At 40.8% G+C, this 57,671-nt stretch carries 51 protein-coding genes and 1 pseudogene (2 of these 52 cut by a window edge); 30 read left to right on the forward strand and 22 right to left on the reverse strand.

All coding sequences use genetic code 11. The features are described from left to right. The 5 genes from EOK74_RS16285 to rplM form a co-directional block, all read right to left on the reverse strand. On the reverse strand, positions 1-354 hold the beginning of the coding sequence (locus tag EOK74_RS16285; protein WP_133471122.1) for a cytochrome c1. Its footprint begins 381 nt before the window's first position; only the first 354 of its 735 coding nucleotides appear in the window; its start codon is at positions 352-354; its stop codon lies off the left edge, out of view. Then, the gene (locus tag EOK74_RS16290) at positions 351-1,619 is read right to left on the reverse strand and encodes a cytochrome b (RefSeq protein ID WP_133471124.1); all 1,269 of its coding nucleotides are present in this window, start codon (positions 1,617-1,619) and stop codon (positions 351-353) included. Before EOK74_RS16290 ends, EOK74_RS16285 begins: the two co-directional genes overlap by 4 nt. Before the next feature lies 1 nt (position 1,620). Next, complete coding sequence (petA, locus tag EOK74_RS16295; RefSeq protein WP_133471126.1) at positions 1,621-2,253, reverse strand: ubiquinol-cytochrome c reductase iron-sulfur subunit; 633 nt, start codon at positions 2,251-2,253, stop codon at positions 1,621-1,623. Positions 2,254-2,507: 254 nt separating this feature from the next. Next, a complete protein-coding gene (gene rpsI, locus EOK74_RS16300) occupies positions 2,508-2,900 on the reverse strand; it encodes a 30S ribosomal protein S9 (RefSeq protein ID WP_133471128.1) in 393 nt (130 codons plus the stop codon). 12 nt (positions 2,901-2,912) lie between these two features. Then, the gene (gene rplM / locus EOK74_RS16305; RefSeq protein ID WP_133471130.1) at positions 2,913-3,341 is read right to left on the reverse strand and encodes a 50S ribosomal protein L13; all 429 of its coding nucleotides are present in this window, start codon (positions 3,339-3,341) and stop codon (positions 2,913-2,915) included. 549 nt (positions 3,342-3,890) lie between these two features. Here rplM and EOK74_RS16310 point away from each other — a divergent pair. From EOK74_RS16310 to EOK74_RS16325, 4 genes are read left to right on the forward strand one after another with little or no spacing between them, the layout of a single operon-like run. Then, entirely contained in the window at positions 3,891-4,244 is a 354-nt protein-coding gene (locus EOK74_RS16310; protein WP_133471132.1) for a BufA1 family periplasmic bufferin-type metallophore, read from the forward strand. A gap of 17 nt (positions 4,245-4,261) precedes the next feature. Then, positions 4,262-5,113 (forward strand): MNIO family bufferin maturase, encoded by an 852-nt coding sequence (gene bufB / locus EOK74_RS16315; protein ID WP_133471134.1) that lies wholly within the window; start codon positions 4,262-4,264, stop codon positions 5,111-5,113. Further along, entirely contained in the window at positions 5,106-5,846 is a 741-nt protein-coding gene (locus EOK74_RS16320; protein ID WP_133471136.1) for an HvfC/BufC N-terminal domain-containing protein, read from the forward strand. The genes bufB and EOK74_RS16320 overlap by 8 nt, the downstream gene beginning before the upstream one ends. A gap of 35 nt (positions 5,847-5,881) precedes the next feature. Further along, positions 5,882-6,400 (forward strand): DoxX family protein, encoded by a 519-nt coding sequence (locus EOK74_RS16325; protein ID WP_133471138.1) that lies wholly within the window; start codon positions 5,882-5,884, stop codon positions 6,398-6,400. Between the two features lie 52 nt (positions 6,401-6,452). On the opposite strand, the gene EOK74_RS16330 is transcribed toward EOK74_RS16325, so the two are convergent. The 3 genes from EOK74_RS16330 to yejK all read right to left on the reverse strand — a co-directional run bounded on the left by EOK74_RS16330 (position 6,453) and on the right by yejK (position 9,288). Then, positions 6,453-7,259, reverse strand: a complete 807-nt coding sequence (locus tag EOK74_RS16330; RefSeq protein ID WP_133471140.1) for a M23 family metallopeptidase — start codon at positions 7,257-7,259, stop codon at positions 6,453-6,455. Continuing rightward, the gene (locus EOK74_RS16335) at positions 7,252-8,127 is read right to left on the reverse strand and encodes a 6-carboxytetrahydropterin synthase (protein ID WP_133471142.1); all 876 of its coding nucleotides are present in this window, start codon (positions 8,125-8,127) and stop codon (positions 7,252-7,254) included. Before EOK74_RS16335 ends, EOK74_RS16330 begins: the two co-directional genes overlap by 8 nt. A 93-nt stretch (positions 8,128-8,220) precedes the next feature. Then, positions 8,221-9,288 (reverse strand): nucleoid-associated protein YejK, encoded by a 1,068-nt coding sequence (gene yejK / locus EOK74_RS16340; protein WP_133471144.1) that lies wholly within the window; start codon positions 9,286-9,288, stop codon positions 8,221-8,223. A 114-nt stretch (positions 9,289-9,402) separates the two neighbouring features. Here yejK and EOK74_RS16345 point away from each other — a divergent pair, with 114 nt between their 5' ends. The 10 genes from EOK74_RS16345 to EOK74_RS16390 all read left to right on the forward strand — a co-directional run bounded on the left by EOK74_RS16345 (position 9,403) and on the right by EOK74_RS16390 (position 21,697). Then, the gene (locus EOK74_RS16345; protein WP_133471276.1) at positions 9,403-9,621 is read left to right on the forward strand and encodes a YejL family protein; all 219 of its coding nucleotides are present in this window, start codon (positions 9,403-9,405) and stop codon (positions 9,619-9,621) included. A gap of 24 nt (positions 9,622-9,645) precedes the next feature. Further along, positions 9,646-11,184, forward strand: coding sequence for a DUF3413 domain-containing protein (locus EOK74_RS16350; protein ID WP_133471146.1), 1,539 nt, complete (start codon positions 9,646-9,648; stop codon positions 11,182-11,184). A 235-nt stretch (positions 11,185-11,419) separates the two neighbouring features. Continuing rightward, positions 11,420-11,824 carry a hypothetical protein gene (locus tag EOK74_RS16355; protein WP_205964677.1) on the forward strand — a complete coding sequence of 135 codons (405 nt, stop codon included), beginning with the start codon at positions 11,420-11,422 and terminating at the stop codon, positions 11,822-11,824. 42 nt (positions 11,825-11,866) lie between these two features. Then, positions 11,867-12,298: a hypothetical protein gene (locus EOK74_RS16360; protein ID WP_133471148.1), complete on the forward strand. Its 432-nt coding sequence runs from the start codon at positions 11,867-11,869 to the stop codon at positions 12,296-12,298. Between the two features lie 198 nt (positions 12,299-12,496). Further along, complete coding sequence (locus tag EOK74_RS16365; RefSeq protein ID WP_133471150.1) at positions 12,497-13,879, forward strand: imelysin family protein; 1,383 nt, start codon at positions 12,497-12,499, stop codon at positions 13,877-13,879. A gap of 121 nt (positions 13,880-14,000) precedes the next feature. Then, positions 14,001-15,686 (forward strand): di-heme oxidoreductase family protein, encoded by a 1,686-nt coding sequence (locus EOK74_RS16370; protein ID WP_133471152.1) that lies wholly within the window; start codon positions 14,001-14,003, stop codon positions 15,684-15,686. A gap of 23 nt (positions 15,687-15,709) precedes the next feature. Next, positions 15,710-17,164, forward strand: a complete 1,455-nt coding sequence (locus EOK74_RS16375; RefSeq protein ID WP_133471154.1) for a di-heme oxidoreductase family protein — start codon at positions 15,710-15,712, stop codon at positions 17,162-17,164. Positions 17,165-17,176: 12 nt separating this feature from the next. Then, positions 17,177-18,352 carry an imelysin family protein gene (locus EOK74_RS16380; protein ID WP_133471156.1) on the forward strand — a complete coding sequence of 392 codons (1,176 nt, stop codon included), beginning with the start codon at positions 17,177-17,179 and terminating at the stop codon, positions 18,350-18,352. Between the two features lie 9 nt (positions 18,353-18,361). Continuing rightward, a complete protein-coding gene (locus tag EOK74_RS16385) occupies positions 18,362-20,578 on the forward strand; it encodes a TonB-dependent receptor family protein (protein ID WP_133471159.1) in 2,217 nt (738 codons plus the stop codon). Positions 20,579-20,593: 15 nt separating this feature from the next. Next, on the forward strand, positions 20,594-21,697 hold the full coding sequence (locus tag EOK74_RS16390; protein WP_133471161.1) for a DUF1513 domain-containing protein: 1,104 nt from the start codon (positions 20,594-20,596) through the stop codon (positions 21,695-21,697). Between the two features lie 57 nt (positions 21,698-21,754). Here the strand turns inward: EOK74_RS16390 and EOK74_RS16395 are convergent, their stop codons facing one another. The 3 genes and pseudogenes from EOK74_RS16395 to EOK74_RS21290 form a co-directional block, all read right to left on the reverse strand. Then, positions 21,755-22,003: a Txe/YoeB family addiction module toxin gene (locus tag EOK74_RS16395; RefSeq protein WP_166638791.1), complete on the reverse strand. Its 249-nt coding sequence runs from the start codon at positions 22,001-22,003 to the stop codon at positions 21,755-21,757. Further along, positions 21,996-22,250 carry a type II toxin-antitoxin system Phd/YefM family antitoxin gene (locus tag EOK74_RS16400; protein WP_133471165.1) on the reverse strand — a complete coding sequence of 85 codons (255 nt, stop codon included), beginning with the start codon at positions 22,248-22,250 and terminating at the stop codon, positions 21,996-21,998. Before EOK74_RS16400 ends, EOK74_RS16395 begins: the two co-directional genes overlap by 8 nt. A 96-nt stretch (positions 22,251-22,346) precedes the next feature. Then, positions 22,347-22,452, reverse strand: a pseudogene (locus EOK74_RS21290) (transposase); the annotation flags it as partial. A gap of 180 nt (positions 22,453-22,632) precedes the next feature. Between EOK74_RS21290 and EOK74_RS16410 the strand changes: the two are divergent. Both EOK74_RS16410 and EOK74_RS16415 read left to right on the forward strand, forming a co-directional pair. Beyond that, the gene (locus EOK74_RS16410; RefSeq protein ID WP_133471167.1) at positions 22,633-23,325 is read left to right on the forward strand and encodes a hypothetical protein; all 693 of its coding nucleotides are present in this window, start codon (positions 22,633-22,635) and stop codon (positions 23,323-23,325) included. A gap of 224 nt (positions 23,326-23,549) precedes the next feature. Continuing rightward, positions 23,550-25,559, forward strand: a complete 2,010-nt coding sequence (locus EOK74_RS16415) for a serine hydrolase domain-containing protein (RefSeq protein WP_133471169.1) — start codon at positions 23,550-23,552, stop codon at positions 25,557-25,559. A 160-nt stretch (positions 25,560-25,719) separates the two neighbouring features. Here the strand turns inward: EOK74_RS16415 and EOK74_RS16420 are convergent, their stop codons facing one another. The 4 genes from EOK74_RS16420 to EOK74_RS16435 form a co-directional block, all read right to left on the reverse strand. After that, complete coding sequence (locus EOK74_RS16420; RefSeq protein ID WP_133471171.1) at positions 25,720-25,977, reverse strand: DUF3081 family protein; 258 nt, start codon at positions 25,975-25,977, stop codon at positions 25,720-25,722. A 43-nt stretch (positions 25,978-26,020) separates the two neighbouring features. Further along, positions 26,021-27,106 (reverse strand): hemoblobin-interacting domain-containing protein, encoded by a 1,086-nt coding sequence (locus EOK74_RS16425; protein ID WP_166638792.1) that lies wholly within the window; start codon positions 27,104-27,106, stop codon positions 26,021-26,023. 332 nt (positions 27,107-27,438) lie between these two features. Next, complete coding sequence (locus EOK74_RS16430; protein ID WP_133471175.1) at positions 27,439-28,488, reverse strand: PLP-dependent cysteine synthase family protein; 1,050 nt, start codon at positions 28,486-28,488, stop codon at positions 27,439-27,441. A gap of 61 nt (positions 28,489-28,549) precedes the next feature. Continuing rightward, on the reverse strand, positions 28,550-29,413 hold the full coding sequence (locus tag EOK74_RS16435; protein WP_133471177.1) for a putative RNA methyltransferase: 864 nt from the start codon (positions 29,411-29,413) through the stop codon (positions 28,550-28,552). 204 nt (positions 29,414-29,617) lie between these two features. On the opposite strand from EOK74_RS16435, the gene EOK74_RS16440 reads away from it, so the two are divergent. Further along, positions 29,618-32,902, forward strand: a complete 3,285-nt coding sequence (locus EOK74_RS16440) for a S41 family peptidase (protein WP_133471179.1) — start codon at positions 29,618-29,620, stop codon at positions 32,900-32,902. Between the two features lie 79 nt (positions 32,903-32,981). Here the strand turns inward: EOK74_RS16440 and EOK74_RS16445 are convergent, their stop codons facing one another. The 3 genes from EOK74_RS16445 to EOK74_RS16455 all read right to left on the reverse strand — a co-directional run bounded on the left by EOK74_RS16445 (position 32,982) and on the right by EOK74_RS16455 (position 36,124). Then, entirely contained in the window at positions 32,982-34,115 is a 1,134-nt protein-coding gene (locus EOK74_RS16445) for a serine hydrolase domain-containing protein (RefSeq protein WP_133471181.1), read from the reverse strand. Between the two features lie 62 nt (positions 34,116-34,177). Continuing rightward, positions 34,178-34,939, reverse strand: a complete 762-nt coding sequence (locus tag EOK74_RS16450; RefSeq protein ID WP_133471183.1) for an SDR family oxidoreductase — start codon at positions 34,937-34,939, stop codon at positions 34,178-34,180. Between the two features lie 39 nt (positions 34,940-34,978). Continuing rightward, positions 34,979-36,124 carry an enoyl-CoA hydratase/isomerase family protein gene (locus tag EOK74_RS16455; RefSeq protein WP_133471185.1) on the reverse strand — a complete coding sequence of 382 codons (1,146 nt, stop codon included), beginning with the start codon at positions 36,122-36,124 and terminating at the stop codon, positions 34,979-34,981. Positions 36,125-36,343: 219 nt separating this feature from the next. Here EOK74_RS16455 and EOK74_RS16460 point away from each other — a divergent pair, with 219 nt between their 5' ends. The 4 genes from EOK74_RS16460 (at position 36,344) to EOK74_RS16475 (ending at position 42,708) form a co-directional block, all read left to right on the forward strand. Further along, on the forward strand, positions 36,344-38,005 hold the full coding sequence (locus EOK74_RS16460; RefSeq protein ID WP_133471187.1) for a response regulator: 1,662 nt from the start codon (positions 36,344-36,346) through the stop codon (positions 38,003-38,005). Between the two features lie 7 nt (positions 38,006-38,012). Next, positions 38,013-38,801 (forward strand): substrate-binding periplasmic protein, encoded by a 789-nt coding sequence (locus tag EOK74_RS16465; RefSeq protein ID WP_239024141.1) that lies wholly within the window; start codon positions 38,013-38,015, stop codon positions 38,799-38,801. 321 nt (positions 38,802-39,122) lie between these two features. Continuing rightward, the gene (locus EOK74_RS16470) at positions 39,123-41,465 is read left to right on the forward strand and encodes a TonB-dependent receptor (RefSeq protein WP_133471189.1); all 2,343 of its coding nucleotides are present in this window, start codon (positions 39,123-39,125) and stop codon (positions 41,463-41,465) included. Between the two features lie 16 nt (positions 41,466-41,481). Then, complete coding sequence (locus tag EOK74_RS16475) at positions 41,482-42,708, forward strand: dipeptidase (protein WP_133471191.1); 1,227 nt, start codon at positions 41,482-41,484, stop codon at positions 42,706-42,708. A 59-nt stretch (positions 42,709-42,767) separates the two neighbouring features. Here the strand turns inward: EOK74_RS16475 and EOK74_RS16480 are convergent, their stop codons facing one another. Together EOK74_RS16480 and EOK74_RS16485 are read right to left on the reverse strand one after the other, a co-directional pair. Then, a complete protein-coding gene (locus EOK74_RS16480) occupies positions 42,768-43,577 on the reverse strand; it encodes a response regulator transcription factor (RefSeq protein ID WP_133471192.1) in 810 nt (269 codons plus the stop codon). Between the two features lie 12 nt (positions 43,578-43,589). Next, entirely contained in the window at positions 43,590-44,495 is a 906-nt protein-coding gene (locus EOK74_RS16485; RefSeq protein ID WP_133471194.1) for a LysR substrate-binding domain-containing protein, read from the reverse strand. Positions 44,496-44,699: 204 nt separating this feature from the next. Here EOK74_RS16485 and EOK74_RS16490 point away from each other — a divergent pair, with 204 nt between their 5' ends. The 9 genes from EOK74_RS16490 (at position 44,700) to EOK74_RS16530 (ending at position 56,542) form a co-directional block, all read left to right on the forward strand. After that, on the forward strand, positions 44,700-47,132 hold the full coding sequence (locus tag EOK74_RS16490; protein WP_133471196.1) for a TonB-dependent receptor: 2,433 nt from the start codon (positions 44,700-44,702) through the stop codon (positions 47,130-47,132). Positions 47,133-47,175: 43 nt separating this feature from the next. Next, on the forward strand, positions 47,176-48,783 hold the full coding sequence (locus tag EOK74_RS16495) for a tetratricopeptide repeat-containing sulfotransferase family protein (RefSeq protein WP_133471198.1): 1,608 nt from the start codon (positions 47,176-47,178) through the stop codon (positions 48,781-48,783). Then, complete coding sequence (locus tag EOK74_RS16500) at positions 48,783-49,640, forward strand: sugar phosphate isomerase/epimerase (protein WP_133471200.1); 858 nt, start codon at positions 48,783-48,785, stop codon at positions 49,638-49,640. The genes EOK74_RS16495 and EOK74_RS16500 overlap by 1 nt, the downstream gene beginning before the upstream one ends. Before the next feature lie 90 nt (positions 49,641-49,730). After that, positions 49,731-51,347, forward strand: coding sequence for a 5-guanidino-2-oxopentanoate decarboxylase (locus EOK74_RS16505; RefSeq protein ID WP_133471202.1), 1,617 nt, complete (start codon positions 49,731-49,733; stop codon positions 51,345-51,347). 11 nt (positions 51,348-51,358) lie between these two features. Further along, on the forward strand, positions 51,359-52,333 hold the full coding sequence (locus EOK74_RS16510) for a 2-hydroxyacid dehydrogenase (protein WP_166638793.1): 975 nt from the start codon (positions 51,359-51,361) through the stop codon (positions 52,331-52,333). A gap of 2 nt (positions 52,334-52,335) precedes the next feature. Then, a complete protein-coding gene (locus EOK74_RS16515) occupies positions 52,336-53,709 on the forward strand; it encodes a YjiH family protein (RefSeq protein WP_133471206.1) in 1,374 nt (457 codons plus the stop codon). A 91-nt stretch (positions 53,710-53,800) separates the two neighbouring features. After that, entirely contained in the window at positions 53,801-54,940 is a 1,140-nt protein-coding gene (locus EOK74_RS16520) for an aromatic ring-hydroxylating oxygenase subunit alpha (RefSeq protein WP_133471208.1), read from the forward strand. Between the two features lie 50 nt (positions 54,941-54,990). Further along, complete coding sequence (locus EOK74_RS16525; protein ID WP_133471210.1) at positions 54,991-56,205, forward strand: NAD(P)/FAD-dependent oxidoreductase; 1,215 nt, start codon at positions 54,991-54,993, stop codon at positions 56,203-56,205. Positions 56,206-56,218: 13 nt separating this feature from the next. Next, a complete protein-coding gene (locus EOK74_RS16530; protein ID WP_133471212.1) occupies positions 56,219-56,542 on the forward strand; it encodes a 2Fe-2S iron-sulfur cluster-binding family protein in 324 nt (107 codons plus the stop codon). Between the two features lie 74 nt (positions 56,543-56,616). On the opposite strand, the gene EOK74_RS16535 is transcribed toward EOK74_RS16530, so the two are convergent. Both EOK74_RS16535 and EOK74_RS16540 read right to left on the reverse strand, forming a co-directional pair. Then, on the reverse strand, positions 56,617-57,045 hold the full coding sequence (locus tag EOK74_RS16535; RefSeq protein WP_133471214.1) for a hypothetical protein: 429 nt from the start codon (positions 57,043-57,045) through the stop codon (positions 56,617-56,619). Between the two features lie 83 nt (positions 57,046-57,128). Then, positions 57,129-57,671, reverse strand: the final stretch of a protein-coding gene (locus tag EOK74_RS16540) for a hypothetical protein (RefSeq protein ID WP_133471216.1). The gene runs 1,128 nt beyond the window's last position; 543 of the gene's 1,671 nt are visible here — the last part of the coding sequence; the start codon falls outside the window, past its right edge; it ends in the stop codon at positions 57,129-57,131.

Here is a 57,671-nt window from a genome sequence, read left to right on the forward strand (position 1 = left end):
AGCACCACGTACTCGAGCAACCAAAGTTAAATCCGGAGGCGGAGCCCCAAACCATTTAGCTCCTGACTCAGAAGGCATAGCGTTTTTGATATGTTCCCCCGGCTTTTCACCAGTAAATTGCAGGTACTCTTGACCTAAATCCATTGGGATACCTAGGTCTTCAAAAGTGCGTTGATATCTTTGATACTGGGTTTGGTGACAACCTAAGCAGTAATTCATAAACAATTTAGCGCCGTTTTGTAACGATGCTTTATCCGTTAGGTCATATTCTGCTTTATCTAAATGAGCACCACCGCCAGCAGCCAAAACTCCAAACGACATCAATAGAGACAATACAAAAGCTATCTTCTTCATTCTGTGATCCTCTCTGGTACTGGTTTGGTGCGTTCATTTTTGCTGTAAATAAATAACAAAGCAAAGAAACCAAAATACATAATAGTTGCTACTTGAGACGCAACGATTTTCCAGTTTTCTTGAGGTGTACCACCTAAGTATCCAAGGAAAATGAAAACAATAGCAAAGACAATTAGGTTCCATCTATGTAGGCCACAACGGTAGCGCCATGATTTAACCTTACCTCTATCTATCCAAGGTAATAAAGCCAACATAACAATCGCAGCAAACATACAGATTACACCACCCAATTTATGGGGTACGGCTTTCAATATTGCGTAGAAAGGCGTGAAATACCATACAGGGAATATATGCTCTGGTGTTTTAAGAGGGTTAGCAATCTCAAAGTTAGGATGTTCTAAGAAGTAGCCACCCATCTCTGGGTTGAAAAACATCACATAACAGAAGAGTATTAAGAATACACTAAAGCCAACTAAGTCTTTCAATACTATGTGTGGGAAGAAAGGCACTATGTCATCAACAATATCGTACTTACTTGTATAGTATTCGTGAATTTTAAACTTAGTTTTTTCATCTTCAGATAACGAACCTTTCTTACGTTTTACATCAGTTCCATCAGGGTTATTTGAACCTACTTCATGCAATGCAACTATGTGTAAGAACACCAAGATAACAATGACTAAAGGTAATGCAATAACATGTAATGCAAAGAACCTGTTCAGTGTCGCCCCGGAGATAACATAATCACCCTGGATCCAAATCACTAAATCAGGACCAATAACAGGAATAGCACTAAATAAAGATACGATTACTTGAGCACCCCAGTAAGACATTTGTCCCCATGGAAGTACATAGCCCATAAATGCTTCAGCCATTAATGCCAAGTAAATAAACATTCCGAACAACCACAGTAATTCACGTGGTTTTTGATATGAACCGTAAATCATACCTCTGAACATATGCAAGTAAACAACGATAAAGAATGCTGAAGCGCCAGTACTATGCATGTAACGTAGTATGTAGCCGTATTCAACATCTCGCATTATATATTCAACAGATGCAAATGCTTCCTCAGCCGTTGGCGTAAAACTCATGGTTAACCAAACACCGGTAACAATTTGGTTTACTAATACTATGGTGGCCAAAAAACCGAACATATACCAAAAGTTCATATTTCTAGGAGCTGGATATTGGATGGCGTGCATATTCGCTACGCGCATTATGGGGAGACGATACTCAACCCAATCCATTAGATTTTTCCACATATTATGCTGCTCCCTCTTCAGAACCGATCAACAGGGTATTGTCATCAATGAACATGTAAGGAGGAACAACCAAGTTCAAACCAGCAGGTACGTTTTGGAAAACCCTACCAGCCATATCAAACTTAGAGCCATGGCAAGGACAGAAAAACCCTTCTTGCACGCCTTCAACGTACTCTGCAAATGCCCCATCTTTTAAATGCTGCGGAGAGCAACCTAAATGTGTACAAATACCCACTAACACTAAGTATTCTTCTTTTAATGAACGATATGGATTTTTAGCAAACTCTGGCTGTTGCTCTTGTTCTGAATTAGGATCTTTTAACTTATCGTCATGAGCAGCCAAAGACGCTAATAACTCAGGTGTTCTGCGAGCAATCCAAACTGGCTTACTTCTCCAAATAACCCGAATCAGCTGTCCGGGTTCAATTTTACTGATATCGGCTTCTACATCAGCCCCAGCAGCTCTCGCTTTTACACTAGGGTTCCAGGATCCTATAAAGGGCACTGCTACACCGACTACACCGACACCACCTACAACAGAAGTTGCAACAGTCAAAAAACGACGTCTATTACTACTATCAGGCTGGTTTTCGGTTTCAGACGAATCATGCGCATCTAAAGATACATTGCTCATCCACTAATCTCCGAGGGTTGGATTGACAAATATTAACCTATCAGCGGTGTCAAAATACACAGAAGTGACAGGAAATATAAAGGTTTCGTTATTAACAGAAAATGATAAAAGAAAAACCACATAAAAGACAAGGAAATCGTCAATAAAATGAAGAAATACTGACACTTAATACCTTTGGGTAAAAAGCAGGCAATAAAAAACCCGACAAAAGCCGGGTTTTTGGTATTTCTTTTGAAAAGAAATTCGTCTGACAATTAACGTTTTGAGAATTGTGGACGCTTACGTGCTTTATGTAGACCAACTTTCTTACGTTCAACTTTACGTGCATCACGAGTAACAAAGCCCGCTTTACGTAACGCTGGACGAAGAGTTTCGTCAAATTCCATCAAAGCACGTGTAATGCCGTGACGAATTGCACCAGCTTGACCACTAATACCACCACCGGCAACGGTAACGTATAGGTCAAATTTTTCAGTCATTTCAACTAATTCTAGCGGTTGACGCACGATCATACGCGCAGTCTCACGACCAAAGAACTCGTCAAGAGGACGTTTATTTACAACAATGTTGCCACTACCTGCACGAAGAAAAACACGAGCGGTAGAACTTTTGCGTCGGCCTGTGCCGTAATATTGATTATCTGCCATCTGTAATGCTCCTTAAAGGTCTAAGACTTGAGGCTGTTGAGCAGCATGCTTATGCTCAGGACCAGCGTAGACTTTCATTTTGCGGAACATATCGCGTCCAAGTGGACCTTTAGGCAACATACCTTTAACCGCTTTTTCAATGATCATCTCTGGTTTGTGGGCTTGCAACTTCTCGAAAGTAGTATCTTTAAGGCCACCTGGATATCCAGTATGAGAATAGTAAATTTTGCCTTTGGCTTTATTACCAGTAACAGTTACTTTCTCAGCGTTGATCACAACTATGTAGTCACCAGTATCCACATGTGGAGTGTACTCTGGCTTATGCTTTCCGCGTAAACGGCTAGCAATCTCAGTCGCTATACGACCAAGAGTTTTGTCTGCGGCGTCAACCACATACCATTCACGTTTTACCGTTTCTGGCTTTGCAACAAAAGTTTTCATTTTAAAATTACCCGAAATATATAAATAATCGTTACTTGGCTTCATGCTCGATATTTTACTACCGACTGCTACACAAAACCGCTAAAAATCAATACTTTGACCCCTTCGAGTCGTATGATTTATCCGCTTTCCCAAAGCGGGGGCAACTGGGCAGGGCGCGAATTATACAGAAGTTACCTTAAAACGCGAGTATAAAATTTAAGCTTTTTACTAAATTAGTTATTTTGCTTTTTTATTTCTAACCTTTGCTCCATGTAAAAAGCTACTTTTCACTTGAATAAAGCCATTTACACTCTTAGTTTTTAACTAATACGCCAACTTGAACCTACAAGTGCTTCTCTATACTTTGTGATAGTCACCCTTTTTAATTCCTATGCCCTAAACTCATATACAACCTTTATCTCTAAGTCACATTAGAGATATTTTGCAACGCCACTGAGATTTTTTGAAATTTAACCGAAAGTATAATGGTCTCTAAGTTACATAATGGACTACATTAACTAAATATTAGCCCATTTCTTTTAACTATATTTACTTAGGATTACATTTATGAAAAACACCAATACCATTAAGTCAGCGTTATTATTAGGTTGTACTATTGCCGCTTCACAAATAGCCACAGCAAAACCAAATGATCAGTTAACCCTAGCTGAAGCTACACCTGAAAAAATAAAAGTAGCCGTACAAGAATGGAAAGAAGGTAACAGATTACGTGGCCGTAAAGATAAGTGTTATGGCATTGCATTAGCGGGTGAAAACGACTGTAAAGCAGGAGCAGGCACAAGTTGTGAAGGTACCTCTACCGTAGATTTTCAAAAAAATGCTTGGACCTACTCACCTAAAGGTTCTTGTGAATTTATCGTTACACCACACGGTGCCGCCTCTAAAAAGCCCATCGCTTAAATTTATACTGATTTCCAATGCAAGAACTAACTAAATTGCCCGCTACTGCGGGCATTTCTTTAAAGCCAGAATATTTCGACTCTATTAACCATTGCTTAGAAAAAAATATGTGGTTTGAGGTACATGCCGAAAACTACCTTATTCAAGGCGGTCCAAGGTTAGAAAGGCTTCAGGATATTGCACGGGATTTCCCATTAAGTATTCATGGAGTAGGAGCCTCCTTAGGAGGGCCAGAACCGATTAATACAGCACATATAAAACGGCTCACTAACTTACTTAACTTGGTGCCTACTGCAGCATTCTCTGAACATATTGCTTGGTCTGGAACAGAAGGCAATTATTTGGCTAATCTCATGCCGACCCCAGTGACAACAGAATCCTTAAATAATACCGCACATAACATTCAGCAGTTGCAAGAAGCACTTCAAAGACCAATATTAATAGAAAACCCAGCCAACTACCTAAACTTCAAAGGCGACATGTCTGAGCCTGAATTCATGATGTCTCTAGTCCGAAAAACTGGCTGTGGAATTTTACTCGATGTTAATAACCTTTTCATCAGCGCTAATAACACAGGTATTGACCCTCAAAGTTATATTGAAAACTTAGACCCAGCATCATTAGGTGAAATACACATTGCAGGCCATTCCACGGATCCCATTGAAAAAGACTTATTAATTGACTCCCATGACAATGACATATCCAAAGGAGTATGGGACTTATTAGACAAGGCTCTGTCACATATAGGTCCCTGTCCTGTACTTATAGAAAGAGACGCTAATTTGCCAACCTTCGATGTGCTGCTAAAAGAAAGAAACATGGCACAAAATCGAATTAACGCCCACAAAGAAGTAACCTTACATGAGTGAGTTTCATACCGCACTTATAGAATATGTAAAAACTGGAAGCTTAGAAGATATAATGCCACATATATCTGACCTTGAAAGCAAACGTCGCTTAGCCGTTTATCGCAATACCTTCATAAGCGGCTGCATTGATGGACTCACTAGAAAATACCCTAGTTGTGAGAAGCTATTAGGTGTAAACTTTTTTAAAACACTTGCCCGTGAATTTTCTATTACTAATCCGCCTTCTAACCCTGTACTCAATGAATTTGGAGAGATCTTTCCAGAATATATTCGAGATGCACTTCACCAAACGCACCCGGATTTGAGCTATGTCTGGGATGTATGCCAATTAGACAGAGCTTGGCATCGTGCTTATTTTGCTGCCGAAAAAACGCCCCTCGATGAAGCAGCAATCGAAGCACTCGTAGTTGATATAGAAAATAAATCTTTGTCGCTGCATCCAAGTGTACAATTAGTAAAACTTGAGTGGGCAGTAACAAGCTTATGGTCACAACTTAGAGATAGTGACCTAAGTGAAGAAATATCAATCGAAGTCAACCCCAAAACCATTATGGTGTGGCGCGATTCTGAGACTATTTTACACAGAACTTTACTAGCATCGGAAGCGTTATTTATCAGTAGCATTTATGAAGGTAGAACCTTGGGAGAGTCAGCCGAAATAGCCATGCAAAGTGACGACTTAGATATCAGTAATACCTTTAGCCAACTTCTACTTAATAACTTAATAACTTAATAACTTAATAACTTAATAACTTAAAAGGCACGCACATGATTAGTTTATACAAGAGCTTAACCGCAAAGCTCAACTTGTACTTAACAGACATTACCCTTCTTACAGCTAGACTATTAGCAGCTAATGTTTTTTTTTCATCGGGAATGACCAAGTGGAACGGCTTTCTGAGCTTTAACCCTGAAAAATACGATCTGTTTCTATATGAGTTTTTCTGCCCAGATCCAATCCGTGAAGGGGCTCTATTATTGTGTGACGCAGAAACTCTAGATTATGTTGAAGGGTCTTCTATCATCACCTTTATCGAATCCTTAGCGGTTGGCGCGGGAGTAGCAGAGATAGTGTTCCCTATTATGCTAGCGCTAGGTATATTCACCCGCTTAGGTGCGGCAGGTTTAATTGGAATGACCTTATTTATCCAACTTGCAGTATTCCCAACTTGGGATCATTGGTGGAACCCCGCTGTTTGGTGGTTTGTAACACTATTAACATTACTCAGCATGGGGCCTGGAAGGTTGTCGTTGGATAAATTGCTAGGATTAGAAAACAAACAATAAGCTAACAGCATGCAAAATACCTCTCAAAGCCCTTTGGGAGGTAAACTTATGCCTAACGTTTCGGCACCAATAAGGCTGGATCTAGCCTTTCTTTAAACCAATTAATACGCCAATCTAAATGCGCACCCGTTACTCTTCCTGTAGCACCAATTTCTGCCACTAAATCACCCTGTTTTACTTTAGTACCGGCAGTAACAAGGCCTTTACTTAAATGTAAAAAAGTCGAGGTCACACCAAACCCGTGGTCAATAATCATAGTACCACCAGAGTAATACATATCTGGCTCAAACAAGGTCACTATGCCATCAGCAGGAGCATAAACAGGCGTACCAGTTGGCCCAGCAACATCTAATCCAAAATGAGGTCGTTTGGGTGTGCCATTAAACACTCGGCGGCTACCATACACTCCGCTAATTGGACCTTCAGCTGGCCAAATAAAGTCTTGGGTAAAATCCAACCTATCATCATTATTTGTACGAGCATTGCCAATTTGTTGATTATCTTTTCTGATGCGAGCAAAAACATCTTTTGAGGGGCTAACGTATTTGCTCGCCACTCCCTCAATTTTTTGTTCTTGGTAAGTACGCTTGTACAATGTAATAATTTTGCTGTGTTGAAGGCCGTTTTTATCTTGCCATTTAAGTTGGTGTTCAAGTGCTGCATCACGACCAAAACCAAATGCAAATTGCCCCCCATCTGATATTTTAATAGCCTTATCATCTAACCAAACTTGGCTACCAGCAGGTAACTGACCACGAATAAGACTGCCTTGTGTTAAAACACCTTTAAGCACAACATCACTTGCTGTTACATTAAAACTAATCAATAAAAAGGCGACACACAAACCTAACCTAAGCAAAAGCAATAGCTCCTTTACCTACCCCTTCATAAGCCAATACTTTAAAGTCACATTCAGGTGTTAGTCGCTTATGTTCATCTGCCATATATTGTGCCAAACACTCAACAGTAGTATCAGTTTCAAGCATTTCAGATTCAGCTTTCGGGATGGCTAATTCAAACCTACCCTGTGATGCTTCATAAGCAAAAACATGATGTTGTTCAAAATCACCTTTTTCTATCTCAAAAGAGGTTTGCTCAGGCTTTACTATATCTTCTGAAGAACCAATATAAATATCGCACCAACGCTTTGCCCAATACTCCTGCCACTTTATGCTTTCTTTGTGATCTTCAAACACTACTACTTTTGAACGGTGGCCATGGGCAATACGTTGACAATTACCATCATGCTTCTTTAAACCGTGGGTATAATGATAATAGGGAGTATTAATCACCTCAGCCCGCAAGTTAAGCTCTATACCTGCTACATTTTCAGGTAAATGAGTAGCAATAACATCTTTAAGGTAGTCACTAACTGAAGGCATAGTCACTTCGTCTGAATAAACAAATGCATAGGCTTCAGCAGGGCAATTAAGGTGAATAGACTTATTGTCCGCTCGCATAAAATCAACCTTCACTCTATCCGTCTTTTCATTCTGCTTAACTACACTAAACTCATGCTCTACTGGCACTAGCAACTTGTGGTCTATGTATTCATCAATCAAATATTTAAGTTGTTTTTTGACCTTACCAAAATCTAACACCATGCTTTCTTCATTTAAATCACCGTTGAGGATCACGTCAACGATCCAGCTTTCTCCTACCATTCCCCGCTTTGGGCACAGATAAGAAAAATCCATCACGGTTAAATCATTCACAAATAATTGCATAAAAAAGTATCGTTACCTTGTTCACTTACATACTGAAAAAATAATCTAGCAAATCTAACATTTAGATTTAACTATCTACCCATTACCCTAGAATCAACTTTGTGACTTTAAGAGTTGGTCTTTTAGGTTAGGTGGAATGCCGCGGATCATCAAAGTGTCAGAGCCCGCATCATAACTGACTCGATCACCTAATAATTTACGCTCAAAACTTAAGGAAACCCCTCCACCTTGGCCACTGAATTTTGCCAAGGTTTTAAGGGCACTTCGGTCAGCCTGAAACTGCTCTTCAACAGGTACTTCAGCTTGTTGATTAAATGCCTCAAAACTGACATGGTCGCTTGGCAGTTTAGCCGCTAATTCTTGAATTTGGATATCTTCGCCTTGTTCGAGTTTCTGTTTGTAATATTCAGAAACCGTATCTCGAGCCTGATGTTTCTCCTCAGGGTCAAGTTGCTCGGCTGCTAAAAAAGCATCAACGGTAGTCAGTAGCTGTTTATTTTGTTGCTTAACGTCAACTAACTCTTCACAACCAACAAAATGCATAAAAAAGTCAGACACTTTACGACCCATGCGGCCTTTAATAAAACTGATATACCTTTGCTGTTCTGCCGATACCGCAAGTTGTGTCAAATCTATTCTTACCGCCAGCTGCATTTTACTAAGATCTAAGTGATCACTGCTGGTTAATTCCAGTTCACGGTTTATTTCAACATGGTGCTTGGTATTGATTATCGCAATCATCAAGTAATCAGTCGCTAAAAACTGATAATGACTAAATACTACAAAGCCCGTTTCAAGGGTCCCTGTATCTATCAAAGATTTTTTTAATAGCTCACTTGCTTGAATACTAAACTCAACAAAATCAGTGGTTTCATCCTGCATATCTTGCAACATATTTTTGAACGGAACCGAGTGAGGCGTAAGGGTTTTCTCTTCTTCGTCATCAGATTCTTTACTTACACTGACGATTTCTGCGTTTTCTGTAACAAAACCACCCACCCCTTTTCCGGGTTTAGTATTAAAAGCATGGTTAATTTGCTGCGCCAAGTTTTCAATTTCTGGGTTCACATCAAAGCAGCTAGTTCTGGGAACAAGGGTTAGCTCTTGCTGTTGATTAACAGCTAATTGATGTACAACAAAATGATGAATTAAAGCACTCACATTTTTTCCTCAAAGTAATTAAATTCGTTCAGTTACAGTTGGTTGATAGCAATTTTAATGGACCATTGTTACTATCGCCTTAAATATACAAGTAAAATATCTGAGCCTATCCGTATGCCACAACAATCCAAATATTCTGACAGCCAATTTGAAGGCATCATGCATGACATTATTATTGCGTTAGAAAAACACCAAGCCAACAGAGATTTATCTCTTATGGTATTAGGCAACCTAATCACCAATATATTTCAGCAACAAGTAGGCGATAATCAGCGCGAACAAATGGCCGAACAGTTTACACAAGTGCTGCTTAAAAGTATCAATGGAAAATAAAAAAGTTAAAGGTAAACCAAGCCTATGATTTTAGCTGAAACACCCCGTCGTAAATTAATTACCCAATTAGTCACTTGGGGTCATTGGTTTACGCTGCAAAATATAGTAGTCGCCATAATTATTGCGGCTATCTATATTTTAAACTCTCCTGCTCCCGTAACTGCATTAGGTAATCTGTACCTATTTACTAATTGGGTTAGCCATATTGGTTTTTTAACCTTTTTTGGTTTCGTAATCTTAATTTTACCATTGTGTTATTTATTATCTAACGCTAAAGCCGTTAAAATAATTAGTTCGATTGTTGCAGCCTCAGGCCTTGCTCTGCTTGCTTTTGATGCTTTATTGTATAATAAGTTTGGGGTGCACTTAAGCATAAACTCTGCTGATTTAATACGTGACGAAGCACAAACCGTAATGTCAGATTTTGGATGGCAACAATGGGGCTTTCTAACTTTGCTATTTATTGTGTGGTTTTCTTTTCAATTAGTGGTTGCCAATGCACTATGGCAGCGTGTTAAACGCCTTCAAAAAAGAAAACTGGGCTTACCTATTAGCAGTTTTTTTGTGGCCTGTTTTGTTATCAGCCATGGTTTACATGTTTGGGCCGACGCCAAACTGTATCAACCTATTGTTAAGCAAGATAATATGTTCCCGCTTTCTTACCCAGCCACAGCAAAAACATTAATGTCTCGCTATAGCCTGCTAGATATTGAAGACTATCAACAGCGCAAAGCCTTACAATTCGATCAAACCATAAATGGTATCAATTACCCTACAGCGCCCGTTTATTGCGCTGTTCAAAACAATCAAAAAGTACTCCTATTAGGTTTAGTTGATGGCAAAATATCCGGTACTATCTCGGGTATTTCATCTCTGGGCAAACATTATGGTTTGCAATCTAATCTAGAGAGCAGCATCAATACTGTTTTATACGGATTGCCTGAGCTATACCACAATGCACTAAGCGAATATGACCCAATACTACTGAGTTTACCGGCTTCTATGGGTTTAGATATCAATGTGTTTTCAGAACAGAAGCTTCCCTCTAAGCTTAATCAATACATTCATAGTTGGGACGAGTTTAAAAGCAGTGTTCAACATATTGAAAGTAATCTAGCGATAGGATTTATCAATAGTGATAATTTGTCGCAGTTATTGACACCAGAAGTCCAAAGTCAATATCAAATTTTAATTACTGATTTAAGTCATTCAAAGGCTTTACCCAGCCAATTGTTTAGTAATATAAATATCAATAAACAGATGTCTAGCCATGAAGATTTAGCGCCAACTGTTTTAAATTTGTTAGGTTGCACAGCAAACGCTAATACATATAGTACAGGCAGCGATTTAACTAATACTAATAAACGACGCTATATCGTTAGCACTCAAGGCAGTAAAGTGCTGCTACTTACTGGCACAGAAAGAATAGAAATAATGAACAATGGTAATGTGCGTATTTTCAACTTACAGAGCAATGAAGAAGTATTCAGCCCCGTTGATACAGGCTTACTTAGCCAAGGCATTAAACACCTGAGTAGCTTTTCCTCTAAGCGCCCTTTATAGCTCATTAATTAGGTTCCACCTAGTGTGTAATAAATGCTAAGTGGGAACTTAATAGTTTTCACTAAAGTACAGTTTGCCACGAACCTAAACAGCCCTTTCTCCAAAGGCACTTCTATTTACTGTTAACGCCAGCAATCATGCCCATGATTATTTTACGTCTTGAATTAGCCTTGACATGATTTCCAATCAGACCTAACCTTAATGATAACAATTATCATTAAGGTTATATTCACTTATGTCCACTCACTATTCTTTTGTTTTTTACTCCTTAGAATTGGCAGTACGTTATGGTAACAATAGTAAAGAAAGTTATGATGATATTAGTTGCTATGTTCACCTAGCGTTAGAAAGGGCCAAGAAACTTAATAGCATTAAAGCTGTAAAAAACGCACATCTACGCATAGTAGATACTTTAGTAGAAACTATGTGCGACAGCTGTCATAACAAAAACTGGCGTATTCAGTGTCACCGCTACCTTAAAAAACTCATGCCACTATTATTTGAAATTCTCGACCAAACTGATTACGAGAAAAAAATTGAAGAAATTGAAACCTTATACTCGTACTTTATTTGCCAAAATGAAAACAAACCACTAGCTAATTCACATAAAAGGAATCACTCATTTTTAACAAAAAAATAAATATTTAAACTGGGTCTCATTACTAATGAATGAGAGGTTTTAATGTCTGAATACCACTATTTGTGTCCTATAAATAAGCTTTGGGTAGATAGTCATCCCAAAGAAGCATTTAGTCGAATTTTGGAAAATAAAAAACATGCAGAACAGCTACTTAAAAAGCAACACCACAAACAAGCTATAGCATTTTTAGGACGGGCATTTGAAACAGCAGAAATGATTTTTGATAATCGCATAGAGTCAACGCAGTTAACCATCACATTAACAGGATTAGCAATCATGTTAGCTCATGCTTATGCCAAGATCAGTAAAGTAGATATTGCCACTGCTATATTGCAGCGTTTACGTCAAAAAATACAAAGAGAAATCAAATGCACGGTAGGATATTCAACCAAGGTAGTGTATTTCGAACATTGTATACAGGCAATTACTGAGGCCCGCAGCGATCTGAGTTTTCAGTCTCAAGATATCAAGTAGTCCCATTAAGTAATCGCCAGCACGGCCAAATCACAAATCAAGCACTGTCAAAGTTTGCCTTAATATAAAAATAACATGCCCCAAAATAGCCGAAGAGCTTAGAGCAATTTTTTTTAAAAAAGTTTCTTAATTCCTTGACTTTTACTTAACACGACAGATAATGAGAACAATTCTCATTTTAAGTCAATGGAAAAATTAATGAATAAAACTTCAATATCGATAGCGTTAGTGCTGGCATTATCTTTAACTGCCTGTATTGACGACGGCGAAGATGGTCAACAAGGAGCTGATGGTGCTGCAGGGGCTGACGGTACAGATGGTGTTAGTGTTTATGTAACACGAGATGACGTAGTAACGTCAAATGCAAATATAGCTTATGCAGCTTATGCAGATTCATTAATTTCGGCTCAATCAATGCGTGATGTCTTGGCAACATTTGTAGCCGAACCTACTGAGTCAAACTTCACAGCAGCTAAACAAGCATGGTTAGACTCTCGCGAACCCTATGGCCAAACTGAAGTGTATCGTTTCCGTGTAGGTCCTATCGACGCATTAACCACAGATGAAGCTGGTGAATATGTATTAGGTGAAGAAGGCGACGGTCCAGAAGGCCGAATAAACGCTTGGCCTTTAGGTGAAGCACTTATCGATTACGTAGCCGACACTGTAGATGGTGATGAAGGTGACGGCCTAAGCGGTAGTAACATTATTGCTGACACTACAACTTATCCAATTATTGATGCAGCTACTATTAGCGACCTGTTTGAATATGAAGGCGAAGAAGCAAACGTAACCACTGGTTATCACGCCATTGAATTTTTACTCTGGGGCCAAGATCTAAATGCTGATTTAACTGGCACAGGCACTCGTGATGCAACTGCAGGTCAACGTACAGTGTCTGATTTTACAAATGTATCAGGTGAATGCACTTCAGGCTCTGACATAGTAGCAGATGAAATTTGTACCCGTCGTGGTGACTACTTGTTAGCAGCCGCTGATGTGTTGATAGACGACTTAACCACTGTTGTTGAAGCTTGGGAGCCAGTGACAGGATTTCATTATGCAAACTTCGTAGCTGGGGGAGACACATCTTTAGCGCTTATTTTTGAAGGTATGGGCCGTTTAAGCTACGGTGAGTTAGCAGGCGAACGTATCAATATAGCGTTAACTACAGACTCTCAAGAAGACGAGCATTCATGTTTTAGTGATAACACACACAGAGACATATTTTTAAATGCTAAAGGTGTTCAAAACTCATTCAACGCTAGTTACACCCGTATTGATGGCGAAGTAGTTGAAGGTGCATCACCTTATGATTTACTTGTAGTTGAAGGTGAACCAGAGTTGGCTAACAACTTACGAGCAGCGCTAGAAGCGACAATGGCTGCCGCGACAGTAATAGATACTAAAGCAGAGACTGGCACTCCCTTTGATAACCTTATCCAAGAAGGTATTGCTCAAGAGAATGTGGTTGCTGTAATCCAAGCCTTAGATACACAAACTGGTTATATTGAAGATTCAATCGACGCATTGGGAATAACAACCAATGATTTATACCAAGATACTGAAGAAGAGTTCTAAGAAAGTTTAGACCACTTCAAGTAATTCAGATTCGTTATAAATATCAAGGGGCTTAATAAGCCCCTTTTTTTGTTAAATGTGTATAATCACCATTCTCATTTACGACAGTGTTTTTCAAAGTATGAATAAAAGCGTTAACCTCACCTCGCCTACAGCATTAGTTTTAACAGGTTTTACATTTTTGTGTTTATTCATTTCTGGTTGCGGTGGTGGTAGTGGCAGTAATACTCCTGTTGTTATTACAGATCCCGATCCACAGCCTGAGCTAGACCATAGTGGTTTGACGCCCATTGAAACTGATGTAATTGAAAGTTCAGAATATTTAGCAGGTGGAGACGTCACTACATTTAAAACCGATGACGGTGCATTTGAAACAACACCCAGTATAATAGATGATGACTTCACCGACGCTAGTTTATTTGTCCAAGGTGACCACTTATTTAGAACCGCTCATGATGATTCAGGTCCACTCATGAACAGCAGTACCTGTCAAAGCTGCCACATTAACGACGGCCGTGGTGAAATTCCTACAGATATAACTGAAGCCTTCGAAAGCACCTTAGTAAAAATTGCTGATTCTTTAGGTAATGAAGACCCAATATACGGTGACCAAATTCAAACGTTTGGTAAGCAAACCACAGACACTTCATTTCGAAACGCCAACTTACCTGTATTCGGAGGCTCAATAAATGGTGATGAGCTTTTTGGTGAAGCCTACACCTATGTCGAATACGAAGAAGTGAGCGGAAGCTACCCAGATTCTACAACCTACAGTTTACGTAAACCTGTATATAAAACAAAAGATATGAGTTTCGGTGACTTTGTTGATGGTGTTCAGTTTTCAGTACGCATGGCACCCAGCGTATTTGGCACTGGCTTATTAAACGCCATACCAGAAGACAATATCTTAGCCCTTGTAGATGAGCACGATGCAGATAGCGACGGTATATCAGGTAAAGCTTCTATGGTTACCCATGCCATAACCGGCGAAACCATATTAGGCCGCTTCGCCTATAAAGCCCAAACACCTAGTGTTTTGCAACAGTCGGCCGGAGCCTACCGCGGGGATATAGGTTTAACCAATAGTTTGTTTGTTGAAGAATCTTGTACAGATGCACAAATTGCTTGTCAAACTGTGGCAGAACAAGAAGGCCAAATGGGCGAAGAATATGATGTATCAATCCGTGAATTGGCACTAGTCGAATTCTACACCCGGGTATTAGGCGTTCCAGCTCGCCGCGGATACAACACAACAACACAAACATGGGACACAGAGATAAGCCAAGGCCGTGCACTCTTTTTTGAAGCCAACTGCATAGGTTGTCACACACCTCGCCATGTAACTGGAGAGGCAGCAGGTAGCTTATTGGGCGAAATTCCACTAATTGGCGACCCTGATGAAGCCGCTGAACCTATTGAGGCATTGTCGAATCAAACTATTTACCCATACACCGACTTATTGCTGCACGATATGGGTGGCAGTTGTGAAGTGACTCGCGAAACCGATGAAGGCCTGAGTTGTTCAGAAGGTGAAGAATGCATGTATGTGCAACGCTGCGAAGGGTTGGCTGATGGCTTAATTCAAGGTTTGGCCACAGGAACGGAATGGAAAACACCTGCACTATGGGGAATTGGCCTAGTGCAAACAGTCAATGCAGATTCAACCTTCTTACATGACGGCCGAGCTCGCACCATAGAAGAAGCAATTTTATGGCATGGTGGTGAAGCACAAACCAGCAAAGATAACTATATGCAACTTGATAGCACGGAGCGTGCACAGTTGTTAGCCTTTTTAGCATCACTTTAAGCGAGTAAGGTACATTCAAAAATATGCTAAAAACGGTATTTTCTATTATCATATTAAGTGGTTTAACTGGGTGTTCTAAAGCACCCAAATTTGACCAAACTGAGTTACAACCTGGCGGTAACATGACCGCCAAGCGTGTTTCTCATCGCTCTTATGTAGTTGAAGGTAGAGGCGTTAACCCACAGCAAAAACTAGACTTTTGGACTGGCTTTTCGTTATTCCGGGATCCTTGGGTCATAGCGCCTAGCTCAACCAAAGACCGTGACGGCCTTGGCCCATTATTTAATACTCGGTCTTGCATTAGTTGCCATTCAAGAGGTGGCAGAGGCCCAGCTCCAGAATTAGGTTTATCAAGCCCATCAGCCATGGTTATTCGCTTAGGATTAAAAGACCAAGACTCTAGCTTCAGCCATTACTCAAAAAGCCCTGCAGCGCAGACCTATGGAGAACAAATACAAACTCGGGCTATTAATACAGTTCATGCAACTCAATTGCCTAAAGCCATTAAACCTGAAGCAAAATTAAATTTGGCATATGAAACCATAACGGGCCAATACGATGATGGCAGCGAATATCAATTACACAAACCTAATTATGAATTACGAGAACTTAATTACGGAGAGATAAGCCAAGAAGTGGGCCTATCACCACGCTTTGCCCCTGTGGTTTATGGTGCAGGTCTACTCGATGCCATTGCAGAAGCTGACCTACTAGCACAAGAAGACATAGACGACAGTGATCAAGATGGCATCTCGGCCCGTTATAACCGTGTACCTATGGTAAAAAAGCTTACTTCTGATGATGCTTACACAGAGCCAACCCTAGGTATTGGTCGTTTTGGGTTTAAAGCCAAACACCCAACTTTGGCACAGCAGGTTGCCGCTGCTTTTAGAGATGACATTGGTATTACTAGTTCTTGGTTCCCAGCTGAATCCTGTGGTCCAGCTCAAAAAGGGTGTGCAATTGCATCAGAACTGGGGAGGCATACAGACGTAGAAATACCCAATAAGTTATTAAAATTAGTGGTAGACACCAACCAATTTATGGCTGTGCCCCCCTCTCGTAACTTGTTATCAGAAAAAGCCCAACAAGGCCGAGAGCTATTTTACCACGGGGGCTGTGCGTCATGTCATACCCCTAGTTATACCACAGCAGCAGATTATCCAATTGCAGTATTGGCAAGCCAGAAAATTTGGCCGTATACAGATTTAGCATTACACGACATGGGGGCTGGCCTAGCTGATGGCGTAATCGAAAATGACGCTTCAGGCAATGAATGGCGCACCCCACCTTTATGGGGCTTAGGAGCTCAAAAAATATTTAGAAAGGCACCTTTATATTTACACGACGGTCGAGCAAAATCAGTGGCCGAAGCAATTTTATGGCATGGAGGCGAGGCCCAAGCCAGTCAAATATTTTTCAAAAATTTAAACAAATCAAAGCGTCAAGAACTACTCACGTTCTTAGATGCAATATAGGAGCGGTTCAATATGATCAATTTAAAAAGCGGGTTGAAAGCACCACATGTATTAATCGCTTTTGGGCTCACAACTCTATTAAGCGCATGTGGCGGTGGGGGCTCGTCGGGTAACAGCACCACACCAACAACACCTACAACCGAAACCACAGATCTCCCAACTGAGTTTGGTGAATACCTAACAGATTTGACAGATGGTCACATCATTCCAGCATATGAAGATATGTACTCTGAAGCACTGGCCCTTAAAAGTGCCGGCGATACATTTTGCGGATTAACTGCACCTAGCAGTAGCGACCTTTCTGACTATCAGCAAACTTGGTCTGCATTCAACAGTGCGTGGCAGAGCATTCAGTGGTTGAAAGTAGGAGCAGTAGTTGAAGATAGTCGTTTATTCCGGATTCAACTTTGGCCTGACGAAAACGACGCAGTAAGCCGCGGCGTAGAGAGCCTATTACTCGAACAAATCACAGTAACCGCAGATGATGTTTCTGGAGTCAATGTAGGAGGCCAAGGTATCCCTGCACTTGAATATTTGCTTTTCCCTGAGGACTCTAGCGACTCTTTAATCAATGCCAGTGATAAAGCTAAGCGTTGTGAAGTCAGCCTAGCTATCGCCCAAAATCTGCTCAATATAAGTGAAGAAATCCTCACAGATTGGCAAGCATCTGGTGGCGACTACCGTTCACAACTTATTGAAGGCACTGGTGATTTTTCGTCTGTGGTAGATTCTGTAGAAGAATTGACTACTAACTGGTTAGAGCATATTGAAATTGTCGAAGACTCTAAATTATTTGAAATATTAGGGGAAGAGTCACCAGGCAATTACGAAAATGCAGAGCACGTATTAACCGACGAATCACTTCTGAGTATTGCTACCAATATTGAGACATTCTTAAGCATTTATACCAATGACGATGGCAAAGGTTTTGATTCGATCCTAATTGATTTTTTAGAGCAACAAACTATCAGTGATGAAATCACAACTTCATTAACCAGTGTGGCAACTCAAATCACCCAAATTAATCTTGATTTTGACTCCTACGAAACTGCATTAGCAGACTCTCAAGGTAGAGAAGCCATAACTAATCTAGTAGACGAAATGCGAATTCTAATCGACTTAATAGACGTCAGCTTCACCCAAGCCTTAGACTTGAACTTAGGTTTTAACTCATCTGACGGCGATTAATCATTCATTATGCGAAGTATAAAAACTATGTTGTCACACACTACTTTTTCTAAAGTTACCCTAGGTATTACCTTAGCGTTGTCGGCATTGCCAGCAACACTTATGGCTGCCGATGAAACCAAAGCTTCAAATATTGATGATGTCATCCAAATATTTGGTAATCAAAATGCCCTAGAAACCGCAACGGGCTCTGGATTTGTATTAAATGAAGCCGCCCTAGAGCAGTTTGAATTTGATGACATTCACCGCGTATTACAAAGCGTACCGGGTGTTTATATTCGTGAAGAAGATGGCTACGGCTTACGACCAAACATTGGCTTGCGTGGAGCCACCAGCGAGCGTAGTAGCAAAATTGCATTGATGGAAGATGGTGTATTGATTGCACCTGCGCCCTACTCGGCTCCTGCGGCTTATTATTTTCCTAATGTGTCTCGCATGACTCAAGTAGAAGTATTTAAAGGCCCATCAGCAATTACATATGGCCCTAATACTGTGGGCGGCGCTATTAATATGTTGTCTCGCCCTGTCAATCCTGAAGATGGCGGCGAACTTGACCTAGCTTTAGGCGAACAAGCCTACGCCAAAGCCCATGGCCATTACTCCAAAAATATCGGCAATGCCGGCGTGATGGTAGAAGGTGTGCATTTACGTGCGGATGGTTTTAAAACCTTAGCTGAAGATGATAATACTGGCTTTGTAAAAAATGAAATATTAGGTAAAGCTAACTACAGCTTTGATAACGACCCATATAACCAACAGGTTCAATTAAAAGTGGGGTATTCGGAAGAAGTGTCCCATGAAACCTATTTAGGGTTAACTGATGCAGACTTTGCTGAAGACCCTTATCAACGTTATGCCGGCAGTCAAAACGACAAATTTGATTGGGAGCACTTACAACTACAAGCGTCCCATTATATTGAATTAGCCCCAGACATGACAGTGGTAACACAAGTCTATAGACGAGACTTTAACCGCGACTGGGATCGCCTCAACGGATTTAACTCTAGCCGCAGCTTAGACACTATTTTATCTTCACCAGATACCGGCTTAAATAGTCGCTTTCTAGAGATTTTAAAAGGTGAAGAAGACTCGCTTACCTCAGATGAAACCCTGGTTTTCACTCTGAACGACCGCACATTCTACTCGCAGGGCGTGCAATCAAAACTGTCTTGGGATACAAACCTAGGTGATGCAGACATGACCATAGATGCAGGTTTGCGGGTGCATCAAGACCAAGTAGAAAGACTTCACAGAGCGCGCTACTTCGACATGGTTAATGGTCAAATGGTTTTTGCAGGTCAATTGGACGACCTTGTCACTAATAACAAAGACACCACTACCGCCATTGCCGCCTTTGTGAATTCAAAAGTTCAGTTTGGCGACTTACACACCTCTTTTGGCTTAAGGGTCGAAAACATAGATGGCGAGTCTAACGACTACGTAGCTCAAACGGTTCAAGATAACAGCGACACAGTAGTGCTACCCGGTTTAGGTGCTTTCTATCAAATCACCCCACAATTAGGTGTTTTAGCAGGTGTAAATAAAGGTTTTGTACCCAATAGCCCAGGTGAAGAAAGTGACATCAAACCCGAAGAAAGCTGGAACTACGAACTAGGCTTACGGGCTAACGTAGCCGACTGGAATATGGAAGCCATTGGTTTTTATAACGATTACAGCAATCTAAAGGGCAGTTGTACTTTTTCAAGCGGTTGTACCACAGAGCTTGACGTAGAGTTTAACGGCGGTGAAGTAGATATTTACGGACTAGAACTTAGTGCAAACGGCCAAATAGACATATCCAATAGCCTAACAATGCCTATTAACCTAGCTTACACCCACACTCAATCAGAGTTTCAAACCACCTTTGACTCAACGTTTTCTCAGTGGGGCAACGTAGTCACAGGTGACGAACTACCCTACCTACCTGAAAATCAATTTAACCTTCAAGTAGGAGTTGCAGGAGATAATTGGCAAGTAGACTTAGCTTACAAGTACGTGGCCGAAATGTCTGAAGCATCGGGCACTGGTGTCGAGCTAGAAGGTGTTTATACTTCAAGCATTAGCCAAATTGACCTTGCGGCTTGGTATCAAGTGAATGACGCGTTACGTATTTACAGTAAATTAGATAACCTTACCGATGAAGTAGAAATAGTATCTCGCAGGCCTTTCGGTGCCCGCCCAGGTAAACCAAGACAATTTATCATAGGCGCAAAATACGCCTTTTAATTCACTTGAAAAATTATGACCATTAACCGTAGACAATTTATCTTAGGCTCAAGCCAAGTTGCACTAGCAGCTTGGTTGTTACCAGCGTGTACCACTAACCAAACAGAACAGTGGTTAGTCAGTACCTGCAACGACCCACAAGGTCAAAGCATGGCCGCAGCCATCAATAGCCAAGGACAAATTGTCAATACAGTTAAGCTACCAGCCCGAGGTCATGATTCATTAGCTTTACCTCACAAACCCGGTCACGCCTTAGTATTTGCCCGACGCCCCGACCGTTTTGCTGTTGAAGTCGACTTTATCAATGGTCAAATCAATCACAATATTGAAAGCCAAAGGGACAGCCACTTTTATGGTCATGGCGTATTCTCAAAAAATGGAGAATACCTCTACACCACCGAAAACTTATATGACAAACAACAAGGTATAATAGTGGTGCGTGACGCACAAACCTACCAAGTAATTGATAGATTTAGTTCAGGTGGAATCGGCCCCCATGAATTAGCATTAATGCCTGATGGTGAAACTCTAGTGGTCGCCAATGGCGGCATTGAAACCCACCCAGAGCAACCACGGAAAAAGCTCAACCTAGACACCATGCAACCCAATTTGGCATATATCGATACAAGAACCGGTAAAGTATTGGCTAGCTACGCCCCCCCAGACAACCAGTTAAGCATTCGCCATTTAACAGTGCGAGAAGATGGCGCAGTATTTACAGGGGCACAATACCAAGGGCCTAAATCAAACATGCACCCTTTAGTGTTTTCGCACCAAGGTGAAGACACCCTACAAGCCTTTAGCGCAGACACTAGCCAGCTGTATAAAATGCAACAATACACCTCAAGCTTAGTGGTTAAAGACAAGCTACTATGCGTAAGTTGCCCAAGAGGCTCACACCTAAGTTTTTGGGATACCAACACCCACCAATTTATTGAAAAACAAAACTTTAGTGACGCCTCAGGCCTAGCCCTTTCAAAAGGCAGAATACTCGCCTCTAGCGGCAAAGGTTATTTAAAAAAATTAGATGAATCTGCACCACTAAAAGGCATAGCCAACATCAATACGCTACCCATAATGTTCGATAACCACATGACTATGATTGAAGGGGTGGTTTAGGTTTTAGCCCTAAGGGCTGCAGTTTTAATAGTTAGGGAGGTTGTACTAACGGCACATTTAATAATGATACCCGCACGAAATCATTGTTAAATGTGTGTTTGTAACGGCATAAACCAAGCGATTAGTTTCATCAATTCTTCTTGACCAAAAACCAGACAAATTCTCTTTTAATGGCTCAGGTTTCCCGATCCCTTCAAAAGCATTACGTTTTGTATCACTAATTCGTTTTAGAGTTTTTTTATCTTGCCCTTGCCAATATACATAATCACTCAAGGCTTCATCTGTCCAGGTTAACAGCCTAGTCATCAACTAAATCTCGTTCGAATACATTTCCCGATTGATATTGCGCTATTGATCTAGATAAGTGCGCTGCATTAGCAGGAGACTTAAGCAAGTGGACGGTTTCCATTAATGCATTGTAATGATCGAGAGACATAACAACAGCATCGTCAGCATCCCTGCGAGTAATGACTGTGTGGTCCACGTCATTAACAACTTGATCTAAAACAGATTTAAGCCTATTTCGAGCTTCAGTGAATGAAACAACTCTCATCTACCGCCCTCCAACTTGTACAATAAACAAGACAAAATTAGACTAAAAAACATACACGTGCAATATATTGTACAAAATAGAACGGGGAGGGAGTTAGATATAGCAAGGTACATACTCAAACGTACCGGGCAGGATTTGTTCTGAGAAGTTGACGGGAAAGAAAATTTGTTTGGCAGGATAAATCAGGCTTGTAGTTGGCAATAGGAGTTTATCTCTAGTGGAATAATATCTATTAGATCACAGCTAAGTGAAGCGTGAAGGTTAACTCACGATCGTAAAGTCATTTACAAAACAACTCATCAACAGCCCACCTTTAAGTTTCTTTGCCAGCATCCTATGAGTCTTGTAGACTTTAACTTATCAATATCACACAGTACCGACTATGTCCCCTAACGCAGAATTAGATAAATATCGTCCGAAAGTTAACCCATATGAAATTATTGCACTTATCACACGTCACCCAGGACTAACCGTTTTTTTAATCTATGCAACCATTGCAATCGCTGGCTTTGTCTATTTACTGACTTTTTACTCTTATTTTAATCTACCCATCACTACATACCTTGAAGTGAGCGATATTCTCGTTGCAGGCATCAAAGATCCTATGGTGATGTTAATGGTATTCGGTGCGTTTAGTGTGGTTTTTATAACTTGGGCTGTGACATATATTCATGCACCTGTTAGCGCTTGGTTAGACAAAAAGTTTAATCATGGGGCGTTAAGAGTTATCCCTTTTTTAGCAGGGGTTCAAAGCGCACGATCATTTTGGTGGGGCGCTCTTGCCATACTTCTCGTTTATTTTGTGATTTTTATCAGTATGCACTCAAAAAATAAGGCCGAGTTAATTATAGATAAAAAGTATGGGCTCGTGACCCTAGACTCTAAGGCAATCTCTAACCCAGACCATGAATATTCATTATTAAGCACCTCGATAAACTATATTTTTCTATATGATCATCAAACTAAAAACACCTTAGTGCTACCACTTAATAATATAAATTCAATTACGCCTAAACGTCCAACAGTAGAAGAAGCGACTCCCGTACCAAGCTTAGAAAACACCACACCAAATTAACCAGTAAAACCGCTCTGCATACCTGCACCTTTTTTGCCCTAAAATGCAGCTAAGCAGAGGAGAGTTAAGTCAGCAATAAATAAAGCAATGGCTCTAGATTGCAAATTAGTCCCAACCAAGTTACGCTCAAAAAACCACCACCTTCGCCATTTAGTAATAACTCGTTATTAGTAGTCAAAAGGTAGAGGATTCGATTTCATTGTTTAGTTAAAGGAACAACACTCATGATTAAAGTATCGAGCCTATCAGTTTTCATTGTCATTTCACTTTTGCTATTCAGTGCCTGCTCTAAGGTAGTTGATAAACAAGACTCAGAGCACCTATCCACTGCAATTGAAAAACCTATTGGCGTAACACTAGAATATAACGCGCCAAAAGATTGGGAGGTCACAAATCAAAATGGTCTTACCGTTTACACTGCACCAGAACATGATGCAGCTATTGTGATAGCCGCCATCCCAGAGGCTGACAACGCCCTAGCTGCAGCCACATCAGCTTGGAAAACATACCAGCCTTCGTTTTCACGGGAGGTGAGAATTAACGCCCCCCAAGCCGTGACAGGAGGCTGGGAAGTAAGCAGAGAGATTGAGTACGTAACCTCTATTGCAGAAGAAAAGCTTGTTTACGCCTATGTATTTCAAGCTAACAATAGTTGGCAGGTTATTTTGTTAGATGGAAAGGTCGGCACTTTCGTAAAAAGACAAGCAGCAACTTGGGGCTTAATAGAAAGCGCAAGTGTCAAAGGCTACACCCCAGAAGATTTATCAGAACGCCAAGCTCTTTCTTTAACACCAGAAAAGGTAGCTGAACTAGTTTCATTTGTAGAGTCATCAGCAAATTCACTAGATATTCCAGGAGTAGGAATAGCCCTAGTCGAAAACGGTAACGTTATTTACGAAGGTGGAGTCGGCATCAAAAATATTCACACTAAAGAGCCAGTGGATAAAGATACCCTGTTTATGATCGCCTCTAATACCAAAGGCATGACGACTTTATTACTCGCCAAATTAGTAGAAATGGGTAAGTTAAACTGGGATGATCAAGTAGTTACCCATTACCCAGACTTTAAACTAGGCGATGAAAAAACCACCCAAAGTGTATTAGTTAAACACTTAGTTTGTGCTTGTACAGGCTTACCCCGCAAGGATATGGATTGGGTATTTAACAGTGGCCCTAACATCCCCGCATCTGCCACCTTTAATGACTTAGCACTAACTGCGCCTACTAGTACCTTTGGTGAGTTATTCCAATACAATAACCAAATGGCCGCTGCCGCTGGGTACGTTGCAGCTCATATTTTGTATCCAGATATGGAAATAGGCGCGGCTTATGACAAAGCAATGGATGAATACATATTTGCTCCTTTAAAGATGCAGGATACAACTTTCTCTTTTGCTGAAGCATTGACAGGCAATGTTGCTTCCCCCCATGGCTTAGACTTATCTGGTAATACTCAGTTAATTAAACAAACAGCTACCGATGGCTTTAATCATACCGTAACCCCATATCGTCCTGCAGGTGCGGCATGGTCAAGCCCTAGCGATATGATCAAATATGTATATAACGAGCTGTCTGCTGGGTTAGCACCCGATGGCACTAGGCTATATGCAGCCGAGCCATTACTTAAGCGACGAGAGCCTACCGTAGCAACGGGCGCAGAATCAAGTTATGGAATGGGCCTCTCAAACGATAAAGTGAGTGGTATAGAAATAGTTGAACATGGCGGCAGTATGGCCGGTTATAAATCTAACTTTATTGCTATTCCAACCGCCAATGTAGGAGCGGTGATCCTTACCAACTCAGATGAAGGCTATAAATTAACTACACCATTCAAACGCCGTTTAATCGAACTTATGTACAATTCAGAGTTGCAGGCCGAAAATAAAGTACAAGTAACAGTTGAAACTACACAACTTAATGCCGGAAAACTCCTAGAAGAAATCACCTACCCTCCTGCTCCAGACATTATCAATAACCTAGCTGATAATTATTACAGCAAAGAGTTAGGTGAGCTTGCAGTGATTAAAGAAAATGAAGATGTATTACTAAACCCTGGCGTTTGGGAAACCTATACGGGCACAAAAGCAAGCCCAGATGGCACAATTTCTTTGGTAACTATTGCACCTTTTTTCCTTGGCGGTGAACTTGTAGTAGGCGAAGAAAATGGTTTACGCACCTTGACTTTATTAGATGCTCAGCATTCATACGTGTTTAGTGAAGTCACTGATAAGTAGTTATAATAGTATTTAGAAGGCTCTAATATCAATGCATTAGAGCCTTCTATTAGAAAGAAGAATCGCTGCGTTTAAGATCCTTTGACTGCAATGTTCATCATCGCAAATAATATTAGTAACCAAAGCGATAGCTCTCGCAATTTAGTCAAATAGCAATTAACTAATAATTCTGCTCTATAGCTGTCATTTTCTTCAAAAACTGCTCAAAATGCTCTTCTTTTTGGTACTCGAAAGAATATTGGTTATGAAAGCCAAACCGCAACATCACCAAAGCATCCTCAATAAACAAGGTGTAGCCATCGAAGTCTGTCGAGCCCTTCAAGCCACCTAATGCATATTGCTCGTTTTGCTTTTCTCCATGCTCTCGCATTTTTTCAAACACAGATAACACAAATTTACTGTCTATTTCATTTTTCATTACGATTTACCCTCAAATCAAAGAGTACCTAATTAGTAAGTTATCATAACGGTTCGGAAGACGAATTAAAAACGTGCCAATTGCTGCTAACATCAAGCTTGTGGTTATTTATATTAATAGTAAATCTCCCAGAGGCTCCAACAAACTGAGTATTATCCCAGTTCTTTTTAGACACCAAGGCCACAAGATTCGCTCCAGATTTAAACATACTACTAGGAATATTAATTTTTTGAGGGTTGTTCTGCCAGCCTTTGGCATCTAATAGCTTTCCATTAATATAAATTTGTTTAATCTGATGATTATCACCCAAACTAAAACTAAAGGATTTTGGGGGGCTAGCAAAGTTTAACTGTTTTCTGACGAGTAAGGTTGCATTGTTAGGCTGCTTATCCAGCGAAGTTAGCTTAACTAATGGCCATGAAGAATCATCAAATTCTGGCTCTAAAAATTCATTTTTAATTGAGTTAGAAACCCTCTCTTTTATGTCAGCTTTTCCAATAATAATGCCGCTAACCACTTTTTTGTGAGACCCATTACTAACAACCAATTGAAATGGTCCACCAGCACTTTGAGCTGGCATAGTAACCTGCCATTGACCATCACTGGCAGCTTGTACTCTAGCCATGGTATGGGTTGTTCTATTTTTTATAAGCTTTATATCTAAGGAGCTTCTAGGCTCTGTAAATCCGCTGACCTTGATTTCTTCACCCGGTTGTAAGTGCATGTTATCCCTAAAAACCGTGGAAAGGGTAATTCCACCATCTGGGTTACGTAACTTACTGGTTTTTGGACCGATATAAATGTCATTTACAACTGCTATACGCTTGTTATCTATAACTTTAAGCTGATAGGGTCCACTAGGGCTTTGCGGATTTAAAGACACATGCCAATTACTGTCGCTTTTTACTGTCACTCTAGCCATAGTAACAGTGGCATTATTTCTTACTAGCTTGACATCTAATGTATGACCTTGTGGTGCCTGTCCACTCACTTCGATAGATTTGTAGGCTGGTAGTGTCATTCCATCCACAAAGCTTGCTGATAACTCAACACCACTGACATCTGTGGCATTTATTTGACTCGATACACCTAACAAGCCACCTATAGCCAGTGATATTAGAGCCCTCATAACCCAACTATCTCCTTTACTTTTTACTACCCTGTTACACCGCATTTGTCTCATATCCCCGTGAGAATGTTCCCAAGTTCATACCATTGGTGATTATTATTTTTATTAAGTTGAATAAAGTTAGGACTTCAGTACACACCTCAAGCAAGACTAACTTAGCCATTTAGTACTTTAAATTGGTTCATACAAAAACAAATCATGCCTAGTTTTCAGACAAATATAAGCAAGCTTTAGGCCTAGTTACCTTAGCCATAAATTGTTCCTACAATTTTAGTAATTAACTAAGAACCATTAAGCAGCAGTTAGTGTATCTAAACAATGTTTAATACATATTAATCACTGGATAACCACCAGCATAGCTCTTCTGTGATAGAGTCCAAATCACCTATATTTTCAGCTACCCAGTCATTGTCATAATAGCTGTCTAAGTACCGCTCTCCACTGTCACACATAACACTGACGATAGATCCCGCTTCATTGTTATCCATCATTTGTTTTGCAAGTTGCAATACTCCCCATAAGTTTGCACCAGTGGAGGGGCCTGCTTTGCGACCAATTAGCTGTTCTAACCAGTGAATAGTGGCGACACTGGCAACATCAGGCACTTTTATCATTTGATTAATAACATCAGGCTGAAAAGACAACTCTACCTTAGGTCGCCCTATACCTTCTATTTTGCTAGAAGAATCTGAAGTTAGATTACTGTCTTTATTGATAAAGCTGTCATAAAACACTGAGTTTTCTGGGTCAACTACCACCAACTTAGTATTGAACCCTTGATACAAAATATAACGGCCTAACGTAGCTGAAGTACCACCAGTTCCGGCACTCATGACTACCGAGTTTGGAATAGGATAACGCTCATGTTCCATTTGCTGAAATATACTCTGGGCTATATTATTGTTGCCACGCCAATCTGTAGCCCGTTCTGCATATTTAAATTGGTCCATAAAATAGCCGCCCATCTCTTTGGCTAGCCTGATGGATTCATCATGCATTTGAGGGGCGGAATCAACAAAATGACACTTACCACCATACATTTCTATAAGCTTAATTTTACTTTGAGCTGTGCGCTTAGGCATCACAGCGATAAATGGTAAGCCAATCATTCTCGCAAAATAGGCTTCCGATACTGCGGTACTGCCAGACGATGCCTCAATAATTGTGGTGGTTTTGGTGATTTTTCCATTGCACAAAGCATACAAAAATAACGACCTTGCAAGGCGATGTTTAAGGCTACCTGTTGGGTGAGTACTTTCGTCCTTTAGGTAGATATCCACATTCGTTAATCTAGGAATATCTAACTTAAACAAGTGGGTGTCTGCTGAACGATGTGCATCAGCATTGATTTTTTGAATGGAGTCTTTAACCCAGGAATTCATTCCAGCCCTTCTTTTTTGATTTTTTATAGTTTGTTACTTTACCAAGCTTCTATGAGCTCAGCTAAACTAATTGTTTAACGTAAACACGAATATCAAAGTCGGCTGTCACCTCTCTAACATAGGTTATAAGTTGTTGACGTTTTTCCTCAGTAGCAGACCAATAATACGGGGTCATCATCAGTAAGTTTTCTACTTGATTTTTGTCTGCCAGCTCTAGCTCAAAGTTTAAATTAAACTGTTGTTTGAGAACAAACCCCTCTGGCTCAAGGGTTTTAGCCTGATGCTGTGTAGGCGAGTCATATAAGGCATATTTAAATTGCTGTAAGTGCTCACCAGCAGGGTTTATCACTACCCATATGCCTTTATCTTTTAACACTCGATAAATTTCTTGTTCGCTGCTTGGTGCAAATATTTGTAACACCCCATCTTGACTAGCACTAGGCACTGGCAAATTAAAGGTACTTGCTACCGCATACTGTTGTTTTTTGTATTGTTTCGCGGCTTTTTGTATTGCAAATTTAGAGATATCAATACCACTGCATAGTATTGGTAGTGCTCCCTCTTCTATGTACATTGTCAAATTCTCTGCCAACCAATTTAGGTAATAGCCTTCACCACAACCCGCATCGAATATTTTAATATTTCCCTCGGATTCTGACGGGCACAAATGCAATTTGAACATACCCGTAATGGTTTGAGCTAAAGGTTGATAAAAGCCAGACTCTAAAAACGCCCTGCGGCCACTCACCATTTGTTTATTGTCACCAGGGGCTTTACTGTTTTTGTTTTGAGCTAGCAGCAAATTGACATAGCCTTCTTTGGCTAAGTCAAAACTATGCTTATTCTCACAGCTCAAAGTATTGTCATTTAAAAATAATGGGCTTTGGCAAGAGGGGCATATCCAAGGGGATAACAGGTTATTCATAACACCTAATGTTTACAATTTTAGTCAATATCCTAAGTGTATCATTAACTTATATTTTGTAACCTTGGGTTTAAGCTTCTCTATCACTATTTCATACCTTTTATCTTATTTAATAGCTTTTTCAGCGAACTGGCTTTTACTTTTCGATGCAAATTGAGATAGTTAGCAGTTAAACATATATACCTGTCACCTAAGGGAATTGAAATGTCAGCCCCACGTTTAATATTGTTTCTACTGTTTGTCGCTTTTATTCCACAAATTTGGGCCTCACCGGGTTACTTTCGTTATCCAGACTTACATGACAACACCCTAGTATTCACCGCAGAAGGCGACCTATGGAAACTCACCCTAGGTGAACAATATGCTCAGCGTCTTACCACTCAGCCAAACGAAGAGCGCGAAGCCCATATTTCTAAAGATGGTCAATGGATTAGCTTTGTGGCCAATTACACCGACTCACCAGAGCTTTACATCATGCCTATCCAGGGAGGCATAGCGAAAAGATTAACCTATGAAAATGTCAGCGTAAAAAACCATGGTTGGACTGATGATGGTAAGGTTCTCTATAGCTACAATGGCCGTATCGGCCCCATAGGAAACTGGACCTTAAAACAAGTAGATCCTAATACCCTAGAAACCACAACCATTCCTTTATCTGATGCCATAGAAGGCACATTAGCCAGCGATGATAACCTTTACTTTGTGAGGTTTGGGCTGCAAATGTCCACAGATAACGCTAGAGCATACAAAGGTGGAGCTAAAGGCGAGTTATGGAAATTCAAATTAGACTCACAAAAAGAAGCCTCTCACCTAAGTAACAAGCATAAAGGGTCTATCCGCAACCCTATGCTATCAGGGGAGCGCCTATATTTTATTAGTAATCAAAGCGGCGTAGACAACCTTTGGTCAATGAAATTAAACGGCAGAGATCAAACTCAGCATACCCATTACAAAGATTGGGAAGTAAGAGATGCCAACGTTTATCAAGATACAATCGTCTATCAACTCGGTGCCGATATTAAAGTATTTAATACTTCTACTGAAGAAAGCCAAACCTTAGACATCTCACTCACCTCAGACTTTCCCCATTTAAGAGCGCGCTGGATCAATAAGCCCTTAGATTATTTAACCAATGCAGCTCAAGCTAGCGATAGTAAAAAGGTAGTACTTACCGCAAGAGGCAGGGTCGCTATTGCTAACAGTGATGATTCACGATTAATTGAGATAGCGACTCCAAAAGACTCTCGCACCCGTAACGCTATTCTCAGTACAGATAATAAATCTGTATATGCTTTGAATGATAGCAGTGGCGAACTTGAGATCTGGCAGTACCCGGCAGATGGCTCAGAAGGAGCAACCCAATTAACCACGGATGGTAGCGTATTCCGCTGGAACTTGTATTTATCTCCCGACGGCAAAACTTTAGCCCATGATGATAAAAATGGTGAGTTATGGTTACTCGATTTAGATACTAAAGTTAATACAAAAATCCTCACTGGTAACACTGGCAGTAACCCTCTTGCCTCATTAACTTGGTCTAAAGACAGCCAACTCATAGCGCTAACCTTTAACGATCTTAAGGCCGAACGTAGTCAAATCATGTTAATTGAGCTCTCCGAAGATCTAGCATCAAACACTCAGAAATTACTCACTACAGATAAATACAATTCTTATTCCCCAGCTTTTTCAGAAGACATGCAATGGCTCTATTTTCTATCAGACCGTGAATTTAATAGTTTCCCAAGATCACCTTGGGGCGATAGAAACATGGGGGCTAATTTTGATCGCCGCACTCAAATATTTGCCATATCCCTTCAGCAAGATGCCAAATTCCCGTTTAGCGATATCAATGAACTTAATACGGAACATAAACCAAAAGATGAGTCCGATAAAGATGAAAAAACAAGCGAATCAAAAACCGAGGCACTGGTAGATTGGACAGATATTCAAACAAGGTTATGGCAAGTACCAGTGGCGTCGGGTAATTATTCCAAGCTGTTAGCCAACCAAAAATACCTTTATGTAATTGACAAAATCAACGAGCCCAATACCAAAACCTCTTTAAAGTCTATCGAGATCAAACCCAAGCCTAAATTAACGACTTTTACCACAGCGATACGCGATTTTAGTTTATCTAATGATGGTATGACCTTATTCGTACATAAGGCTGATAGTAAAAATTCAATGTACCTAGTGAAAGCTACTGGCAAGTTCCCAGCTAAATCCACCGATAGCAAAGTGCAAACCTCTGATTGGAAACTTGCCATTAACCCATCCTTAGAGTGGCAGCAAATTTTTCACGATGCCTGGTTAATGCACCGAGATTCGCTATTTGACAAAAATATGCGTGGCCTAGACTGGTCTGCCGTAAAACAAAAGTACCAACCATTATTAACTCGACTCACCCATAGAAACGAATTAAACGACCTATTTGAGCAGATGATGGGAGAGTTAAACACCTTGCACTCTCAGGTACGGGGTGGCGATATGCCTTATGACAAAAATGCCCCCAAACATGCCACTTTGGGTGCTCAGTACGAACAAACAGACCTAGGCCTAAGCATTTCTCATATTTACCAAAATGACCCTGAGTTGATAAAGCGCCTAGCGCCTTTAGCTAGGCCAAACGTTAATGCTAAAGAGGGTGACATCATTACCGCCATAAACGGTAAAATAATAAATACTCAAATAGACTTGGTTAAAGCACTTCAAAATCAAGCAGGGAAACAAGTATTACTAGATCTAAAACGGGGTGACGAGCACATAAAAACTGTAGTGAAAGCGGCAAGCAGCCGAGCCGCAGTATTTCACCGTTATTACGATTGGGTCACCCAAAATCAACAAACAGTAACTGAAGCAGATGATGAATTAGGTTACCTACATTTGTATGCCATGGGTGCCAACGACGTTTCGACCTTCGCTAGAGAATTTTATGCTCAGTACAAAAAACAAGGCCTGATCATAGATGTAAGACGCAACCGAGGAGGCAACGTAGATAGCTGGCTCATTGAAAAACTATTGCGCAGAGCATGGTCTTTTTGGCAACCCGTAGAAAACAGCACCTATACCAATATGCAGCAAACCTTTAGAGGTCACTTAGTGGTGTTAGCCGATGAATTTACCTATTCAGACGGTGAAACCTTCACCGCTGGCATAAAGGCCTTAGAGTTAGGGAAAGTAATAGGTAAACAAACCGCTGGAGCTGGAGTGTGGTTAACAGGCCGTAACAGACAATCAGACAATGGTATGTCAAGGGTGGCAGAGTACCCTGTTTTCGCGTTAGATGGCCGCTGGATCACTGAGGGCCGAGGCATATCACCAGACATAGAGGTAGACAACCTACCCTACGCCACCTTTAACGGCGAAGACGCACAACTACAAGCCGCTATCAAATATCTACAAAAACAGATAAAGCGTAAGCCGGTTAAAACCTTAAAAGCAAAGCCCTTCCCGGATGTAGAAACACCTGCAGAAGATATTATTGATTAGCGCTCAGCGTGTTAACTTATTGACAAGGTTGAAAACCTTAAGCTTTTAACCTAGTCAATAAGTTTGAAGTAAAGCAGAGTTATTGAATATCTAAATACTGCGCTATAACTTCGTTTATTAACCTTTGTGCATCTAAACCCGAGTCGTTGCACATCATAGCAAAAGACATCTTCTCTTCAGGAAATCGTACATAATAAGTAGAAGTCCCCAACCAACCTCCAGAATGAGAATATGAGATCCGCCCCATAGTTTCTCCAACAAATTGGCCGTTAGCATAACTGCTCTTATTGGCTTTCAGGTCACTGTTTGGAGTATTCATCAGCCTGACTAATTTACTGGGATTCTTACCCACTTGTGGGGTATAGAAGTTCTCATCCCACTTCAGCATATCTTCAAGATTAGTATGCAAGCCACCGTCACCCACCCAAAACAAGTTGGTCATCTCGTTGATATAACTTCCAGCTTCATTTTTTGCGTATCCCATAGCGCGATTTTTGATTATCTCTACTGGATTATCACTAAAAAAGGTATGACTCATACCAAGGGGTGTGAATATTTTTTCAGCAGTGTAATCCCTTAGGCTTTTACCTGACACTTCTTCTACCAGCATAGACAGTAAAAAATACGCTAAATTACTGTATTGAAACTTCTGATTGGGCTTAAGTGCTAAAGGTACAGTTTTAACTACGTCATAAAACTCGCTAATTGTTAGGTAATCTTCATTGCCTAAACGAAAATCCCCACCAGCAACTGATTGAAGATCAATACTACCTTTTGACTTTTCACCCTCATAAGAGCCTGCAATAAGGTCATAATCCCCCATACCACTAACGTGGCCCAGCATAGCGCGAATGGTGACTAACTCACCGTAATCTCTTAAATCTTTGAGATAAGTGTGTATATCTGCGTCAAGATCTACCTTGCCTTCTTCAGCTAATAGTAAAACCGCCATAGCCGTGAATTGCTTAGATACCGATGCCATTCTATGCACTTGACTACCATCTAAGGGCACATTCATTTCTAAATTAGCTAGACCATAACCCGCTTTATGGACTAACTGCTGATTTTTGATCACTCCTAGATTACAACCTGGAGAATTCTTACTAACTCTACTCGCAAAGATTTTCTTTATGGCTAAGTTATTGTCAGCAGCTATTGTAGTGACCGGCATACATAGCCCAGTGAAAAACAAAAGTGTATGTAGATTTTTCATTATTACTCCCTTAATTTGAACTAACTGCTGTTTACCCGTACCAATTAATTAAACACTATAAGCTACACCCTAGTGCCACCATCTAATTCTAGCGTTCTGCCGGTAAAGTAGTCATTCTCAAAAATAAACTTAGCGGCATGAGCCAGCTCTTCAACTTCGGCAAGACGCTGCGCTGGGATACTTTTAATAAACATCTCACGCATTTCTGGTCGCATTTGCGCCGCCATAGCGGTTTCGACTAACCCTGGGGCAATACACCCAGTACGTATTCCGAAGCGCCCTAATTCTTTTGCCCATGAAACAGTCATGGTCGATACCGCAGCTTTAGAGGCTGAGTAATTTGTTTGCCCCATATTACCTGCTCTTGAGACTGATGAAATATTAATGATCACGCCTTGGCTTTTAGTTTCAACCATTTGAGTCGCCGCTTCACGGCTACATAAAAAGGTGCCAGTTACATTAACATCCATCACTGACTGAAATTGTTGCAAAGACATTTTATCTGCAACTTTGCCGTCTTTTACTTTTAACAACATACCGTCACGCATAATCCCCGCGCTATTGATCAAGCCATTTATCTGACCAAAATCATCTACAAGCTTGGCAAAGGTTTGCTCAACCTGCGCTTCGTCGGTAACATTTACTGCATACCCTAAGGCGCTTACTCCGCGCTTTTTTATATCATTAGCTAAGGCTTCAACGCCTTCTTTTTGCATATCCAAAAGGGCGAGGTGTGCCCCTTGTTTTGCAAACTCTTCTGCCATGGCCTTCCCTAACCCTTGGGCTGCTCCTGTTATGGCGATCACTTGATTCTGTAAATTCATTTTAACTCTCTTTCTAATATGATTATGATTTAACTAAGGCTAAGTGAGGTGAGCCAATGGATGTAAATCAGCAGGCCATATGGCCTCAAAGAAATACTCGACCACAGACTCAGGTACCTCTTCAACGGTTTTATATTTCCAATTTGGCTTGCCATCTTTGTCTACTAGCACTGCCCGCACCCCCTCTTGGAACTCTCCAAATTGTCCAGACTTACAAGACAAACCTAACTCCATTTGCAAGCATTCGGACAAGGTCATGGTTTTACCCCGTCGTAATTGTTCGTAAAGAATATGAGCCGAAATTGCCGAGCCTCTACTTAGCGTTTTTTGAGACCTATCAAACCATGAGTCTTGTTGTGGATCGGTAGATTGAATATAGTTAACGGCTTCTTTGAGTGAACGGGTATGAGACAAACCATTAAGCCAGTTTTGCCGACTTTCTAGATTATCTAAGGGTAAGTCTTCAGCGCTTTTTGCTTGGAAAGTATCACATAATTTATTTAATGTGGTATCGACAGAAGTCGTTTCCCAAGTTGCCGAAAGCAAAGCGCTAACAAACTCAGTTTTTAAATCCTGGGATACAAAATAGTCAGCTAAATTAGCGTAAATAGCATCGGCTGCATTAATAGCAGTGCCTGTTAACCCCAAAAACAAACCACAGCCAAGTGGCATCTTATTCAAAAAATAACTCGCTCCAACATCTGGATATAAACCAATACTAATTTCAGGCATAGCAATACGTGAACTGGCAGTCACAATACGATGGCTTGCACCACACATCAAACCTAGTCCACCGCCCATCACTATGCCATTCCCCCACACTATAATAGGTTTACTATAAGTGTGAAGAAGGTGGTTAAGTCTGTATTCTAATGTGAAGAATCCTTGCAGAATGTATTCATCGCAATCAACTTGGACAGCATGACTTTGTACCTGCTTCATCAAGTGATACATAGACACCACATCACCACCAGCACAAAATGCTTTGTCTCCTTCAGCATCTAATAAAATCAAGGCAATACATTGGTCTTGTTGCCATATTTTTAGTTGCGTATATAGCAACTCAATCATTCCTAAATCTAAGGCATTCAATGCGCTAACTTTAGTTAGTTTGGCATGCCCAATCTTCACACCATTATCTGTATCTAGTTCTTCAAAAAAAACTGGGGTGGATTCCTTAGACATGCTTTCTCACTTTTATTTGATAGTTTTTAATGTTATCAAACTATTACTTTTAGGTTAATATTTGATTAAAAATACAACTAACTACACTCACTATTACAATCTTATGGAACTTAGCACTTCATAGTTCTATATTTTCATACTTACCCTATAAAAAGACTCACTATTTTCTTGTCTTGCCCTGCTATGCTACGCCTTCATTCTTAATTTTATAAAGTTGCTATGTCATTTAACAAGGTTAAGGTAGCCGTTGTAGAAGATAACGGAATGGCGCGGGCCAATATTCGTAACCATCTATTAGATATGGGGTTTTCGCACATAAGTTGCTTTAGTAATGGCCGTGAACTAAAGGCAAATATTAAGCGGAATAAAATTGATTTATTACTTATGGACTTTCACCTTGGCCTTTATAAAAATGGTGTTGAAGTAGTCCAAGATTTACAAAAAGTTAAACTGATCGATGAAAGAACATGTGTAATGTTCGTTACCTACGATCGCTTACCTCTCATAATAGGGCAAATAGTCAATATTCATCCAGAAGCCGTAGTAACCAAGCCCTATACAATTCATAACCTGCAAAAAAATGTCCGAAATTGCTTAAATTTACATAAATTTTTATTGCCGATTTATGAAAACATGTACGACGATAATTATTCTAAGGCTCTAAAATCTATTGATGCATTAATCGTTGCCAATAAAAAGCCAAAATTTCGTTCTGCTTTGATTAAATTGAAAGCACACATATTAACTAAACTTAGCCGTTTTGGTGAAGCTCGCGAACTCTATTCAGGAATATTAGAGCGTTCAGACAAAGTTCTTTGGGCAAAGTGGGGGCTAATTCAATCATTATTTCTAGACGGTAAAGTAGAGCAAAGTGAAGAGCTGTTAACAAACCTGACCGACTCACAACTTACAAACGGCAAAGCCTGCGAATGGCTAGCGCGAATCAACGTAGAAAAAAATCAATACAGTAAAGCTGAACAATACATGGGGAAAATTAACGAAGGGGAATTATCTATTCCTGCATCCCAACTAAAAGCCCATATATTTCAAGCACAGAATCGCTGTGATGATGCTATTAAATTTTTAGAAAAAAAACGAGAATCGAACCGTTCTAATCGAGAACATTTCGACGAAATATCACTAGAATTAGCTCGCTGTTATATTTTTGAAGCAGAACAAAGACTTGCCAACGAGCGTCATGCAAGTTTAAAAGTGGCCAAATACTTAATCGGTGCTGCGGGTCGGAAGTCATTAGATCCAGAACTCACTATTCGTAAAGATTACATGCATGCCATAGTCGCTTTTTTAGAAGGAAACGAAAAAAAAACCCGCGAAGTATTAGCGCGAAAAGGTATGGGAGATCTACGAAATGCTGAAATCCCCACCATTACCGATGCCATACACGTGTGGCAAAATATTGGTAATACAGTCAAAGCCAAAGAACTCTTAGAGTTGGGCGAAGAAAAACTAAAACAAATTGAAGACGAAAACGAGAAGACAGTATCTTCAATGCTTATTGCTAAAGGAGCCGATAGCATTGGAGAGAGAAAACCTCAGGCGCTTGAGTATAATAAAAATGGTTTACAAAAGTACGCAGCGAAAGAGTTTTTAGACGCCACAAAACAGTTTTATCAAGCCTATATTTTATTCCCCAGAGAAATCGCGTTTAGTCTAAACTTACTTCAAGGTATGGTTGATGCTGAACTACTAAATTATGAAAAAATGAATACTTTAGAGTTACTTAAAGAAATACAAAGTCGTCAACTTAGCAATGTTAACAAAAAGCGATTTGGGGATATTTTGAATCGTGTTGTTAAGAAAAACCATATATACCACTACGATATCTCAAAAGATGCCTCCTTAAATTTAACAAAAACCTAAGGTGCCAATGCTAAATAAACACTCCCTGATAAGCTTTCCTATTCAAAATTTTTATTTTTTATTTCTCATGATGTTTTTAAGCGACTTTGCCCAAGCACAAAAAACAAAACTTTACTTTGACATAGGTGAAGCCGGAGGCTGGGTGCCTTTTCGAACTGGCGCAGAAGCAGGACAACCAGGAATACTAAGTGAACTGGCTCAACTTATGACTGCACATTCGGATATCGAGTTCATACCTGTGCCTCTGCCTGCCAAAAGAGCTCAAAAAGCCCTAAAAGATGGCTGGGTTGATTTTGATTTAATTTGCTTAGAGTGGCTATCAAAAGAGCAACAATCTGAAGAATATATAAATAGCGAACCATTATTTGAAATCACTGAAAACCTAATCACACTAGCACCGAACCAACACTTGTTTCCCTCCCGAGAGTCAATATTTGGTAAACATGTTGGCACCATTTCGGGCTACTTTTATTTTGATGACTATGCATTTACTAGAGTGGACTTTTTAAATGAAAATCAATTATTACAAGGCCTAAAACATGAGCGTTTTAATGTTATTATTCTGGAACGAGAAACCGCTAAATATTGGGCTAACTTGAATAAAGTTAACATTGCATTTTCTGCAGTACATTCTTCAGGAAACCTGTTAATTAGATTAAGAGAGGAACATAAACATCTAATGCCAGCCATCAACAAAACCATACAGTTCATTAAAAACTCGGGGGAGTTACAAGCCATACTCGATAAACATAAGGTGGAGTCTAAAATTTATTACCCATCATATGACCAAAATTGAGTTGTATCTAGGAGCTTAAATTAAAAATTTAACCTTTGTTATAAATTTATTATTCACAATAAAACTATATTTAGTGCATAATTATTCTTAAATGGTGCATGTATAATTATTAAAATTATTTTACTCAGCATAAAACCCACCAAAAAACACACCTTACAAAATGTTACAAATTAGTAATCTCAAAACCTATGAGGCCTTCTGAAGCTATTAGGAAAATCCAAAGCTATTTACTTTTAATTTGGTACGTTAATTGATTCTAATAATTTTTTATTATCAATTCCGACCAACTAAGTAAATAACTATTACAGCCAGGAGTCATCTTTGAAAACTATCAATAAATATTTTCGTCCCTCTTTAATAAGTGTATCTATCGCCACTTTATTCGCTGCTAATCCTGCTTTATCTCAAGAGTCTGACACAACACAATCCGCTGAAGCTGAAGAAAAAATTCAAGTAGTTGGGCGTCGAATTTCTGAAACAGAAATAGCCATAGGTACAGGTGAAGTAACCAACACCTTAGCCGTGACCCGTGACGCTTTGTTATCAGCCCCCGCGGGGATTTCTGGATTAAAAATGTTAGAAAGTTTACCCGGCTTCAATGTTCAAACAGATGGGGCTTTAGGTTTGTACGAATTCGGCAACTCAGTGAATGTACGAGCCTTTAATTTAAGTCAAATAGGGTTTGTATTAAACGGAGTGCCGATGGGCCGTTCTGACGCATTTGGTGGTAGCCCAATCTTCAGATATGTTGACAACGAAAATCTCGCATCTGTGGTTGCCTCTCCTGGTGCTGGTGATGTTTCAGCACCTAGCTATTCATCATTAGGGCCAATTGCGTCTTATTATTCGGTAGATCCATCAGATAAAATGGGCGGCCTAGTATCTATGACCATAGGCGACGACAATTTGCAGCGCTCCTTTGTAAAACTTGAAACCGGTGATATTAACGGTTTCAAAGCTTTTATAAGCCGTTCAAAAACTGATAGTGACCTATGGCGTGGCCCAGGCACAATAGACAGAGAGCATATCGAAGGAAAAGCCATCTATACCTTTGATCAAGGCACAACTTTAGAATTTAGTTATGTAGCCAATGACTTCTTTGATTATGATTCTCCATCAGGTACGGCCGCAACCTTCGAGGCAGATTATTACTACAGCTATTCAGATTCCATTCCTGAAGGCTGCATCTCTGCTGATCCTGGCGTATACGACTTTAACCAAGACGGCACCATAGACGACTCTGACTTTACACCCGTGTTTACCGGTAGCAACTGCACAAGTTATTACGAAGACCGCATAAACGTGCGGGATGACAAGTTGTATTCTCTGCAATTGAATACCTATTTAACCGATAACTTAATGTTCACCGGAACGGCCTATCTTGAAGACAAAGATGGCTATGGTGTATCACCAGATTCTTATAGCAATACATTGGGTATTTACACAGACCAAGCCGCTGCTGGATTAGATGTAGTGCACCCTAGAGGCGTACAATACGGTTTGTCTTCTGTTGGTGGCGAGCGTAAAGGCTTTGTAGCCGACTTTAGTTTAGAGTTTGAAAACAACCATATTGAATTTGGAGCATGGCTTGAAGAAGATACCTACAACCGTACTCAACAGCGCCTCAATAAAACAGCAGGTAGCGCTGATGGTGACGTAATATGGGATGAAGTAGCTTACTACAGACGCGACTACACTTCAGTAAGAGACACCACCCAACTATACATTAAAGACACCATCAGCCTGATGGATGATGATTTGAAACTAGAAGTAGGTCTTAAATCTTTAAGTGTTGATTATTCACTAGATGGCTATCGTGATTACAACGATTATGAAATTGATGGCGAGGCGGGTTATGGGCCACAGTCAGTGGGTGGCGAATTCAGTAACCACTTTTTACCTTCGATTGGAGCCGTTTATGCTCTTAATAATAACGACCAATTATTTGCGTCATACTCAAGGAACTTTGCCCTACCAAGTGGCACAGACGATATTTATGATAACGCTATCAGCTTTGAAGCTGACACTCCTGAAGGTGAAGAAGCCGATAACTTTGAACTAGGCTATCGTACCAATCAAGAAAGCTTTAACGCTGCACTTGCATTATTCTACACTCGATTCGACAACCGACTATTTGCTAGTAACGTCATCAATCCTGCAACGGGACAACCTGAAGGTTTTTATATCAATGGCGGAGCTTCAGAAGCATACGGATTTGAATTAAGTGGTGTATATCAACCAGAAGCATTTGATAAAGAACTTTACTTCAACGCTAACATTTCTTATAAAAATGCCACCTTAGTTGACGGTTTTGGTAGTAACCCAGCAGGCAGTAGATTAGCAGACAGCCCAGAATGGTTAGTTACAGCCGGTATTACGTATGAACCCACAGAGTGGATTGTTGCGAATGTTTCAGCCAAATATACTGGCAGTCGTTATACGGACTATGCTGAAACATATTCAATGGAAAGCTTCACCTTAGTTAGTGCTTATTTAGACTTAGGAGGTATAAATCCTTTCGGTATGCCAGAAAACGTTAGCTTACGCTTCAATGTTGATAACCTTTTTGATGAAGAAGTATTGTCCTTCGCTTTCATAGGCTCTGCATTTTATCGACCGCTGAACCCACGTAACTTCCAAGCGTCATTAACGGTAGCCTTCTAATAAGATGAAAAAAAATATGCTTAAACTGAATAAAAAACTAGTATCTGTCGCTATAGGTTTGCTGCTTTCGCAAACCGCTTGCGCTAGCCCTACTTCCTTAGAAGATGCAACAGCTATACAACGTTCTATCGTGACCTTAGATACCCATCTAGATACGCCAGCCCATTTAGTACAACCAGGCTTTGATATTCTAGAGCGTCATACTTACGGTCATGATTTTTCACAAGTTGATGTACCAAGAATGCTAGAAGGTGCCTTAGATGGTGGATTTTGGGTAATTTACTCGCCACAAGGTCCGCTGACTCAGGAAGGGTACGAAGATAGTCGTGATACCGCTATCCTTAGAGCACTTGCAATTCACACTATGGTAACAGCTAACCCAGGTGTATTTGAGTTTGCTACAGAACCAGAAGACGCTGCAGCCATAAAAAAAGCCGGTAAACTCATAGTTTACATGAGTATGGAAAACTCTTACCCACTTGGCACAGATGTAAGTTTACTAGAAACATTCTACAAACTTGGATTAAGAATGGTGGGTCCGGTACATTTTAAAAACAACCAATTTGGTGACAGCTCTACTGATCCATCTGGCATAAAATGGGGCGGCTTATCACCTTTAGGTGAGGAGCTAGTTGCTGAAGCTAACCGACTAGGTGTTGTTTTAGACGGCTCTCATGCTCATGATAAAACCACCGAAGACATGATACGTTTATCGAAAACACCGATCATTTTGTCTCATACCGGTAGTAAAGCCATTTATGACCACCCCCGTAACGTTGATGATGCTTTACTTAAAAAGCTAGCTGCATCGGGGGGCGTGATCCAAATGAACGCTTACAGTGACTACCTTGCTGATTTACCTAAAAATCCTGAGCGTGCGGAAGCCTACAAAGGCTTGTTTGCGCTCAGAGCACAAGGCGTAGACATGGATGCACTAATTGAAAAACGTCGCGAGATAGAACATGAGCACCCAGCAGTAAAAGCCACATTTGAAGTGTATATGAAACACTTTTTACACGCTTTAAAAGTGGTAGGGCCAAAACATGTGGGTATAGGTGCCGACTGGGATGGCGGCGGCGGTGTCAAAGATATGATGGATGTAGTTAACCTACCTAGGATAACCCAACGTCTACTCGATGAAGGCTACACTAAGGCAGACTTAGAAGACATTTGGGCTAATAATGCCCTTAGAGTTTTACAGGCTGCCAAAGACTATTCTGAAAGTTTAAAAACAGCAAAGTAGTCAATAACAAAGTCTAAAGTATACAAGGGGAGTACACGTTAGTACTTCCCTTTTTTTGGCTAATCAACACACCTTAACTGATTCAAAAAATACGAAAACAATTCTGAGTTAGAACGTAATTTCAATTTGGCATAGAGTTTAGCCCTATGAACCCTCTCAGTACCTGGCGAAATATGTAAATTGTCTGCAGCAGACTGAGAAGAATGACCTGTAATCACCAGTTTCGCTATTTGACGCTCTCTGGCTGTCAATAATTCAGGTTCAAAATGGTTAAGTAAATAATTCACTCTTTCTGACACCATTGAAGAAAGTGGCACCACATTTTTCCCTTGTTGCTGCTCTGCGAACTGCCAATGCTTTGTTACAAGAGCAATCAGCACCGAACTTACAGTTTGTAAAGATAGAAGTTCGGCTTCAGTAAAAACAGAACTAGGACAATGCCTGCCAATACTAAATTGAATAAAGCCTAAATCACCACAATTAACAAAGAAGTAAGCGAGATCTTCAATGCCACTTTCTTGGTAATAAGCTGCATACATTTGAGATTGTTTGAACCCTTCGGGCATCAACTCGCTCCATGCATAAAGACCACCCTCTAAATCATTCATAAACCCTTGATATGCTGGGCTGGCCACATATGCGCCATCTAAAAAGCGCGCATAAAAAATCTTATCTTCGAGCTCTGTTAAATTTGAAAACAATAACTCTGGGGCTTTATGTTTGTTGTAACAAATCGCTGAGCTACTGCCAAAACAAATAACTGCCGATAGAGCATCAACCAAGACATTAAAAAAGTGGTTAGTGCCCAGAGCATTAATCAACTCAGTTTGTGTTTCGGTACTTAGAAAGTCATTATGGCTACTTTGCATTATGCATTCCCATCACATGTCATCTTTGTGAGTTAGTAGCCACTTTCTAAACTGACGAATAGCATAATCATCTTGGCGCTCACTGTCATAAAGTATATGAAAGCGTTGCGTCGGCTTGAAGCTCTCTTCGCAGGCTACAATTAACTCCCCTTCAATAATGGCATCACGGACTAAATACTCTGGCAGTATCGACACCCCAATATTATTTTTCACTGCTTGCAACAAATAGATAAAGTAGTCGAAGTATTGGCCACCTATCATAGAAATTTCTTTTTCAGTCATACCTGCTTTTAAGAACCATTCATCGGTTGTGGACATGGCATTACTTTGATGAATAAAATCAAAATTGGCCACTTCTCGCATGGTTTTAACGGGCTTTCTACCTCGTAAATATTTTGGAGTACATACTGCAAAATACGTATCGTGTCGCAGTGGTTCAGCATAATAGTGAGGCCAATCACCATCCCCCCAAAGTATCGCAAAATCACAACGGCGAGTATTACGGGCAACCGACTCAAAGTCGGTACCTAAATCAATTTCAATATCTGGGTAATTGGTATAAAACTCGTTTAGCTTGGGCATTAGCCAAGCAATGGCGAAGGTCGGCTCAGTCACCACTTTCAACTTAACTGTTTTGGTATACTCTGTATTTGAGGATATTTTTTGAGTCACAGCATTTAAACTGTTTAACATTTTGTGGACTTCTTCAGCATACTGCTCACCCACTGGCGTCAAAGTGAGTTGATTATCTTGCCTGTAAAACAATTCACGGCCAATCAGCTTTTCTAAATTCTTAACTTGACGACTCACCGCACTTTGGGTGAGGTGCAAAGCATTACCTGCATAGGTCATATTCAAATGATGAGCTACGGCATCAAAACACTGCAATGAAATAATTGTAGGGAGTTTTCCTCTCACTTACACCACCTTTATCTTATTCAAGTTTAACGCCCTAAGCTTATCTATATCATTATTGAATGGTATCCATTGTAGCCATTCCATTTTGTAATGCCATCAGTTGTTTTTGTTGTTTGCCAGTTTTAGAAGCACTTAATAATATTCATCACAGTTAAATAAAAATAATAAAGTAATTATTACTACTTAGTTCGAGGGAGTATTTATATGTTTAAACCAAACAAATTAAGCGTGGCAATATGTTGTGCTTTTATGGGCTCGCCAGCATTAAGTATGGCGCAAACAGCACCAGAAGACACAAGTCAAAAAAACAAAGATATTGAGACAATATCTGTTACCGCAACTCGTCGTGAGACTACTATTCAAGAAGTACCTTATAGTATTTCAGCCTACGGTGGTGAAGCCTTAGAAAATGCTGGCATTACCGATTTTTCTAGCATTGCCCGCTCCATCCCTGGTTTAACCTTGACCGATGTGGGCCGTGGCAAAAACGGAATCTCTTCTGGCATCATTATGCGTGGTCTTAACCTAACAGGCGGAGCCCAAGAAGATTTCGCCATGACAACCGACCCAGTTGTTTCAATTTATTTAGGTGAAACCCCTTTATTTGCCAACCTTGAACTCCGTGATATGAATCGTGTGGAAGTATTAAAAGGTCCACAGTCAACCTTGTATGGTTCGGGCTCTTTAGGCGGCACGATTCGCTATATTCCCAATAAACCAGAATTCGATGAAGTATCAGGAAAAGCCCAAGCTAAATTATCCTCTACAGATGGTGCGGGTGATTTAAACCATGATGTGGAGTTCACTTTAAACGTACCATTAAGTGACACCTTCGCCATTCGTGGTGTCGTTACTCAATTAGCAAACGGAGGCTATATTGACAGCGATTATATCGCTGGACTTGATGCAAATAATCAGCCTACAGGTGAGTATTTCACAGCAAAAGATATCAACGACGAAGACGTTACAATGGCTCGTTTATCTGCCCGCTGGTTACCCACAGATAAAACTGAGGTACTCCTCACTTACAACATGCAAAAAGATGATGTGCAAGGTTCTTCAGCAAGCTCTGAAGGGTTAGATGGATATCAGTCTGCTGCAAAAATCATAGAGCAGTTTGAACGTGAAACCAGCATCACCTCTCTGGTTATTGAACATGAATTAGGCTTTGCAGATTTTACATCTTCCACCTCTATTACTAGCAACGAAGCCGAAAGCGCTTATGATCAAAGTTACAACTATGGTCACTCAACCTGGTGGGGACCTTATTATGTTTCTTACTATGGATACACAGGTGGTACTTCACCGGCAGCAGAAGTCATAGTGGGAGAAAAAACCTACAAAACCGATACTATTACCCAAGAGTTCCGTTTAGCAGGATCCGCTGATGATAGTGTGGACTGGTTATTAGGTGTGTATTACAACTCGGTAGATTTTGAAGCAGACGCTTACGACTATGTTTATGGCCTAGATGCAGCATTTAACATTACTAACCCAGTAGGCACAGACGTTGGTTACGGTAATATCCAAGAAACTGAGTTTGAAGACTACGCTATATTTGGTGAAGTGACTTACTACCCAACTGATGAATTAAGCATAACGGCTGGGCTTCGTTACTTCGAACAAAACTTTTATGCCAAACAAGAAGTATTGCTTCCCGCTTGTGAAGAATTCTGGAATACCACGCTAGGCTTCTTCTCATGTGGAGATACTGAAAACTCGGGCATTGACCCTAGAGGTTACGCAGCGGGTGAAGATGAAAAAGATTTCAGTGATCTACTTTACCGCTTAAACATAGCGTACGACATTGACCTAGATACCAAGGTTTATCTAAATATTTCTCAAGGTTTCCGCCATGGTGGAGCAAACGGCTTACCTACCACTGGGATATTTGCTGAGGGTGAAGAATACTTATTTTTTGAACCAGATAAATCAACCAACTATGAAGTGGGTGTAAAAGGTAACATGTTTGACAGTAACCTTTACTACAGTGCTACCGCTTACTACATAGACTGGGAAGATCCAATATTATTAGTACAATCGCCAGCCGGTGGTTTCCCTGCCATGATCAATGCCCAAAGTGCAGTATCTAAAGGGATTGAAGTCGAATTAAATGCAAGTTTAACCGAGAATTTAAAACTGAACTTTGGTTACACCTATACCAATGCCGAGCTAACTGAAGATTTTGTTGCGCCAGATGGCAGTTTTGGTGCTGCAGACGGTGAGTCTTTACCAGGCATACCTGAGTCTACCTTAGTCAGCTCATTGATATTTACCCAAGAGCTAGGTGATGGTGAGTTAACCGCTCAAATTGGCGTATCTTTTAAAGATGAATTCACAACCGGTTATGCCGAACCTTCTATCTTCTACGAAACAGGATATGATGAAATTCCCTCATCAACCTTGTGGAATGCTAGCGTTAGATACGACATAGACCAATGGTCTGTTGCCTTATTTGCTGAAAACCTATTGAACGCTGATGATGCAACCGCGTCTGATGGTGATGGCAAATACATCATAAATGAGGCAGCTGGTGAAGTAAAAGCTGGTGAGCAATACGATATTGCACAGTTAGGTGACCAATTATACCGCGTGCGCCCACGTACTGTGGGTGTATCTGTTAGTTATAAGTTCTGACACAATAACGGCTAGTCCTTAACTAATAATAAGAGCGGAAATTTTGGATCAGTCTAACGACCATTACCACCAGCTTATTCAGGCAAGTCTGGCCGCAAGCGACATTGATCGCGCGGCCAAACTTTGTACTGAAGCACTCAAAACAGATGCCACTAATGGGCAGCTCTGGCAAGACTTGTCAGAAATTAGTCTTCGCTTGGGGCAAACCAAAATGACAATCAATTGCTCCTTAAAAGCAATTGATTGTGATCCCCAAAATGTGTGGCATGTTTTTCATCTAGCTGGGTGTTACTTGCAATTTCAAACCTTTTCTGCAGCAACCAAAGCCCTAGACAAGGCTGCCTCATTATTAAATAGCAACAACAGCGCTCAAGAGTGGGATAAGCTCGGCGAACTGCGCTACATGGCCAATCAAATTGATTTAGCAATCAGCGCCCATACCCAAGCTTTAGTAGTGGAACCAAATAGCAAGCGAAGCCGCAATCAACTAGCGGCCTTACTGCGCTTTAAAGGTAAACTTGCTGAAGCCGAAGTGCTGTACACAGACGTCATTAAATTAGAGCCTGATAATTATCAAGCTTGCTATAACTTGTCTCAATTACGCCGCTTCAAGAAAGCGGATGATATTGTTCCTTTGCTCACCCGTTGCAGCCAACTGTTACCCGCTGAGCACCATGGCCATATTATGCTCCATTACGCTTATGGCAAAGTCTTTGAAGATTTAGGTGACTACTCTAAAGCGTTTCGGCACTTAAGCTTAGGGGCTGAATTAAAACGGCAACAAAGGCCTTATAATATCGAGCAAGATTTAAGCTTAATGAAAACCCTTGTTTCATTTTCTGAAACTCTCAAAACCCAAATAGCGGCTGCAGCTCAAAATGCCCCCCAGACACCAATATTTGTGGTGGGTTTACCCAGAACAGGAACAACCCTAGTAGAGCGTATTATTGCTAGCCATCCAAATGTGGTTAGTGGTGGCGAACTAAATGCCTTACCTATGGCCTTGCTTGAGGCCGGAGGTAAACCTATCGCCGCTGGTTTAGAAGGCGTAGACCAAGACTTAGTCAAAAAAGTCACGCCTACAACCTTAAATAATATGGCAACACGTTACCTGCAACTTGCTAATAATTATGTGCAAGGAGCAAGCTTTTTTGTAGATAAGCTTCCCTATAACTTTTTATATTGCGGCCTTATCTTACAAGCCATGCCTAACGCTAAAATAATACATGTAAACCGTAACCCTTTTGATGCAGCGTTGAGCAACTTCAAAATGCTATTTGATAGAGGTTACGAGTATTCATATTCCCTTGAAGATACAGCAGATTTTATCTCTGGTTATCAAAATATGATGCAGCAGTGGAAAATACAGTTTCCCTCAAAAATACACACCATAGACTACGAACAATTAGTTAACTCCCAAAAGACTGAAACCCGTAAATTGCTGGAGTTTTGTGAGTTAGATTGGGCACCAGAGTGTCTTAACTTCCATCAAAACACTAGTGCTAGCCAAACCGCTAGTGCAAGCCAAGTGCGAGAGCCTATTTACAGTCGCTCAGTAGGTCTATGGCGTCAATTTCAAACACAACTTCCCCCCTTGCTTGATGCATTTGCGAAACATGGCATCCAACCAAAGGATACTAAGGAACAATAATGGCAAAACTAGACGTTTTCCAATCAATGTGGGCTATGGAATATAAACGCCCCGATGGCTTTGAACTAAGCCTTGAAGAAAAACTAAATAAGATAGCCAGCGCCGGCTTTAAAGGCGTAAGTTTTGATATCGGCTACCACCCGCTAGCATTAATTGAAGAAGCCATGCCCTTGCTACAAGCCCATGGTTTGGATCTAGTTTACAATGCCTTTGTTAAAAGCCCTGAGCATTACAGCGATATAATCGACTTTGCAGCTAAACAGCCAATCAAACCAAGGTTTATCGCCATAGTTGGCCAAATTGAACCTTGGAGCGTTGAACATGTAGCTGATATCACTAAGCAGTGGATGGCCATTAGTGAACAGGCAGGCATACCTTCCCATGTGGAAATTCATCGCAATTGCATGACCAATGATTTACTTTTTACCTTACAACTCATGGAGCAAGTACCTGAACTGCTAATGGTGGCTGATTTATCACATACTTTAGTGAATCAAGAATATTACCTACCACTACACGACTTAGCCAAGCAAAGAGTATCTGAATTTTTAACAAGAGCCGAAGCTTTCCATGGCCGTGTAGCTACCCGAGAGCAAGTACAAGTCCCTTTTATGTTTCCTCAAAACAAACCTTGGTTTGAATTATTTCAATCTTGGTGGTCAGAAGGGTTTGATAATTGGATAAGCCGTCACGGTAAGCAAAGTGACGACGCATGTGTATTTTTATGTGAGCTAGGCCCACCTGTATATGCCATCACAGGTGCAGACGGCGAGGAGTTGAGCGACCGCTGGGAAGAAGCGCTTATCATGAGAGAAACCGTACAAAAACTATGGCAAGAATCATTAGAAAAAGCGTAGTATTTTGCTTGCCAGTTCACCAAACAAATATTGATTAATGTCATTGAAAACGGACCTTTCTACAATAAAAAAGAGATATAGAGAAACAAGATGCAAAAACAGACCTGTGGTGAAGCACTAACTCGTTTATTACACGCTTATGGAGCCGACACAATTTTTGGCATACCTGGCGTTCATACCATTGAGCTATACCGCGGGTTAAAAGGCTCTCCATTAAAGCATGTGACGCCCCGTCACGAACAAGGTGCCGGTTTTATGGCTGATGGCTATGCTAGGGTGACAGGAAAACCTGGCGTATGTTTCATCATTACAGGGCCGGGCATGACCAATATAATCACCGCCATGGGCCAAGCGTTACAAGATTCTATTCCCATGTTAGTGATTTCTTCGGTTAACCGTACCCAACAGCTAGCCATGGGAGAAGGACGCTTACACGAACTGCCTAATCAATTAGCCATTACCTCAGGGGTATCTCGTTACAGCCATACCCTGTTGAGTGTAGACAATCTACCTAAAGTACTCGCCCAAGCGTTTGCTATTTTTAGCAGCCAACGACCAGGTCCGGTGCATATTGAAATACCAATCGACGTTCTCGCCCAAGATGCCAGCCATATAGACATGCAACCTTGGCCTATGCCTCAAGCACCGGCTCCTCAAGAGGCAGGGATACAAGAGGCGGTAACTATGCTAAGCCAAGCAAAGCGCCCTGTTATGATCTTAGGTGGCGGAGCTAAAAATGTCGATTTTGTAGCCCTTGAGCTTGCAGAAAAACTCAATATGCCAGTTGTAAATACTTGCAATGGAAAAGGCGTTATGCCGCCGGACCATCCGTTATCCATTGGCTCTACCCCTTCTCACCCAGCCATTCGTGAGGAGCTCGAAAAACAAGCTGATGTAGTACTTGCAGTAGGTACGGAACTGGCAGAAACCGACTATGACTTTTTCTTTTTAGGGGATTTGAATATCAGTGGCAAGCTTATACGTATTGACATTGATAGCGCACAACTAATGCGAAACCATAAGCCAGATTTACCTATTTTATCTGATGCACAGCAAGCGCTAACGGCTATTAATATGGGCTTAGCAAGCATTAAAACCCAAAATAGAGATATAGTGCATTCTCGTTGTGAGACTTTACGTAACAGCACTCAGGATATGAAAAAGCCCGCTTATCGTGATTTTTTCAAAACCATCACAGATACCTTAGGAGATTGCGTTATCGTTGGCGACTCAACACAGCCTGCCTACTATGCCCAGGCCTATTATGAAACCAGCAACACAGCCCGATATTTTCATTCAACCACTGGCTACGGTACCTTAGGTTATGCGTTTCCAGCGGCAATTGGCGCAAAAATAGGCTCACCGGAATTAGCTGTTATTGGCTTAACCGGTGACGGTGGCGGACAATTTACTCTAAATGAAATTATCACAGCAGTAGACGCAAATGTGCCTGTGATTTATATCGTGTGGAATAACCAAGGCCATGGCGAAATTCGCCGCTTTATGGATGACGCAAACGTAGAAAGAAACGGCGTAGATATTAGCCCTCCTGATTATGTGGCCCTTGCTAACGCTATGGGATGTAAAGCAGCACACGCAACTAGCCTTGTGGAGTTATCCACATTATTAAATCAAGCAGAAGCTTATGATGGGCCCTTTTTAATTGAATTTAACGAATCCGCCCTTGATTGCGGCTACGCATTTTAGGAGTGAAAGGTTTGAAAGTATTTCTCAGTCGTCCATTATTTGATACCCAGTTATTAGCCTCTAGATTAGAGGACGCTGGTATCACCTTAATTACCACAGACTCCGATGATATCTGCCCCATAGCCACTTTATTAGAACAGGCAAACGGTGCCGACGGCCTAATAACCCATACCGAAGATAACCTAACAGCAGAAGTCATTAATCAGCTCCCTGCTAGCATCAAGATAATTGCAAATTATGGTATTGGCTTTTCTAATATAGACATAGAAGCTGCCACGAAAAAAGGCATACAAGTCACCAATACTCCTACCGATGAAGCGTTTCACGCTACCGCAGAAGCCACAGTAGCTTTATTGGTATCCATAGCAAGACAAGTCCCCGCACTAAACGCTGAAAGGCGCGCCATGAAAACCGACCCAGCGCCTTCATTTAAGCGACCAACAGCTGTGTCAATTCGCAAAAAAGTGACGGGAATTGTTGGCCTAGGTCGTATCGGCTCCCGTGTTGCTAAGATGATGCATCATGGCTTTGACAACAGCATTATTTATTACGACCTTTATCAAAATGAAAGCCTAGAGCAAGAGCTTAATGCTGAAAATGTTCCGCTTAAAGAGTTAATGGAAACAGCAGATTTTATTTGTGTGAACATGCCCTTATCTGAGCAAACCTATGATCTAGTCTCAGCGGATATGCTGGCATTTATGAAACAAGATGCCGTACTTATTAATACCGCCAGAGCTGGCCTTGTAAATGAAGATGCCCTTATTGAACGTTTAAACAAGGGGTTATTACACGGAGCAGGCCTTGATGTTTACAGTGATAAAGTGAATGCTATCACAGCAGATAATGTCGCTCTTACCTCTCATTTTGCCAATTTCGAAAAAGAAGCCTATACCGCTATGACCAATCTGGTTATTGATAACCTAATAGGCCAACTAACTCATAAAAAACCAGTCACACCAGTGAACTCACCACTAGGACGTTAATCATGACAGTACAGCAAAGCTCCTCACAGAAAGAAGCCGCAACCTCCCCCATTATTTGGCTCAAACTATTGGGGTGTTCATTATTTGGCGTGTTATTTTTTTTAGTGCCCTTTCAATATAATAACTCGTGGACCATCAGCCTAGGGGTAGTAACAAGCCTGTTTACCCAAATGATTGGTGACGACATGAAAGTTTTCACCTGTGGTGTCTTTTTCTTGGGAGCTTTGGTGGCGGTTATCTACAATCTAACCCCTAAAAGTTTTGCTAGAAAACTGCCATTAAGTGAAAAATTTATTGCCGCACATTGGTTATGGACGCTGCTGGCAATTATAGGTGGCGTAGCATCAAGCATGACGTTTTTTCAGGTAGGTCCAGACTGGGTTATATCTAAAGAGACTGGCATAACGGCTTATATAGACGTAGCTGGTGCAATATTCTTATTAATTGGGTTAGGTTGTCTATTTTTACCCTTTCTAACGGATTATGGGCTGCTTGATTTTATTGGCACTTTGTTGCAAAAAGCCTTTCAAAAGCTGTTTAACTTACCAGGACGAGCCACAATCGATACCCTAGCCTCATGGGTAGGCTCATCTAGTATTGCCGTTGTGATGACAGACTACCAATACAAACAAGGCTATTACAGTGCTCGTGAATCAGCGGTTATCGCCACAAATTTCTCTGTGGTGTCTATCCCATTTGTATTACTAACTGCTCAAGTGGCAGGAATAGAAAGTCACTTTTTACAGCTTTATGCCAGCATGATTTTTATTTGTGTTTTATGTGCCATAGTCACACCTAAATTGCCCCCTTTATCTCGGTTTAAAGATGAATATTGTGGCGGACAAGAAAAGAAACTAAATGAAGATGTAGAGTCTGGCGAAAGCCGAGTCGCTTGTGCTACACAAAGAGCCATTGCTACCGCCAAAAAAGCGCCTTCACCACTAAGCTCAATTAAAAAAGGCTTTTGGTCGATGACAGATATTTATCTAATGATGATGCCAGCGGCTATGACAATTGAGTTTTTGACTTTATCCGTATACAGCCATACCAGCATACTGCAAACCCTGAGTTACCCATTTATATTTTTATTAGAAGCCTTGAATATTCCAGAAGCAGAAATGGCCGCACCTGGGCTGTTTATAGGGTTACTGGATCAATTTGTGCCTACAATCATTGCTGGCAGTTTAAGTGAGCCTATCACTAAGTTTATCCTTGCTGGTTTATCAGTGACTCAACTTATATTTTTCGCTGAAACTGCCATACTGATTATGCGCTCTGCTATTCCTATTACCATTACACAGCTAATTGCTATTTTTGCCATCAGAACCGCTATTTCATTTCCGATACTGGTTGTTATTGGTCATATGCTATTTTGAGTACGTAAAAATACATAACATTCTTCGTATGTTTTACAGCCCCTAGCTGTGATTAGATGATACAAATATATAAGTAATAATAGGTAACATCATGGAATACATAAAAACAATAACAAAAGAGCATGTCACAGCGCACGGGTTACCTGCCATAGCGTTTAAAGACAAAGACATCTACGAACAAGAATGTGACAAGATATTTGCACAGGGCTGGGCAAGTATTGGCTGTAGCCAGCAAATCAGCAAGCCAGGCGATATATTACCTATCCGTATTGCTGGGCAATCGCTCATTGCCATTCGCAATAAACAAGGGGAAATCGGAGTATTCCATAATATATGCCGCCATAAAGCCGCCCCATTAGTTGACGAACCATGCAACAAGCGCAGCCTAGTCTGTCCTTACCACAAGTGGTCCTTTAAAATAGACGGCGAATTACTTAGCGCCCCTAGGTATTTCGGCAACGATAACAAAGTTATGACAGCCGAAGACAAAGCCGATAAAGGCTTAATCAAAGTTCGCTTTGCAGTTTGGTGGGATATTATTTTTGTGAACATAGACGGTAGAGCCGAGCCTTTTGAAGATTTCATCAAGCCATTAGACGAGCGACTCGCTATCTACCCAAAAGACGATATTCGTATGGTCAGCACCACAGATTATTCTGGCGAAGTAAACTGGAAACTTGCTGTTGATAACTTTTTAGACGGTTATCATGTCCCCTTTGTACACTCACAAGCATGCAGTGTAGAGTCAGTGCTTGGGCAAGAAGATTTATTTTTGTCAGAGAATATTGTTGGTTTACACCTGCCCCACGGGGCCAGTGCCAAACCAGCAAAAACCGCCAAACAGTTACCACACTTTAATGGCCTACCAGAAGAGAAACAAGGCACCCAGCAATGGTTTGGAATTTTTCCTAACACCTTGTTTTTTGTAGACCCATGTTGGGTGCAAACCATAGTGGTTAAACCTATGGGCGAAACCCATACCGCAGAATCTCTTAGTGTATATGTGGTAAATGATGAAGCTGCCAGCGATGAATACGCAGCTGAAACAGGCCGCTTGCATGAGGTGTTAAACGAAGTAAATCAACAAGATATTGAGCTACTCGATAAACTTCAAATTACCCGCAGTAATAATATTGCCAACCAAGGGCACCTTAATGACGCTTGGGATCAAGTCAATATGACATTTCACCAAATGTGGCTTCAAAAAATTAATGCCACAGCAGCGAACTAGGTGAGTAAGTTGATGAATAAAGAAACGAACATAGTACAGAGTAATCGATTATGAGTTGTATCATTATAGGTGCTAGCCATGGCGGCGTTCAGGCTGCCATTAACCTGCGCGCGCAAGGATATACGGATCCTATTACACTGATTAGCGCAGACAAGGTGTTACCTTATCAAAGACCCCCTCTGTCCAAAGCGTTTTTGCAAAATACCCTGCCAGAACAAAGATTATGGCTGCGCCCTGAAACCTTTTACACGCAAAAAGACATTGATTTACGCCTAGGTACGCGGGTTGTAAAAATTGATAGACAAAAACAACTGGTAGTTTTAGATAATCAAGAGCAACTCAGCTACAGCAAACTAATACTGGCTACCGGTGCTTCAATTCGTAAATTGACAATTCCTGGTAGCGACCTAGAAGGGGTGCATTATTTACGGGATCATCAAGACACCCTTGGCTTAAGAGACCAATTGCCAGAGGCCAATAACGCAGTTGTCATTGGTGGCGGTTACATAGGGCTAGAGGCCGCAGCGTCACTCAAAAAACTCGGCAAAAATGTCACCTTACTGATCAATAGCGAACGCCCACTGCAACACCTTACTAGCCCAGTAGTAAGTGAATATTTGAGTGCACTACAAAAGGCAAATGGCGTAAATATTGAAGTACTTGCGGGCGCAACTGCAATAATTGGCGAGCATAACAAGGTTGTAGCAGTACAAGCTGCCAATGGTAAGCAGTATCCAGCGGATATAGTGGTAGCAGGTATAGGGGTTAACCCCGAACAGTCCCTTGCAGAAGATGCCGGATTAGCGGTAGAAAACGGCATTAAAGTAAACCAATACATGCAAACTTCAGATGCTAATATTTACGCCATTGGTGACTGTGTAAGCTTTTATCACCCCATGTATCAAAAGCAAATGCGTATCGAGTCGGTGCAAAATGCCACAGACCAAGCTAAAACTGCAGCCTTAGCAATCTGCGGCACCTTAACGCCCTACTCAGCTACCCCATGGTTTTGGTCTGATCAATATGATGCAAAGCTACAAATTGCAGGTATATCTGCAGGTTATGATGAGGTTGTGGTCCGTGAAGAGTCTGAAAAAAGCTTGGCTGTATTCTATTTCTCTGGTGACAACCTCATAGCAGTCGACGCCATAAACCAACCTAAATCGTTTATGATCACCCGTAAATATTTACATAGCCTACCCAAGGTGAATAAAATCAAACTGGCAGATTGCTCGCAAGATCTAAACAGTATTTTTACAGAATAAATAGGAGTACAAAGTGCCAAATATTACCTTTATTTTACCAGACGAAAGTCAGATTACGGTAGCTGCTAACGATGGCGACAGCCTAATGCAAACAGCCGTAGACAATGGCATCGAACAGATAAGCGCTGATTGCGGTGGCTGTTGCTCCTGCGCCACTTGCCACTGCTTTATTGACAACAGCTGGAAAGAAAAATTAACCCCAGCCGATGATATGGAAACCGACCTTCTTGAAAATGCCATAGACAATGTTCAAGAAAACAGTCGTCTGTCTTGCCAGATATTTCTAGCCCCAGAACACGATGGCTTAGTTGTAGAAATACCTGAAAGTGAATGGTAGCAAGCCCCCTGAAATTCCAAAACAAAGCAGCAAGTAAGATATTTAACTATTCTTCCTTGCTGCCTTTCTTCTTATTAGCGATGACTATAATCATTTCCAAACTCTTTGGTAATATGCTGTAAATATCTGTCAAAATCATGTTTTTTCAAATAATGATTTAACATAGCGACAGGTTTTGCCACGTAATCACAATAATTACATTCAATTTTTTCTTCAGGATGTTTTTTCGCTACTTGCTCAAGCTTATCTTGAATCAGCTCATGCCTTTGTTGTAAACCGAACACCCCAGCCTTAATCACGTAGACGTCGGTCGATGGGTCTTTTTCCATGTAGCCGTAATCAACTAAAGCCCTTCTTAAGTGATCGATAGCGTACATAGGCTGGGATAAATATTGATAGCTGACGATTGTGGAAATTAAACTATCTAATGCTGCCTTTTCATAGGTACGAGCAGTCATATTTGACAAAATAAATTCAGCTATTTCTTTTTTCTTAATCTTCATAGGCTCAAGCTTTCAGCGATAATTAAAGAGATTCATACCCATCAAGGAGCTGCAATTGGGTACCCAGTCATTCTTCACTAACATTAGCTTTTAGGCGCTGCATTTTCTTGAAACGAAAGCCCAAACAAAAATAGCGCACTGATGAAATACGCCCCTGAAATTTCATAGGGCAATGACAGTAAACGTGGCGCTAAATCTACGGGTAAATCCCAAGGAAGATACATAGAGCCAGTTGCGGTAACCGAATGTATGATACCAAATAAGGAGAACACGCTGGCAACAGCTAAAAAGTAGGATGCTTGTTTTAAGCGTTTATCCATCATTAACGCCACAGTTGCTCCCCAAAATATTGCCGTAAGAATATATCCTTGAGATAACACCCGCATAGCGTAATAACCATTGTACCAGTGGTTTGACAACAGAGTATTAAGCCCAAAGTGCAGCTCAGATGCTAATCCCCCTTCTATTGCGCCATCAATTTTTGCTTGGGCAGACATCAAACCAAAATGCACAGTGTTCAGTAACTCATCCATTTTTACATAGACTAGGTTAATTACGGCTGGGATCATTGCCACTATGATGGCTGGAGTATGATTCGATTCTTTGGTTTTTGAACTAGAAAACGC

Origin of the sequence: Paraglaciecola marina, assembly GCF_004360155.1 — a bacterium.
In the GTDB taxonomy this organism is placed as follows: Bacteria; Pseudomonadota; Gammaproteobacteria; order Enterobacterales; family Alteromonadaceae; genus Paraglaciecola; species Paraglaciecola marina.

Bases quoted from the DNA above. Each gene is read 5' to 3' on its own strand.
- EOK74_RS16395 (WP_166638791.1), bottom strand. From the start codon at position 22,003: ATGACTAGGCTGTTAACCTGGACAGATGAAGCCTTGAGTGATTATGTA.
- EOK74_RS16425 (WP_166638792.1), bottom strand. From the start codon at position 27,106: ATGAGGGCTCTAATATCACTGGCTATAGGTGGCTTGTTAGGTGTATCG.
- EOK74_RS16520 (WP_133471208.1), top strand. From the start codon at position 53,801: ATGGAATACATAAAAACAATAACAAAAGAGCATGTCACAGCGCACGGG.
- EOK74_RS16400 (WP_133471165.1), bottom strand. From the start codon at position 22,250: ATGAGAGTTGTTTCATTCACTGAAGCTCGAAATAGGCTTAAATCTGTT.
- EOK74_RS16440 (WP_133471179.1), top strand. From the start codon at position 29,618: ATGTCAGCCCCACGTTTAATATTGTTTCTACTGTTTGTCGCTTTTATT.
- EOK74_RS16505 (WP_133471202.1), top strand. From the start codon at position 49,731: ATGCAAAAACAGACCTGTGGTGAAGCACTAACTCGTTTATTACACGCT.
- EOK74_RS16360 (WP_133471148.1), top strand. From the start codon at position 11,867: ATGTCTGAATACCACTATTTGTGTCCTATAAATAAGCTTTGGGTAGAT.
- rplM (WP_133471130.1), bottom strand. From the start codon at position 3,341: ATGAAAACTTTTGTTGCAAAGCCAGAAACGGTAAAACGTGAATGGTAT.
- EOK74_RS16480 (WP_133471192.1), bottom strand. From the start codon at position 43,577: ATGCAAAGTAGCCATAATGACTTTCTAAGTACCGAAACACAAACTGAG.
- EOK74_RS16435 (WP_133471177.1), bottom strand. From the start codon at position 29,413: ATGAATAACCTGTTATCCCCTTGGATATGCCCCTCTTGCCAAAGCCCA.
- EOK74_RS16320 (WP_133471136.1), top strand. From the start codon at position 5,106: ATGAGTGAGTTTCATACCGCACTTATAGAATATGTAAAAACTGGAAGC.
- EOK74_RS16365 (WP_133471150.1), top strand. From the start codon at position 12,497: ATGAATAAAACTTCAATATCGATAGCGTTAGTGCTGGCATTATCTTTA.
- EOK74_RS16335 (WP_133471142.1), bottom strand. From the start codon at position 8,127: ATGCAATTATTTGTGAATGATTTAACCGTGATGGATTTTTCTTATCTG.
- EOK74_RS16290 (WP_133471124.1), bottom strand. From the start codon at position 1,619: ATGTGGAAAAATCTAATGGATTGGGTTGAGTATCGTCTCCCCATAATG.
- petA (WP_133471126.1), bottom strand. From the start codon at position 2,253: ATGAGCAATGTATCTTTAGATGCGCATGATTCGTCTGAAACCGAAAAC.
- EOK74_RS16475 (WP_133471191.1), top strand. From the start codon at position 41,482: ATGCTTAAACTGAATAAAAAACTAGTATCTGTCGCTATAGGTTTGCTG.
- EOK74_RS16370 (WP_133471152.1), top strand. From the start codon at position 14,001: ATGAATAAAAGCGTTAACCTCACCTCGCCTACAGCATTAGTTTTAACA.
- EOK74_RS16390 (WP_133471161.1), top strand. From the start codon at position 20,594: ATGACCATTAACCGTAGACAATTTATCTTAGGCTCAAGCCAAGTTGCA.
- EOK74_RS16325 (WP_133471138.1), top strand. From the start codon at position 5,882: ATGATTAGTTTATACAAGAGCTTAACCGCAAAGCTCAACTTGTACTTA.
- EOK74_RS16450 (WP_133471183.1), bottom strand. From the start codon at position 34,939: ATGAATTTACAGAATCAAGTGATCGCCATAACAGGAGCAGCCCAAGGG.
- EOK74_RS16415 (WP_133471169.1), top strand. From the start codon at position 23,550: ATGATTAAAGTATCGAGCCTATCAGTTTTCATTGTCATTTCACTTTTG.
- EOK74_RS16465 (WP_239024141.1), top strand. From the start codon at position 38,013: ATGCTAAATAAACACTCCCTGATAAGCTTTCCTATTCAAAATTTTTAT.
- EOK74_RS16460 (WP_133471187.1), top strand. From the start codon at position 36,344: ATGTCATTTAACAAGGTTAAGGTAGCCGTTGTAGAAGATAACGGAATG.
- EOK74_RS16345 (WP_133471276.1), top strand. From the start codon at position 9,403: ATGCCACAACAATCCAAATATTCTGACAGCCAATTTGAAGGCATCATG.
- EOK74_RS16500 (WP_133471200.1), top strand. From the start codon at position 48,783: ATGGCAAAACTAGACGTTTTCCAATCAATGTGGGCTATGGAATATAAA.
- EOK74_RS16350 (WP_133471146.1), top strand. From the start codon at position 9,646: ATGATTTTAGCTGAAACACCCCGTCGTAAATTAATTACCCAATTAGTC.
- EOK74_RS16420 (WP_133471171.1), bottom strand. From the start codon at position 25,977: ATGAAAAATGAAATAGACAGTAAATTTGTGTTATCTGTGTTTGAAAAA.
- EOK74_RS16355 (WP_205964677.1), top strand. From the start codon at position 11,420: ATGTCCACTCACTATTCTTTTGTTTTTTACTCCTTAGAATTGGCAGTA.
- EOK74_RS16430 (WP_133471175.1), bottom strand. From the start codon at position 28,488: ATGAATTCCTGGGTTAAAGACTCCATTCAAAAAATCAATGCTGATGCA.
- rpsI (WP_133471128.1), bottom strand. From the start codon at position 2,900: ATGGCAGATAATCAATATTACGGCACAGGCCGACGCAAAAGTTCTACC.
- EOK74_RS16515 (WP_133471206.1), top strand. From the start codon at position 52,336: ATGACAGTACAGCAAAGCTCCTCACAGAAAGAAGCCGCAACCTCCCCC.
- EOK74_RS16490 (WP_133471196.1), top strand. From the start codon at position 44,700: ATGTTTAAACCAAACAAATTAAGCGTGGCAATATGTTGTGCTTTTATG.
- EOK74_RS16385 (WP_133471159.1), top strand. From the start codon at position 18,362: ATGCGAAGTATAAAAACTATGTTGTCACACACTACTTTTTCTAAAGTT.
- EOK74_RS16445 (WP_133471181.1), bottom strand. From the start codon at position 34,115: ATGAAAAATCTACATACACTTTTGTTTTTCACTGGGCTATGTATGCCG.
- EOK74_RS16535 (WP_133471214.1), bottom strand. From the start codon at position 57,045: ATGAAGATTAAGAAAAAAGAAATAGCTGAATTTATTTTGTCAAATATG.
- EOK74_RS16380 (WP_133471156.1), top strand. From the start codon at position 17,177: ATGATCAATTTAAAAAGCGGGTTGAAAGCACCACATGTATTAATCGCT.
- EOK74_RS16410 (WP_133471167.1), top strand. From the start codon at position 22,633: ATGTCCCCTAACGCAGAATTAGATAAATATCGTCCGAAAGTTAACCCA.
- EOK74_RS16310 (WP_133471132.1), top strand. From the start codon at position 3,891: ATGAAAAACACCAATACCATTAAGTCAGCGTTATTATTAGGTTGTACT.
- EOK74_RS16375 (WP_133471154.1), top strand. From the start codon at position 15,710: ATGCTAAAAACGGTATTTTCTATTATCATATTAAGTGGTTTAACTGGG.
- bufB (WP_133471134.1), top strand. From the start codon at position 4,262: ATGCAAGAACTAACTAAATTGCCCGCTACTGCGGGCATTTCTTTAAAG.
- EOK74_RS16525 (WP_133471210.1), top strand. From the start codon at position 54,991: ATGAGTTGTATCATTATAGGTGCTAGCCATGGCGGCGTTCAGGCTGCC.
- EOK74_RS16455 (WP_133471185.1), bottom strand. From the start codon at position 36,124: ATGTCTAAGGAATCCACCCCAGTTTTTTTTGAAGAACTAGATACAGAT.